At 65.8% G+C, this 55,434-nt stretch carries 54 protein-coding genes; 29 read left to right on the forward strand and 25 right to left on the reverse strand.

Features of this window, described 5'->3' with window-relative positions; genetic code table 11:
- Positions 1-2 precede the first annotated feature (2 nt).
- The 3 genes from POF53_RS12560 to POF53_RS12570 form a co-directional block, all read right to left on the reverse strand.
- Entirely contained in the window at positions 3-1,649 is a 1,647-nt protein-coding gene (locus POF53_RS12560; RefSeq protein WP_498967941.1) for an ATP-binding cassette domain-containing protein, read from the reverse strand.
- 347 nt (positions 1,650-1,996) lie between these two features.
- Entirely contained in the window at positions 1,997-2,347 is a 351-nt protein-coding gene (locus POF53_RS12565; RefSeq protein ID WP_498967943.1) for a hypothetical protein, read from the reverse strand.
- Positions 2,347-2,715, reverse strand: a complete 369-nt coding sequence (locus POF53_RS12570; RefSeq protein WP_050706017.1) for a glyoxalase superfamily protein — start codon at positions 2,713-2,715, stop codon at positions 2,347-2,349. The genes POF53_RS12565 and POF53_RS12570 overlap by 1 nt, the downstream gene beginning before the upstream one ends.
- Before the next feature lie 283 nt (positions 2,716-2,998).
- Here POF53_RS12570 and POF53_RS12575 point away from each other — a divergent pair, with 283 nt between their 5' ends.
- Genes POF53_RS12575 through ureG form a run of 8 tightly spaced genes read left to right on the forward strand, consistent with a single transcriptional unit; the run spans position 2,999 to position 8,544 of the window.
- Positions 2,999-3,832 carry an urease accessory protein UreD gene (locus POF53_RS12575; protein ID WP_498967946.1) on the forward strand — a complete coding sequence of 278 codons (834 nt, stop codon included), beginning with the start codon at positions 2,999-3,001 and terminating at the stop codon, positions 3,830-3,832.
- Positions 3,833-3,843: 11 nt separating this feature from the next.
- A complete protein-coding gene (locus tag POF53_RS12580) occupies positions 3,844-4,146 on the forward strand; it encodes an urease subunit gamma (protein WP_038706005.1) in 303 nt (100 codons plus the stop codon).
- 10 nt (positions 4,147-4,156) lie between these two features.
- A complete protein-coding gene (locus tag POF53_RS12585; RefSeq protein WP_232855380.1) occupies positions 4,157-4,474 on the forward strand; it encodes an urease subunit beta in 318 nt (105 codons plus the stop codon).
- Entirely contained in the window at positions 4,471-6,174 is a 1,704-nt protein-coding gene (gene ureC, locus POF53_RS12590) for an urease subunit alpha (RefSeq protein WP_234561022.1), read from the forward strand. Before POF53_RS12585 ends, ureC begins: the two co-directional genes overlap by 4 nt.
- A gap of 10 nt (positions 6,175-6,184) precedes the next feature.
- Positions 6,185-6,670 (forward strand): urease accessory protein UreE, encoded by a 486-nt coding sequence (gene ureE, locus POF53_RS12595; RefSeq protein ID WP_234561021.1) that lies wholly within the window; start codon positions 6,185-6,187, stop codon positions 6,668-6,670.
- A 19-nt stretch (positions 6,671-6,689) separates the two neighbouring features.
- A complete protein-coding gene (locus POF53_RS12600; RefSeq protein WP_232855211.1) occupies positions 6,690-7,235 on the forward strand; it encodes a HupE/UreJ family protein in 546 nt (181 codons plus the stop codon).
- Positions 7,235-7,909 carry an urease accessory protein UreF gene (locus tag POF53_RS12605; RefSeq protein ID WP_203646820.1) on the forward strand — a complete coding sequence of 225 codons (675 nt, stop codon included), beginning with the start codon at positions 7,235-7,237 and terminating at the stop codon, positions 7,907-7,909. Before POF53_RS12600 ends, POF53_RS12605 begins: the two co-directional genes overlap by 1 nt.
- A gap of 11 nt (positions 7,910-7,920) precedes the next feature.
- Positions 7,921-8,544 (forward strand): urease accessory protein UreG, encoded by a 624-nt coding sequence (ureG, locus tag POF53_RS12610; RefSeq protein ID WP_203646818.1) that lies wholly within the window; start codon positions 7,921-7,923, stop codon positions 8,542-8,544.
- A gap of 459 nt (positions 8,545-9,003) precedes the next feature.
- On the opposite strand, the gene POF53_RS12615 is transcribed toward ureG, so the two are convergent.
- The 6 genes from POF53_RS12615 to POF53_RS12640 form a co-directional block, all read right to left on the reverse strand.
- The gene (locus POF53_RS12615; RefSeq protein ID WP_234561018.1) at positions 9,004-9,921 is read right to left on the reverse strand and encodes an AEC family transporter; all 918 of its coding nucleotides are present in this window, start codon (positions 9,919-9,921) and stop codon (positions 9,004-9,006) included.
- 285 nt (positions 9,922-10,206) lie between these two features.
- Positions 10,207-11,070, reverse strand: coding sequence for a LysR family transcriptional regulator (locus tag POF53_RS12620; protein ID WP_203646814.1), 864 nt, complete (start codon positions 11,068-11,070; stop codon positions 10,207-10,209).
- A 239-nt stretch (positions 11,071-11,309) separates the two neighbouring features.
- On the reverse strand, positions 11,310-11,921 hold the full coding sequence (locus POF53_RS12625) for a cell wall hydrolase (RefSeq protein WP_498967951.1): 612 nt from the start codon (positions 11,919-11,921) through the stop codon (positions 11,310-11,312).
- A 52-nt stretch (positions 11,922-11,973) separates the two neighbouring features.
- A complete protein-coding gene (locus tag POF53_RS12630; protein WP_198745492.1) occupies positions 11,974-12,822 on the reverse strand; it encodes an ABC transporter permease in 849 nt (282 codons plus the stop codon).
- Positions 12,819-13,835 carry an ABC transporter substrate-binding protein gene (locus POF53_RS12635; protein WP_475858416.1) on the reverse strand — a complete coding sequence of 339 codons (1,017 nt, stop codon included), beginning with the start codon at positions 13,833-13,835 and terminating at the stop codon, positions 12,819-12,821. The genes POF53_RS12630 and POF53_RS12635 overlap by 4 nt, the downstream gene beginning before the upstream one ends.
- A 177-nt stretch (positions 13,836-14,012) precedes the next feature.
- Entirely contained in the window at positions 14,013-16,160 is a 2,148-nt protein-coding gene (locus tag POF53_RS12640; protein WP_203646810.1) for a methyl-accepting chemotaxis protein, read from the reverse strand.
- Positions 16,161-16,422: 262 nt separating this feature from the next.
- Here POF53_RS12640 and POF53_RS12645 point away from each other — a divergent pair, with 262 nt between their 5' ends.
- Entirely contained in the window at positions 16,423-17,742 is a 1,320-nt protein-coding gene (locus POF53_RS12645) for a Na+/H+ antiporter family protein (RefSeq protein ID WP_198745489.1), read from the forward strand.
- 167 nt (positions 17,743-17,909) lie between these two features.
- Here POF53_RS12645 and POF53_RS12650 read toward each other — a convergent pair whose 3' ends face one another.
- From POF53_RS12650 to POF53_RS12660, 3 genes are all read right to left on the reverse strand, one after another.
- Positions 17,910-18,911, reverse strand: coding sequence for a FecR family protein (locus tag POF53_RS12650; protein ID WP_203646808.1), 1,002 nt, complete (start codon positions 18,909-18,911; stop codon positions 17,910-17,912).
- Between the two features lie 385 nt (positions 18,912-19,296).
- Positions 19,297-19,614 carry a hypothetical protein gene (locus POF53_RS12655; RefSeq protein WP_225933086.1) on the reverse strand — a complete coding sequence of 106 codons (318 nt, stop codon included), beginning with the start codon at positions 19,612-19,614 and terminating at the stop codon, positions 19,297-19,299.
- A 324-nt stretch (positions 19,615-19,938) separates the two neighbouring features.
- The gene (locus POF53_RS12660) at positions 19,939-20,697 is read right to left on the reverse strand and encodes an RHS repeat-associated core domain-containing protein (protein ID WP_498967955.1); all 759 of its coding nucleotides are present in this window, start codon (positions 20,695-20,697) and stop codon (positions 19,939-19,941) included.
- Positions 20,698-20,816: 119 nt separating this feature from the next.
- Here POF53_RS12660 and POF53_RS12665 point away from each other — a divergent pair, with 119 nt between their 5' ends.
- Both POF53_RS12665 and POF53_RS12670 read left to right on the forward strand, forming a co-directional pair.
- Complete coding sequence (locus POF53_RS12665) at positions 20,817-21,449, forward strand: LysE family translocator (RefSeq protein ID WP_203646805.1); 633 nt, start codon at positions 20,817-20,819, stop codon at positions 21,447-21,449.
- Between the two features lie 87 nt (positions 21,450-21,536).
- Positions 21,537-23,717 carry an ATP-binding protein gene (locus POF53_RS12670; RefSeq protein ID WP_498967958.1) on the forward strand — a complete coding sequence of 727 codons (2,181 nt, stop codon included), beginning with the start codon at positions 21,537-21,539 and terminating at the stop codon, positions 23,715-23,717.
- 64 nt (positions 23,718-23,781) lie between these two features.
- Here POF53_RS12670 and POF53_RS12675 read toward each other — a convergent pair whose 3' ends face one another.
- From POF53_RS12675 to POF53_RS12690, 4 genes are all read right to left on the reverse strand, one after another.
- Positions 23,782-25,965, reverse strand: coding sequence for a response regulator (locus tag POF53_RS12675; RefSeq protein ID WP_232855200.1), 2,184 nt, complete (start codon positions 25,963-25,965; stop codon positions 23,782-23,784).
- A gap of 180 nt (positions 25,966-26,145) precedes the next feature.
- The gene (locus tag POF53_RS12680) at positions 26,146-27,768 is read right to left on the reverse strand and encodes a methyl-accepting chemotaxis protein (protein WP_232855199.1); all 1,623 of its coding nucleotides are present in this window, start codon (positions 27,766-27,768) and stop codon (positions 26,146-26,148) included.
- Between the two features lie 189 nt (positions 27,769-27,957).
- The gene (locus tag POF53_RS12685) at positions 27,958-29,583 is read right to left on the reverse strand and encodes a methyl-accepting chemotaxis protein (RefSeq protein ID WP_232855197.1); all 1,626 of its coding nucleotides are present in this window, start codon (positions 29,581-29,583) and stop codon (positions 27,958-27,960) included.
- A gap of 217 nt (positions 29,584-29,800) precedes the next feature.
- Complete coding sequence (locus POF53_RS12690) at positions 29,801-31,003, reverse strand: NAD(P)/FAD-dependent oxidoreductase (RefSeq protein ID WP_232855196.1); 1,203 nt, start codon at positions 31,001-31,003, stop codon at positions 29,801-29,803.
- Between the two features lie 261 nt (positions 31,004-31,264).
- Here POF53_RS12690 and POF53_RS12695 point away from each other — a divergent pair, with 261 nt between their 5' ends.
- The 3 genes from POF53_RS12695 (at position 31,265) to POF53_RS12705 (ending at position 33,327) form a co-directional block, all read left to right on the forward strand.
- Complete coding sequence (locus tag POF53_RS12695; protein WP_186714388.1) at positions 31,265-31,807, forward strand: RrF2 family transcriptional regulator; 543 nt, start codon at positions 31,265-31,267, stop codon at positions 31,805-31,807.
- A 146-nt stretch (positions 31,808-31,953) separates the two neighbouring features.
- The gene (locus POF53_RS12700) at positions 31,954-32,859 is read left to right on the forward strand and encodes a LysR family transcriptional regulator (RefSeq protein ID WP_203646793.1); all 906 of its coding nucleotides are present in this window, start codon (positions 31,954-31,956) and stop codon (positions 32,857-32,859) included.
- A 228-nt stretch (positions 32,860-33,087) separates the two neighbouring features.
- Positions 33,088-33,327, forward strand: a complete 240-nt coding sequence (locus POF53_RS12705; RefSeq protein ID WP_498967962.1) for a DUF1652 domain-containing protein — start codon at positions 33,088-33,090, stop codon at positions 33,325-33,327.
- 2 nt (positions 33,328-33,329) lie between these two features.
- Here the strand turns inward: POF53_RS12705 and POF53_RS12710 are convergent, their stop codons facing one another.
- Together POF53_RS12710 and POF53_RS12715 are read right to left on the reverse strand one after the other, a co-directional pair.
- A complete protein-coding gene (locus POF53_RS12710) occupies positions 33,330-33,617 on the reverse strand; it encodes a hypothetical protein (protein ID WP_498967964.1) in 288 nt (95 codons plus the stop codon).
- A gap of 226 nt (positions 33,618-33,843) precedes the next feature.
- The gene (locus tag POF53_RS12715) at positions 33,844-34,209 is read right to left on the reverse strand and encodes a response regulator (protein ID WP_203646789.1); all 366 of its coding nucleotides are present in this window, start codon (positions 34,207-34,209) and stop codon (positions 33,844-33,846) included.
- 274 nt (positions 34,210-34,483) lie between these two features.
- Here POF53_RS12715 and POF53_RS12720 point away from each other — a divergent pair, with 274 nt between their 5' ends.
- From POF53_RS12720 to POF53_RS12740, 5 genes are read left to right on the forward strand one after another with little or no spacing between them, the layout of a single operon-like run.
- The gene (locus POF53_RS12720; RefSeq protein ID WP_498967966.1) at positions 34,484-37,933 is read left to right on the forward strand and encodes a response regulator; all 3,450 of its coding nucleotides are present in this window, start codon (positions 34,484-34,486) and stop codon (positions 37,931-37,933) included.
- 4 nt (positions 37,934-37,937) lie between these two features.
- Positions 37,938-38,759, forward strand: coding sequence for a CheR family methyltransferase (locus POF53_RS12725; protein WP_050705979.1), 822 nt, complete (start codon positions 37,938-37,940; stop codon positions 38,757-38,759).
- Positions 38,756-39,331, forward strand: coding sequence for a chemotaxis protein CheB (locus tag POF53_RS12730; protein WP_203646787.1), 576 nt, complete (start codon positions 38,756-38,758; stop codon positions 39,329-39,331). Before POF53_RS12725 ends, POF53_RS12730 begins: the two co-directional genes overlap by 4 nt.
- Complete coding sequence (locus tag POF53_RS12735; RefSeq protein WP_498967968.1) at positions 39,325-40,551, forward strand: hybrid sensor histidine kinase/response regulator; 1,227 nt, start codon at positions 39,325-39,327, stop codon at positions 40,549-40,551. The genes POF53_RS12730 and POF53_RS12735 overlap by 7 nt, the downstream gene beginning before the upstream one ends.
- 44 nt (positions 40,552-40,595) lie before the next feature.
- Entirely contained in the window at positions 40,596-40,973 is a 378-nt protein-coding gene (locus POF53_RS12740) for a response regulator (protein WP_203646783.1), read from the forward strand.
- Positions 40,974-41,014: 41 nt separating this feature from the next.
- Here POF53_RS12740 and POF53_RS12745 read toward each other — a convergent pair whose 3' ends face one another.
- Together POF53_RS12745 and POF53_RS12750 are read right to left on the reverse strand one after the other, a co-directional pair.
- The gene (locus POF53_RS12745; RefSeq protein ID WP_203646781.1) at positions 41,015-41,221 is read right to left on the reverse strand and encodes a tautomerase family protein; all 207 of its coding nucleotides are present in this window, start codon (positions 41,219-41,221) and stop codon (positions 41,015-41,017) included.
- 16 nt (positions 41,222-41,237) lie between these two features.
- Entirely contained in the window at positions 41,238-41,972 is a 735-nt protein-coding gene (locus tag POF53_RS12750) for an SDR family NAD(P)-dependent oxidoreductase (protein ID WP_232855186.1), read from the reverse strand.
- Between the two features lie 124 nt (positions 41,973-42,096).
- Between POF53_RS12750 and POF53_RS12755 the strand changes: the two genes are divergently transcribed.
- The 4 genes from POF53_RS12755 (at position 42,097) to POF53_RS12770 (ending at position 45,317) form a co-directional block, all read left to right on the forward strand.
- On the forward strand, positions 42,097-43,017 hold the full coding sequence (locus tag POF53_RS12755; RefSeq protein ID WP_232855184.1) for a LysR family transcriptional regulator: 921 nt from the start codon (positions 42,097-42,099) through the stop codon (positions 43,015-43,017).
- Positions 43,018-43,083: 66 nt separating this feature from the next.
- Positions 43,084-43,353 (forward strand): PA2433 domain-containing protein, encoded by a 270-nt coding sequence (locus POF53_RS12760; RefSeq protein ID WP_232855182.1) that lies wholly within the window; start codon positions 43,084-43,086, stop codon positions 43,351-43,353.
- A 289-nt stretch (positions 43,354-43,642) separates the two neighbouring features.
- Positions 43,643-44,341 (forward strand): MOSC domain-containing protein, encoded by a 699-nt coding sequence (locus tag POF53_RS12765; protein WP_498967972.1) that lies wholly within the window; start codon positions 43,643-43,645, stop codon positions 44,339-44,341.
- 40 nt (positions 44,342-44,381) lie between these two features.
- A complete protein-coding gene (locus tag POF53_RS12770) occupies positions 44,382-45,317 on the forward strand; it encodes a 5'-nucleotidase (RefSeq protein ID WP_050705958.1) in 936 nt (311 codons plus the stop codon).
- A gap of 40 nt (positions 45,318-45,357) precedes the next feature.
- Here the strand turns inward: POF53_RS12770 and POF53_RS12775 are convergent, their stop codons facing one another.
- Positions 45,358-45,675 (reverse strand): DUF2388 domain-containing protein, encoded by a 318-nt coding sequence (locus POF53_RS12775; protein ID WP_254464023.1) that lies wholly within the window; start codon positions 45,673-45,675, stop codon positions 45,358-45,360.
- Positions 45,676-45,840: 165 nt separating this feature from the next.
- Here POF53_RS12775 and POF53_RS12780 point away from each other — a divergent pair, with 165 nt between their 5' ends.
- The 4 genes from POF53_RS12780 (at position 45,841) to POF53_RS12795 (ending at position 48,747) form a co-directional block, all read left to right on the forward strand.
- A complete protein-coding gene (locus POF53_RS12780; protein WP_254464022.1) occupies positions 45,841-46,293 on the forward strand; it encodes a hypothetical protein in 453 nt (150 codons plus the stop codon).
- 79 nt (positions 46,294-46,372) lie between these two features.
- Positions 46,373-46,999, forward strand: coding sequence for a glutathione S-transferase family protein (locus POF53_RS12785; protein WP_498967974.1), 627 nt, complete (start codon positions 46,373-46,375; stop codon positions 46,997-46,999).
- 141 nt (positions 47,000-47,140) lie between these two features.
- Positions 47,141-47,950: a substrate-binding periplasmic protein gene (locus tag POF53_RS12790; protein ID WP_498967976.1), complete on the forward strand. Its 810-nt coding sequence runs from the start codon at positions 47,141-47,143 to the stop codon at positions 47,948-47,950.
- A gap of 116 nt (positions 47,951-48,066) precedes the next feature.
- Positions 48,067-48,747: an alpha/beta hydrolase gene (locus POF53_RS12795; RefSeq protein ID WP_498967978.1), complete on the forward strand. Its 681-nt coding sequence runs from the start codon at positions 48,067-48,069 to the stop codon at positions 48,745-48,747.
- Position 48,748: 1 nt separating this feature from the next.
- Here POF53_RS12795 and POF53_RS12800 read toward each other — a convergent pair whose 3' ends face one another.
- Entirely contained in the window at positions 48,749-49,030 is a 282-nt protein-coding gene (locus tag POF53_RS12800; RefSeq protein WP_498967980.1) for a hypothetical protein, read from the reverse strand.
- 364 nt (positions 49,031-49,394) lie between these two features.
- Between POF53_RS12800 and POF53_RS12805 the strand changes: the two genes are divergently transcribed.
- Entirely contained in the window at positions 49,395-51,482 is a 2,088-nt protein-coding gene (locus POF53_RS12805; protein ID WP_475858438.1) for a putative bifunctional diguanylate cyclase/phosphodiesterase, read from the forward strand.
- Here the strand turns inward: POF53_RS12805 and POF53_RS12810 are convergent.
- Positions 51,479-51,742 carry a DUF1652 domain-containing protein gene (locus tag POF53_RS12810; protein WP_186714368.1) on the reverse strand — a complete coding sequence of 88 codons (264 nt, stop codon included), beginning with the start codon at positions 51,740-51,742 and terminating at the stop codon, positions 51,479-51,481. The genes POF53_RS12805 and POF53_RS12810 overlap by 4 nt on opposite strands.
- Before the next feature lie 296 nt (positions 51,743-52,038).
- Here POF53_RS12810 and POF53_RS12815 point away from each other — a divergent pair, with 296 nt between their 5' ends.
- Positions 52,039-53,268: a pyridoxal phosphate-dependent aminotransferase gene (locus POF53_RS12815; RefSeq protein ID WP_203646768.1), complete on the forward strand. Its 1,230-nt coding sequence runs from the start codon at positions 52,039-52,041 to the stop codon at positions 53,266-53,268.
- Here POF53_RS12815 and POF53_RS12820 read toward each other — a convergent pair.
- A complete protein-coding gene (locus POF53_RS12820) occupies positions 53,194-53,841 on the reverse strand; it encodes a DUF1345 domain-containing protein (protein ID WP_254464016.1) in 648 nt (215 codons plus the stop codon). The two genes, POF53_RS12815 and POF53_RS12820, sit on opposite strands and share 75 nt — an antisense overlap.
- 208 nt (positions 53,842-54,049) lie before the next feature.
- Complete coding sequence (locus tag POF53_RS12825; protein WP_498967983.1) at positions 54,050-55,231, reverse strand: NnrS family protein; 1,182 nt, start codon at positions 55,229-55,231, stop codon at positions 54,050-54,052.
- Positions 55,232-55,434: the final 203 nt, after the last annotated feature.

Genomic DNA, 55,434 nt, shown 5'->3' on the forward strand with positions numbered 1-55,434 from the left:
CGTTAAGGCGAACACCTGGTAGCCCTGATGCGGTCAATAGCCCTCGCGCCAAAAGACCTTGAAAGGGATGAGCCTAAACGCAGATAGTCCTTCAGAATCAGGTTTTCCAGAAAAACGTGGTCATGCGAGACCACCAGCAGTGCCCCCTTGAACTGTCGCAACAACTGCTCCAGCGCCTCGAGCGACGGCAGGTCGAGGTGGTTGTTCGGTTCGTCGAGCAGCAGCAGGTCCAATGGCTGTTCCCGGTACAGCACGGCAGCCAACGCGACCTTGAGCCGTTCGCCGCCACTTAGCAGGGCACCGGGCAGTGCGATGCGTGCCGCATCGATGCCCAGTTGCGCCAGCCGACGATGCAGTTCGTCGCGCTGCAGGCGAGGATTGGCGGCGCGCAGGTGTTCCAGTGCGCTATGTTGCGGTTCCAAGCGGCTGCCGTGCTGGTCGAGCAGGGCCACTTCGCCAGTCAGCCGCAGGCTGCCCGCGCGCGGCGCCAGTTCACCGGCCAGCACCCGCAGCAGGGTGGACTTGCCGCTGCCGTTGTCGCCCACCACCCCCAGTCGCTGGCCCAGGCACAGGCGCAGGTCCAGCGCCGTGGTCGTGCCCCGTGGCAGGTACAACCCTTCCAGGGCCAGCACCTCGCGTCCGGCATGTCGTTGCGGCGTGGGGGCGTGCAGCATGATCGGCACCTCGCGTTCGACCTGACGTGCCGCCTCGCGCACTTGTTCGTCCAGGGTCGCCTTGGCATCCCGCAGCTCGCGGCGCTGGCGCCCGGCGGTGGCCTGGCTGCGCTGTTGCTGGCGGTCGAGCAGAATCTGCGCCTGGTTCGCCTGCCTGGCCTGGCGCCCGGCGCTGGCCTGGTGACGCTCGAGATTCTCGCGCTGACGTTGCAATGCCACGGCCTGGCGTTGACGTTGCTGCTTGAGGCGCAGCAATTCCTGCGCGGCCAGTTCGGCCTGCGCGGTGCTCTGCTGCCGGTAGAAGGCGAAATCGCCGCCATAGGCGCGCAAGCCAAGGGGCGACAGTTCGACGATGCGTGCCATGTGCCCGAGCAGTGCCCGATCGTGACTGATCACCAGCAGGCCCTTGTCCCAGCCCTGGAGCATGTCCAGCAGCATGGCCCTGGCACTGCTGTCCAGGTGGTTGCTTGGCTCGTCGAGGATCAGGTAGTCGGCCTCGCTCAGCCAGGCGCCGAGCAGGGCGACGCGCATGGCCTGGCCGCCGCTCAGGCGATTGGCCGGGCAGTGCGGGTCGAGATGACCCAGGCCATGGCGTTGCAACTGAGCCTGCAATCGCGAGCGGATGTCCCAGCGATCGCCGACTGCGTCGAAGTCCGCCGGGTCGATGCTGCCGCGTTCGATCCGTTCGAGGGCGCGCAGGGTGCCACCGATCCGGGCCAGGTCAGCGAGAGTGGCGCTGTTGGCGAGTACCTGCTGGTCGAGATGATGCACCCGGCCATGGCGCAGGCAGTGGCCCTGGCTGGGCTCGCGCAGGCCGGCCAGCAGTTGCCCGAGCAAGCTCTTGCCCACGCCGTTGCGTCCGACCAGGCCGGTGTGGCGCAGGTCGAAGGATTCGTTGAGGTCAGTGAAAAGTGGCCTGCCATCGGGCAGGACCAGGGTGACGCTGTCCAGCGTCAGGATCGACGAGTTCGTCATGCACAACTCCACTCATGCCGCGACATCCCCGGTGTGAACCGGAGGCTGAAGACTGGCCGTCAGGCTGACGGCGGCATCAATGGCGCATTGGACGAATACCTCGTGGTGTGGAATGGGTGCAAGACTAGTCCAGCAACGCGTTGGAAGGCAACGTTTTCGCCTATGCGCGTCGTCAGCACATGCGCAATCCCCTGTAGGAGCGGCCTTGCCGAGGCGTCGGACCGGCCGGAAAGGGCTGCGTAGCAGCCCCGGCGATTGATGCGTCAACGCTGAAAACCTGGGGCCGCTACGCGCCCCCTTCGCGGCACGAGGCCGCTCCTACAGGGACCGCGCAGGGCTTGAAGGGCTCAGCGCAAACGCCGGTTCCAGTCGCCGCCATGATCGCGCCAGCAGGCTTCTTCGCTGTCGAAGCGCACATGCCAGGCCACATGGTCCAGTTCGATCCCCGCGTCGCTCAGCGCCTGGGCGGTCAGCGCGATCATCCGCGCCTTGTCCGCGCCGGCCAGGGCCCGGGCCTTGTCGGTGTCGTCGGTGAACACCCAGGTGATGCGCAGGCTGGCGGGGAAGTCGTCGAGGTCCACCTGATGGGTGAGCCAGGCGAAACCGACGATCTCGCCCTGGGCGGTGGCGCAGGCCTCGGTCAGGCAGGCGACCATCTCCCGCTCCAGGCGCGCCAGGGCACGCTTGCCGCCGGCCATCAGACGTTGTCGATCTGCTGGCAGAAGCGCAGGCGGTTGCCGAACGGGTCGGCGACCTGCATCTCCAGGCCCCAATCGACTGCCTCGGCGTGCGGTCGCGCATAGCCGTATTGTTTGGCCAGCAGTTCACGCTCCAGGGCCTTGAGGTCCTCGACCCGGGCGAACACTGCCGCGCCCGGCGTGGCGTCGCCGTGGTGCTCGGACAGGTGCAGGATCAGACCGTCGCGGTGGACCTGCATGTACAGCGGCAGGTCCGGGGCGAAGCGGTGTTCCCAGTCGAGCTGGAAACCGAGGAAGTCGAGGTAGAACTCCCGGGCCTTGTCGACCGAGAAGATCCGCAGGATCGGAATGGCAGGGGCGAATTGCATGAGGACGTCCTTGGCTCGAAAAAGGGCAGGGTGGTCACTTTAGCGCACTTCGCCATCGAGGCTGGCACCCGAATTGCGCGCCGGGGCGCAGCCGCTCTGGGCCGCAGCCTTGCGGCATGACTGACGGTTCGAAAGTTTCATCATCGTTCATCTGCGCAGTTGGCCCGCTCCCTGCTATATCCCCTCAGCGAATATTGATCGAGTGGTCAGCCCGGCGTGCCCGCAAGCCCCCGCGCTTGACCCTCAATCCGGCCGCCAGGCCACGGATTTCAGGGGTTCCAGGATGTCGTTGGCGCAACAGATCGACCCACCGCAGGCTGACCCGGGCTGGAGCGCCCATCTGCAGTTGCGCTTCGTCCAGCGCGAGGGCGTGACCCGCCTTGGTGCGCGGCGTCATGTCGGACCTCTTTTGGTGCAGCGGCCGTTCTACCCGGAGGGCGCGCCGTGCCATGTCTATGTGCTGCACCCGCCCGGCGGGATCGTCGCCGGTGACCGCCTGGAGCTGGACATACATCTGGAAACCGGCAGCCACGCCTTGCTGACCATGCCCGGCGCCAGCAAGTTCTACCGCAGCATCGGCCCCACCGCGCGCCTGGCCCAGCGCTTTCACCTCGCCGCCGGCAGCACCCTGGAGTGGCTGCCCCAGGACAGCATCTTCTTCAACGGCGCCCGGGCCTGCCTGGACAGCCGCTTCACCCTCGAGCCCGGTGCCCGCCTGCTGGCCTGGGAGACGCTGTGCCTGGGCCGCCCGGTGATGAGCGAGCGCTTCGAGCAGGGCGCCCTGGACAGCCGATTGCGCATCGAACTGCCCGGCGAGCCCGGCCTGCACGAGCGCCTGCGCATCCAAGGCGGGCACCTGGACAAGCTGGCCGGGCACCCGCTGATCGCCACGTTCTGCGCCGCGCCGGCCGACCAGGCGCTGCTCGACCAGGTGCGCCAGGCCCTCGACGAACTGGCCACGCCCGCCGGCGCGACCCTGCTCGGCCCGCTGCTGGTGATCCGCCTGCTCGACCATGACAACCAACACCTGCAACGTAACCTGCAGCGCCTCTGGCACCTGCTGCGCCCGGCCGTGCTCGGCCTGGCGCCGTGCCCGCCGCGCATCTGGGCCACCTGAAGAGAGCCGCCATGGAGCTGACCCCGCGAGAGAAAGACAAACTGCTGCTGTTCACCGCCGCCTTGCTGGCCGAGCGGCGCCTGGCCCGTGGCCTGAAACTCAACTACCCGGAAGCGGTGGCGCTGATCAGCGCCGCGGTACTCGAAGGCGCCCGCGATGGCCGCACGGTAGCCGAGCTGATGAGCCTGGGGCGCGAGGTGCTGGTGCGCGAACAGGTGATGGCCGGTGTGCCGGAGATGCTGCACGACGTCCAGGTCGAGGCGACCTTTCCCGACGGCACCAAGCTGGTGACCGTGCATGAACCCATCGTTTGAGGAAGCCGGCATGATCCCCGGAGAAGTCCAGGTCGCCGCGGGCGACATCGAGCTCAATCTCGGCCGCCAGACTGTCAGCGTCAGCGTGGCCAACCATGGCGACCGCCCGGTGCAGGTGGGCTCGCACTACCACTTCTATGAAGTCAACGACGCCCTGGTATTCGAGCGCGAGCCGACCCGTGGCTATCGCCTGGACATACCGGCCGGCACCGCGGTGCGCTTCGAGCCGGGGCAGGCGCGCACCGTGCAACTGGTGGCCTATGCCGGCAAGCGCGAGGTGTACGGTTTCCAGGGCAAGGTGATGGGCGCGCTGGAGGGCAGGGCATGAGCCGCATTTCCCGCCAGGCCTACGCCGACATGTTCGGTCCCACCGTCGGCGACCGTGTGCGCCTGGCCGATACCGCGCTGTGGGTGGAGGTGGAGAAGGACTTCACGATCTACGGCGAGGAGGTCAAGTTCGGCGGCGGCAAGGTGATCCGCGACGGCATGGGCCAGGGGCAGATGCTCGCGGCGCAGGCCATGGACCTGGTGCTGACCAACGCACTGATCATCGACCACTGGGGCATCGTCAAGGCCGATATCGGTGTCAAGCACGGGCGTATTGCCGCCATCGGCAAAGCCGGCAACCCCGATGTGCAGCCTGGTGTCACGGTGCCTGTAGGGCCGGGTACCGAGGTGATCGCCGCCGAAGGCAAGATCGTCACCGCCGGCGGCATCGACTCGCATATCCACTTCATCTGCCCGCAGCAGGTGGAAGAGGCGCTGACCAGCGGCGTGACCACGTTCATCGGCGGCGGCACCGGCCCCGCCACCGGCACCAACGCCACTACTTGCACCCCCGGCCCCTGGTACCTGGCGCGCATGCTTCAGGCCGCCGACTGCCTGCCGATCAACATCGGCCTGCTGGGCAAGGGTAACGCCTCGCGGCCCGAGGCCCTGCGCGAGCAGATCGCCGCCGGTGCCGTGGGCCTCAAGCTGCACGAAGACTGGGGCTCGACGCCCGCCGCCATCGACTGCTGCCTGGGGGTGGCCGAGGAGATGGACATCCAGGTGGCGATCCACACCGACACCCTCAACGAGTCGGGCTGCATCGAGGACACCCTGGCCGCCATCGGCGAGCGCACCATCCATACCTTCCACACCGAAGGGGCGGGCGGCGGCCACGCGCCGGACATCATCCGCGCGGCGGGGCAGGCCAATGTGCTGCCGTCCTCGACCAACCCGACGCTGCCCTACACCGTGAACACGGTGGACGAGCACCTGGACATGCTCATGGTCTGCCACCACCTGGACCCGAGCATTGCCGAGGACGTGGCCTTCGCCGAGTCGCGCATCCGCCGCGAGACCATCGCCGCCGAGGATATCCTCCACGACATGGGCGCCTTCGCCATGACCTCCTCCGATTCCCAGGCCATGGGCCGGGTCGGTGAGGTGGTGCTGCGCACCTGGCAGGTGGCGCACCAGATGAAGCTGCGCCGCGGCCCGCTGGCGCCGGACGGCGCCTACAGCGACAACTTCCGGGTCAAGCGCTACATCGCCAAGTACACCATCAACCCGGCATTGACCCACGGCATCGCCCACGAAGTCGGTTCGGTGGAGGTGGGCAAGCTGGCCGACCTGGTGCTGTGGGCGCCGGCATTCTTTGCGGTCAAGCCGGCCCTGGTGCTCAAGGGCGGGATGATCGCCACGGCGCCGATGGGCGATATCAACGGCTCGATCCCGACCCCGCAACCGGTGCACTACCGGCCGATGTTCGGCGCCCTGGGCGCGGCGCGGCATGCCACGCGCATGACCTTCCTGCCCCAGGCCGCCGTGGACCGTGGCCTATCCCATGAACTGAAGCTGCAGAGCCTGATCGGCGTGGCCCATGGCTGCCGGCGGGTGCGCAAGGCCGACATGCTCCACAACACCCTGCAACCGCTGATCGAGGTCGATGCCCAGACCTACCAGGTGCGTGCCGACGGCGAGCTGCTGGTGTGCGAGCCGGCCCACGAGCTGCCGCTGGCGCAGCGCTATTTCCTGTTCTGAAGGAGCGAACATGATTGTCCTTACCCGTCGCATCACCCAGGCCGAGGCCATCACCGGCACCGTCACTCTCAATGTCGACAGCCGCATCAAGAGCCGCCTGCGGGTCACCCTCGACGATGGCCGCGAGGCCGGGTTGATGCTCGAGCGCGGCCATCTGCTGCGTGGCGGCGAATTGCTGGGCGACGCCGAAGGCACTCAAGTGATCCAGGTACTGGCCGCGCCGGAGGCGGTGTCCACGGTGCGCTGCACCGACCCGCACCTGCTGGCCCGCGCCGCCTACCACCTGGGCAACCGCCATGTGCCGCTGCAGATCGAACCGGGCCTGTTGCGCTACCAGCACGACCATGTGCTCGACGACATGCTGCGCGGCCTGGGACTGGAGGTGGTCGCCGAACAGGCGCCGTTCGAGCCCGAGGCCGGTGCCTACCAGAGCGCGCCCCATGGTCATTCCCATGGCCACGCCCATCCGTTCGTACGCCTGCCAGCCCATTCCTGACCTCACCCTGGAGCCCACAATGAAAAAGACTTTCGCCCTGGTACTGCTGATGGTGGCCCTGCCGGCCTTCGCCCACCCCGGCCACGACGCCAACCCGCTGCAGGACGGCCTGCTGCATCCGCTGACCGGGCTCGATCACCTGCTGATGCTGCTCGGCACCGGCGTGCTCGCCGCCCTGACCCGGCGCAACCTGACCTTGCCGCTGGCGACCCTGGCGGCGATGTTCGGCGGCGCGGTGTGCGGCCATCTGTTCGGCGACGTGGTCGGCATGGAGCAGATGATCCTCGGCTCGCTGCTGGTGGCCGCTGCCGCCATGCTGCTGCCGAGCCGCCAGTTGCTGCTGTCGCTGATCATGCCGGTGTTCGCCCTGTTCCACGGCTGGGCCCATGGCGTGGAAGCCACGCCCAGCGCGTTCTGGCAGTTCAGCGTCGGCTTCGTCACGGTCAGCGGCTTGCTGCTGGCTGTAGGCTTCGGTGTCGGCTGCCTGCTGCGCCGCCATGCCGGCCTGCAGAAAGCCTTTGGCGGCGGCCTGCTGGCCGGTGCCGCGCTGGTGCTGGCCGGTTGATGACCAGCGACCTGGCGCTGCTGCGCCTGCTGCAGCTGGCCAGCCCCGGGCTGCCCGTGGGTGGCTTCACCTATTCGCAAGGCCTGGAGTGGGCCGTGGAAGCTGGCTGGGTGAAGGATGCCAAGGGCTTTGCCGCCTGGCAGCGCGAGCAGTTGCACGACACCCTCGGCCATCTCGATTGGCCGCTGCTGGCGCGCCTCTACCGGGCCTGCCAGGCGGACGATGCCGAGGCCTTCGCCCACTGGAGCCTGTTCCTGCTGGCCAACCGCGAGACCGCCGAGTTGCGCCTCGAGGAGCGCCAGCGCGGCAGCGCCCTGGCGCGCCTGCTCGATGGCTGGCAACTGGCGCAGGCTCCGGCCTGGCGCGCCAGCCTCGAACTCAGCCAGCTGGGCGGCATGGCCTGGCTCGGCGCGCATTGGTCGATCCCGTTGCGCCAGCTCGCCCTGGGCCATGGCTTCGCCTGGCTGGAAGGCGCGGTGATGGCAGGGGTGAAGCTGGTGCCGTTCGGCCAGCAGGCCGCCCAGACCTTGCTGCGCGACCTGGGCGAGGCGCTGCCCGCCGTGCTCGACCATGCCCTGGCCCTCGATGACGACCAGCTCGGCGGCGGCCTGCCGCTGCTGGCCATCGCCTCATCGCGTCACGAAACCCAATACACCCGATTGTTCCGTTCCTGAGGACTGCCTAGATGGAAAACTACCAGCAACCCCTGCGCGTCGGTGTCGGCGGCCCGGTCGGTTCCGGCAAGACCGCGCTGCTCGAGTGCCTGTGCAAGGCCATGCGCGACCACTACCAGATCGCCGTGGTGACCAACGACATCTATACCAAGGAAGACCAGCGCATCCTCACCGAGGCCGGGGCCCTGGCGCCCGAGCGCATCGTCGGCGTCGAGACCGGCGGCTGCCCGCACACCGCGATCCGCGAGGACGCCTCGATGAACCTGGCCGCCGTCGAAGATCTGGCGCGCAGGTTCGGCAACCTCGAAGTGATCTTCGTCGAGAGTGGCGGCGACAACCTCAGCGCCACCTTCAGCCCGGAACTGGCCGACCTGACCATCTACGTGATCGACGTCGCCGAGGGCGAGAAGATCCCGCGCAAGGGCGGGCCGGGGATCACCAAGTCGGACTTCCTGGTGATCAACAAGACCGACCTGGCGCCTTATGTCGGTGCTTCGCTGGAAGTGATGGAGCGTGATACCCGGCGCATGCGCCCGGAGCGACCGTGGACCTTCAGCAATCTGAAGAAGGGTGAGGGGTTGCAAGCGGTGATCGACTTCATTGTCGAGCGGGGGATGTTGGAGAAGGATAAGTGATGAAATTGGTGCCTAACTCGGCATTTTCGACATATTTCCTACGGTTTAGGCGTTGATTTCCGGGTTATGGATGGGCCTTTGGTGAAAGTCGTTTCCTGCGACAAGGGATATCGTGTGTCGGACTGATGACAGGGCGGAATGAGAAGTTTCACTTGTCGCGGTTAAACCACACTATTTACTGAAGGAAACTGTTATGAAAATGTTCGCATTTGTCGCTCTGTTGGCCACTGCTGGCTTAGCTCAGGCTCAATCGTCCTGGTTGCCGATGCCGATCGAATGCCCAGAGGGTTACTACCCGACGGCAATGGGATCCTGCCAGCCTGATTTCGACTTCGACTAAGTCAAGTCAGCTGTTTCAATGCGATACCCGCGCCGCTGGGCAGTCATGCTCAGCGGCGCTTTTTTTGCTTGCTGGCCTTTCTCCTGAGCGTGGGCTGCCCACCCTCAAAGCGAATTGTTTCAACTCAGCGCCAATGTCAGCACCATTGGCAGCGTCACGGCGGCGATGATGGTCTGCAGGGCGATGATGGTCGCCATCAGCGGCGCGTTACCACCCATCTGTCGGGCCATCACGTAGGATGACGAGGCGGTGGGCAGGGCCTGGAACAGCACGGCCACCACAGCCGCCTGGCCGCCCAGCCCGAGCAGCCGGCACAATGCCCAGGTGGTCACTGGCATGACCAGGAACTTGAACAGTGCCGAGACTACCAAGGGCTTGGCCTGCTGGCCGATCCGCGCGCCACCCAGTGCTGCGCCAACGCAAAGCAGTCCTAAAGGTAACGCCGCCTGGCCCAGGGCTTTGACCGTGGGCTCCAGGCCTGCTGGCAGGCCCACGCCCGTCAATCGCAGCAATAGCCCCCCGGCACAGCCGATGATCAGCGGGTTGGCAAAGATCGCCTGGAGTACCACGGCCGGCGAGCTGTGGCGTGCGCTGAAGCGAGCGAAGACCAGCACACAGAGCAGGTTGACCAGCGGCACGATGGCGGCGTTGGCCACAGCCGCCAGGGCGATGCCGGCCGTGCCGTAGATACCGGCGGCCAGGGTCGCGCCAATGTAGTTGTTGAAGCGCACGCCACCTTGGAATACCGAGGTGAAATCGGCACCGTCATAATTGGCAACACCCTGGTAGAGCACCAATAACAGGGCGCCAAGCAGCGTCGAGAGCATTAACACGCCCACCATGCCCAGCACCGGCACGCCGTCGAGGTTGGCGGTGGCCAGGCCGTGGAGGAACAGCGACGGCAGCAGCACGTAGTAGCTCAGGCGCTCGGCGCCGGGCCAGAAGGTTTCGGCGAGAAAGCCACGCACTCGCAGCCAGGTACCGAGGGTGATGAGCAGGATGATCGGGACGAGGGTGGTGAGCAGCAGATGAAGCATGGGGGCGGGTCCGTGGTCGGGTACCGTCACAGACTAGCGGAGTGGAGTGAGCAGAAAAAACGGTGTTTTCTTGAGCGACTATTGAGAAAAACTGCACGAACTGAAAATCCGCGCTCCATGACCAATGCGTGACTCATTGATTTAATTTTATCCTGTGGGAGCGGCTTTAGCCGCGAACACCGGCGAAGCCGGTGCCATCCACTGCGTCGCTTGCTTCGCGGCTGAAGCCGCTCCCACAGGGTGCGCGCTGACCGCGCAATCATGGTTCGCGGCGCGACACTGTGATCAGGCCTCCAACGCGGTCCTCAACACTGCACTCAAATGCCGGCGCTGACTCTTCTCATGCTCCAGCAGCACCATACGCCGGATCAGCTGCGGTTCGCCGAAGGGCAGCACGGTGGCTGCTGGCAGCCGCTCGAGGTCGTCGTCGCTCATGGGAATCACCGCCACCCCCAGCCCCATGGCCGCCATACGCGCCAAGGCCTCCTGGCTGTCCAGTTCCATCTGCTCGTTCACCTGCAGCCGCTGACGACGCAGCTCCTGCTCGATCTGCCGACCGGCCCAGGCGCGTTTGTCGAAGCGCAGGAACGGCTGCTCGGCGAGCAGCGTCGGCAGGTTCTGGCCGGCCAGTTCCGGGCTGGCGATGGCCCAGAAGCGGTCCTCGAACAGCGGCGTGTACTGAAGACTCTGCGGGTAGGGGCTGACCGGCTCGGTGGTGATCGCCGCGTCCAGCTCCCCATCCTCGACCCGTCGGGCGAGCTCTGCCGACATGCCCGAAACCACACTGACATGCAGTTCGGGGTGGTGCGCCTTGATCCACACCAGCGCCTTGGGCAGGCGCCGGGCAAGCACGGTATGAATTGCGCCGATGCGCAGACGCCCACGCAAGCTTGGGCCGCTGGCCAGGGTGTCTGCCAGCTCGTCGTAGGCGGCCAGGATGCCTTCGGCACGGACCACTGCGAGTTGGCCAGCCTCGGTCAGCATGACCTGGCGGCGGCTGCGGTCGAACAGGGAGACCTGCAGTTCGACCTCCAGGGTCTTGATATGCAGACTCACCGCCGAGGGGGTCAGGCTCAGCAGGTCGGCGGCGCGGGCGAAGGTGCCGTGGCGAGCGATGGTGACCAGGGTGCGCAAGGCTTTGAGGGACACGCGGGGCAGGCTCCGGTTCGTGGCTTGGCAGGTTGGGCCGTGCAGGAGGGGGGAGGCGGGTACGATACGCGAAAACATGGTTCCACGCTGAAGGCGAGCGTTGGCCTGAGGTCTGATCACGCGAAGGATGCTGGAGGACAAGATTGTGGGAACACTGATGGGCGAAGTCTTGGCTCAGATGGACCGATTTCATTGTCGTACGAGGCGCCCACGGATCAATGTCGGACTGCCGCCGGTCATCATCGGGCTAGCGCTTGGTTCGGTTTGTAGAACAGGAAGTGCGTGGTCTCGGCCGTCTTGCGGTAGGCCTTGGCCCAATCCGGGTTGACGTTGCGGTCGTGAAAATACAGCGCGCCGCCGGTGGGGTCCTTCAACTGCTGGTTGAGGGCCTTGCGGGCAATTTCCTTGGCCACTGCATAGCGTTCCTCTTCTTCCACCTGATCGGGGCGTCCATCGCACCACCAGGAAAACTGGCAGCTCTTGCTCTCTACACCTTGCTTGACCACCGCGCAGATGCTGTCGGGAAAGCCCTCGTGCCCCAGGCGATTGAGCACCACGCTGGCTACCGCACCCATGTCCTGGGCATTGGCACCCTTGGCCTCCCAGTAGATGGTGCGCGCCAGGCAGGTGATGCTGTCATCCATCGGCGACTGGCCCGCCGGGTCGACCGCCTGGACTTCTCCAGGGGTCAGGGTCTCCTGCTTTTTCGGCGGTGGTGCATCCTCGGCCACCTTTTCTTCCAGTACCTGAGCCTTGTCTTCGGCGACCGCGGCTTTCTGGCTGTCAGCGGCGGGGAGGAGGCATGCGAACAGGGCGAGGGACAGGCCGAACAGCATCCACGGTAGGTGCATGGTCGATATTCCTGAGGGTGGGCTGTCTACAGTCTAGCTGCACGGCTTCAACTCAGCGCCCAGGTCGTCCATAGGCCTGGCTGATGCGGTCGATGACCATCGCCAGGGCGACGATCGCCAGCCCCGCCTCGACGCCCTGGCCGACGTTCAGGGTCTGGATCCCGGCCAGCACGTCTTCGCCCAGCCCGCGGGCGCCGATCATCGACGCCACCACCACCATCGACAATGCCATCATCACCGACTGGTTGAGCCCGGCCATGATGCTCGGCAAGGCCAGCGGCAGGGCGATGCGGCGCAAGCGCTGCCAGCGGCTGGCGCCCAGGCCGTGGGCGGCCTGCAGCAGCGACGGGTCGATCTGCGCCAGGCCCAGATCGGTCAGGCGAACCAGCGGCGGCAGGGCATAGATGAGGGTGGCGAACACCGCTGGCACCTTGCCCAGGCCGAACAGCATCAGCACCGGGATCAGGTAGACGAAGGCCGGCAGCGTCTGCATCACGTCGAGCACCGGCAGGATCAGGCGCCGGGCCAGGGGGCGAGTGGCCAGCAGGATGCCCAGCGGCACGCCGACCAGCACGCACAGGCCGGTGCTGACCAGCACCAGGGCGAGGGTCTGCAGCAGCTTGTCCCACAGCCCGAGCATGCCGATCAGCGCCAGCAGCAGCGGCAACACCAACGCCCGTGCCAGGCTGCGGCTGGCGTGCCAGGCCAGCAGCCCGACCAGCAGCAACAGCAGCCACCAGGGCAGTAACCGGAGCAGGTTCTCCAGGCCCACCAGCAGTTGCAGCAGTTGGTCGGAGATGCTGCGCAGGTGATCGCCATAGTGCAGCACCAGCCAGTCGACCAGGCGGTTGACCCAGGCGGCGAAGGAGAATTGCAGGGCTTCGGGGAAACCACCACTCACAGGCCGGCCTCGACCTTGGCGGCGTTTTCGGCGGGCATCCAGGCCTTCCACACAGCGGGGTTGTCGCGCAGGAAGGCGAGGGCGGCCTCGCGGGGCGGCTGGCGGGTTTCGCTCATGCGTGCCAGGGCCTTGTTCAGGGTGGCGATGGGCAGGTCGACCTTTTCGAACACCGCGACCAGCTCGGGGTGGGCGTCACGGAATGCCTTCGACACGCCGATCGAGAGCTTGGCCGGCAACGAGCGGCTGCCTTTCGGGTTGGGGTTGGCGGCATCGGTGAGGGTGGCCCAGGCGGTGGCATCGAACGCCGGTTCCTCCAGGCGAACCAGGTCGTAGCGGCCCATCAGCGGAGTAGGGCTCCAGTAGTAGAACAGTACAGGCTGACCTCGGCGGATCGCCGAGCCGATCTCGGCGTCGAGGGCGGCGCCGGAGCCGCTGCGGAAGTTGTTGTACAGCCCGTCCAGGCCGTAGGCCTTGAGCTTCTGGCTGTTGACGGTCTCGGAGGTCCAGCCGCTGGGGCTGTTGAGGAAGCGGCCTTTGCCGGGTACCTCGGGGTCCTTGAACACTTGGGGGTAGTCTTTGAGGTCGTAGACGCTGCGCAGGTCCGGGGCCAAGGGTTTCAGGTCGCGTGCAGGGTCGCCCTTGATCACGTAGGCCGGCACCCACCAGCCTTCCTCGGCGTTCTTCACCGTGTCGCCCAGGGCGAACACCTGGCCGGCCTGTTCGGCCTTGACCCAGGCGGGGCTGCGTCCGGCCCATTCCTCGGCGATTACTTGCAGGTCGTTGCGCGCCAGGGCCACTTCCATGCTGACGGTACTGCCGGGGAGGGTGTCGGTGGGGTAGCCGTAACCGTGTTCGACGATCAGGCGCAGGATCTCTGTGGTCAGGGCACCGCTTTCCCAGCCGATGGCGCCGAAGTGGATGGGGGCGGGTTGGTCCGCAGCAGCGGCAGAATCGGTGCTGGCCAGGCCGAAGGCGAGGAGCAGGCTGGCCAGAAGGGTGGGGACTTTCTTCATCGGGGCCTCGTCGGTTGCCGGTCCTTGGGTTCGGGCAGAAGTGTAGACGACGAAGTTGCCGGGGCTGCTGCGCAGCCCTTTCGCGGCACAAGGCCGCTCCTAAAGGGGGCGCGTCAGCACCTGTAGGAGCGGCCTTGTGCCGCGAAAGGGCCGCAAAGCGGCCCCGACGGGGTGGAATCAAACGCGGAACTGATCCATCAGCCCCTGCTGCTGGTTGGCCAGGCTGTTGAGCGACTGGCTGACCCGCGCCGATTCGTTGGCCTGGCCGCTCAGCGACTCGGTCACGTCACGGATGGTGGCGACGTTGCTGTTGATCTCCTCGGCCACCGCGCTCTGCTCCTCGGCGGCGCTGGCGATCTGCAGGTTCATGTCGGTGATCACGGTCACCGCCTGGCCGATGCGCTGCAGCGCGGTGACGGCCTGGCCGACCTGCTCGACGCCGCCCTGGGCCTGGCGGTGGCTGCTGTCCATGGCGCCGACCACTTCCTGGGTACCGGCCTGCAGGGCTTCGATTACCTGGCGGGTTTCCTCCACCGACTCCTGGGTGCGGCGGGCCAGGTTGCGCACCTCGTCGGCGACCACGGCGAAGCCACGGCCGGCCTCACCGGCGCGAGCGGCCTCGATGGCGGCGTTGAGCGCCAGCAGGTTGGTCTGCTCGGCGATAGAGCGGATCACCTCGAGCACCGAGCCGATCTTCTCGCTGTTGCGCGCCAGCCCCTCGACCTGGGCCATGGCGCCGCTCATGTCGGCGGCCAGGGTGTCGATGCTGGTGGTGGTGCGGTCGATCACCGCCAGGCCTTCGCGGGTCGCCTGGTCGGCTTCGCGCGCGGCCTGGGCGGCCTGGGCCGCGCTGCGGGCAACGTCCTGGGCAGTGGCGCTCATCTCGTGGGAGGCGGTGGCCACCTGGTCGACCTGGCGGTATTGCTGCTCCATGCCGGCGCTGGTCTCGGCGGCAATCGCCGCGGACTGGTCGGCGGTGCCGCGAGCGGCCTGCACCGAGCGTTTCACCTCGGCGATGGTCGGCTGCAGCTTGTCGAGGAAGCGGTTGAACCAGCCGGCCAGCTCGCCCAGCTCATCCTGCTTGTCGTACTGCAGGCGGCGGGTCAGGTCGCCTTCGCCGCTGGCGATGTCCTTGAGCATGGCGGCCACGCCGAGGATCGGCCGGGTCACGCCGCGGGCCATCAGCCACACCAGCAGCAGGCCGGCGATGGCGGCGGCCAGGCCCAGGCCCAGTTCGAGCAGGGTACCGCTGGTGTTGAGGGCGTCGAGTTCAACCTTGAGGGCCTCGGCCGGGCCGGTCAGGGCGCTTTCCGGCACGTCCAGCAGCACGCCCCATGGCTTGCCGCCAGGGATCGGCTCGAAAGCGGCCAGCACTTTCAGGCGTTGCTGGTCGTGAAGGATCTGCAGCTTGCCGTCGGCGAGCTTGCGCACAAGCTCCGCGCCCTGGGTGCGGTCGACCTGGTCGAAGCGCTGGGCCAGCTTGCCGGCGTCGGCGCTGTAGCCGGCCAGCAGGCCCACGGGGCTGAGGATGCCGACGGTGGTCTGGCCGTCGTAGAGGCTGCGGCTGGCGGTCTGGCTCAGGGCCTGCAGGCTGTTGAGGTTGATGTCGATGGACAGGGTGGCGATGACCTTGTCGCCCGCCTTGAGCGGGAACACGATGCTGGTCATCAGCACGCGCTGGCCGTCGATGTCATAGAAGTACGGCTCGACCACGCACACCGTGCCGGTGCTGCGCGGGCACACCCACCAGGTGTTGGCCGGCTGGCCGCTGGGGCCGATCTCGGTGTTGGCCATGTCGTGCTCGGGCAGGGCCATCGAGGTCAGCTGGCCGACCCGCGGCTGCGACCAGTACAGGGCGAAGCGCCCGGTCTCGTTGCTGCCCAGTTCGCTCTGGCCGGCGAACAACTTGTCCTTGCCATCCAGCGCGCCCGGCTCGAACACCAGCGACAGGCCGAGCAGGTCGGGGTTGGCCTGCAACGCGGCACGCACCTGGGCGGTCATGTCCTGGCGCAGGTCGTAGGCGTCGAGGAAGCGTTTCTCGGCCTGTTCGCGCAGGAACAGCACCTGGCGGGCGAAACCGGCGCCGTACTGGTAGGCGTCCATGAACTGGCGGCGGATGTTCAGGGCCTGGACCTCACCCTGGGATTCGATGCGCGACTGGGCCGAGTCGGAGAGCATGCGCATGCTGCTGGCTTTCACCAGGTCCGAACTGTGGTCCATGCGGTACAGCGAAAGGCCGACGAGCAGGGTGACGATGGCCGCCAGGCACAGGCCCGCCAGCAGGGTGATCTTCCATTGGATGGAGAGTTGTCGCAGCAAAGGCATGGGGAAAATCCCTTGTAATAGGTTTGATGCTGCCGACTGTGTCGGCCTGCTCGGATTTTTCTTTATTCAAACGTTCAATTAAACCCTGCGACTTTCGTCTATTCCCTACGCGATGTTGCGGCGCAGACGCTTTTGACTTCTGCCGGCCTGTGCTTCAGAGTGTGCGCCCTTCATAACAACATCCCCTGGTCCGGCCACTGCCTGCGCGCAGTCTGTCGCCGGAATGCCCGCTTTTTGTCTGTCGTAACGAGGTTCGCACACCATGAATGCAGTGATTGCCGCGGTCGGGCTCATGCTGATCCTGAGCCTGTCCCGCGTGCATGTGGTCATCGCCCTGATCATCGGCGCCCTGGCCGGAGGCCTGGTCGGTGGCTTGGGTATCGAGGGTACGCTCAAGGCCTTTAATGGAGGCCTGGGTGGCGGGGCCACGGTGGCCCTGTCCTATGCCTTGCTCGGCGCCTTCGCGGTGGCCATCGCCAAGTCCGGACTGGCCCATGCCCTGGCCGACCGGGCGCTGGCGATGATCGATCGCCAGGGCCATGCCGACGGTGGCAAGGTCAAGTGGCTGCTGGTCGGCCTGATGCTGGTGGTGGCGGTGTCGTCGCAGAACATCCTGCCGATCCACATCGCCTTCATTCCCTTGCTGGTGCCGCCGCTGCTGTACGTGCTGACCCGTCTGCGCATCGACCGCCGGCTGATCGCCTGCGTGATCACCTTCGGCCTGATCACCCCGTACATGTTCCTGCCGGTGGGCTTCGGCAACATCTTCCTCAACGAGATCCTGCTGGCCAACGTCAGCCGCGCCGGGGTGGACGTCAGCGGCGTCAACGTCACCCACGCCATGGCCATCCCGGCGGCGGGCATGCTCGCCGGTCTGTTGCTGGCGGTGTTCTTCAGCTACCGCAAGAAGCGTGACTACGACCTGGAACGCATCGAACAGGTCGAGCAGGTCAGCGTGCAGTACAACCCGGTGACCCTGCTGGTGGCCGGGGTGGCGATCGGCGCCGCGTTCATCATCCAGCTGTGGCTGGATTCGATGATCATCGGTGCGATGGTCGGCTTCCTGATCTTCTCGCTGTCGGGCATCGTGCGCTGGAAGGACACCGACAGCCTGTTCACCGAAGGCATGAAGATGATGGCGATGATCGGCTTCATCATGATCGCCGCCTCCGGCTTTGCCGAAGTGATGAAGGCCACCGGCGAGGTCAAGAGCCTGGTGGAAGCCTCGGCCCAGTGGATCGACCACAGCAAGGGCGTCGGCGCGCTGCTGATGCTGCTGGTGGGGCTGCTGGTGACTATGGGCATCGGCTCGTCGTTCTCCACCGTGCCGATCCTGGCGGCGATCTTCGTGCCGCTGTGCGTGCAGCTGGGCTTCGACCCGCTGGCCACCGTGTGCATCGTCGGTACCGCCGGCGCACTGGGTGATGCCGGATCGCCGGCGTCGGACTCGACCCTGGGGCCGACCTCGGGGCTGAACGTGGACGGACAGCACCATCACATCTGGGATACCGTGGTGCCGACGTTCATCCACTACAATCTGCCGCTGCTGGCGTTTGGCTGGTTGGCGGCGATGACGCTCTGATCTGCTGTCACAGCCGCACGCTGTCTCTGTAGGAGCGGCCTTGTGCCGCGAAAGGGCCGCAAAGCGGCCCCGGCGATCTTTGCGTAAACGCTGATACCCTGGGGCCGCTGCGCAGCCCTTTCGCGGCACAAGGCCGCTCCTACAGGGGCAGAGGGCGCAGCTTCAGCTCAGCCGCGGGTCGGCGCGGGGACGATGCGGTTGAGGACGGTGCTGCCGTCCTTGCTGCGGGTCAGGTACACCGGCAGCACCTTGGGCAGGGTGTCGACCAGGCGTGCAACCTCGCTTGTGCTGTAGACACCGCTGATGCGAATGCTGGCGGTGCTGTCGTCGGCCACCATGAGCGGCTTGTCCAGGTAGCGGTTGATCACCGGCAGGGCCTGGCCGAGGCTGAGGTTGTCCAGCACCAGCTTGCCGCTGCGCCAGGCCAGGCTGTTGGCGTAATCGTCGCTCTGGTTCAGTTCGGGTTCGAAATCGCCCTTGTGGTAGCTGGCCTGCATGCCCGGGCCAAGACGGTAGCCGCCAGTGTTGCCGCCGGCGCTCACCAGCACCGAGCCTTCCACCAGCGTCACCTTGACCTGGTCCTGATACTTCCACACGTTGAACTGGGTCCCGGTAACCCGGGTCTGGCCGTTGGCGGCGTGGACGATGAACGGGTGGTTGCTGTCGTGGGTGACCTTGAAGAATGCCTCGCCCTTGACCAGGGTGACCTTGCGCTCGTCCTTGTAGTTGAGGAAGCGCAATTCGCTATGCAGGTTCAGCTCGACGCTGCTGCCGTCGCTCAGGCGCACGTGGCGCAACTGGTCGGTGGCTTCGAAGTGCTGGTAGCCGTTGGGCAGCCAACCTTGCTCCCAGCCGACCCAACCGGCCAGGGGCAAGGCGAGCAGGGCGATGGCGGCAGCCGAGGCGAACGGGCGCCAGTGACGCGTCGGCGTCGCTTGCCGGGTGGGCAGTGGGATCACCTGGGCGCTACGTGGGAGCAGGTCGGCGGTGTCCCAGATTTCCAGCATCGCCTGGTATTCCTCGGCGTGCCGCGGGTCGCTCGCCAACCATTGGCCGAACGCCTCGCGCTCGCCCGCCGTGCAGTCGTCGGCGTGCAGGCGCATGCACCAATGCGCGGCGGCATCGGTAATGGCATCTTCGTCGCTTGGAATGTGGCGGTCCTGGTTCATCGCGGCTCCCGGTTTTGCGGCATTCTACCCCCGGGCGGGTGCTTCCGAGAACGAGTTAATGGCGAATGACTATCAATTGTGCAGTTTTTCGTCGTATCTGAGGTTGGGTTTCATCTGCGACAGGGTGATTTGCCGGTTTGCGCGGGCGATCCCCTGGCGCATGGCACCGGCTGCGCCGGTGTTCGCGGGCAAGCCCGCTCCCACAGGGACCGCGATGCGATGCACGAAGCAATACTCGAGCGCGCATCGGATACCCTGTGGGAGCGGGTTTACCCGCGAAGAAGGCAATGCGTTTTATGGCACCGGCTGGGCCGGTGTTCGCGGGGCAAGCCCGCTCCTACAGGGGGGGCTGCGTGGGAGCGGGCTTGCCCCGCGATGAGGCCCTTCAGACGGTACGCAGGCGCGCCTTTTCCACCTGCTGCATTTCCACGCCATCGAGCAACGCCTCGACTACCGCCTTGGCCGCGTCCAGCCCGTGGTCGTTGCCCAGCAGCAGGTCGTGGCAGGTGCCGGTTGCCAGCTCCATGGCCTTGAGGTTGGTGGCGAACGCGCCCTTGAGCAGGGTGGACAGGTGCACCAGTGCATCTTCGAAGTCCACGCCTTCGCGCACGGCGAACAAGGAAGGGTGGCTGCATTCGCAGTTGCCGAAGCTGGAGTGCGCCGTGGTGGCGCGGGACGGAGGATCAGGTAAGCCTTTTGTCATTGTGTCGCTCCTTGATTCAATGGAGCCGCCACTCGACGTGACCAAACGAATGGGTGGCGACTGTACGCGGGTTGGTCAACCGGGAATCAAGGAAACCGGCGCGCACGGAGGCGCCCCACGCACAGCCGCCATAGAACGAGACAGCCGGGCACAAAAAAAAGCGCCAACTGAATCGCAGAGCGGGCGCTTGTGCGCCTTGATGTTCGCGGGTGACCAAACCCGGTTGCTGGATTTACAGCAGCGAGCGAAGGTTACCGGGGCGGAGCGATCGATTCAAGGATTGAAGTGTAAGCAAGTAATCGAATGACAAACGTTTTAAATGGGTCAGCTGATCTCCCGAACCGGCTCCATTTTGCGCACCAGATAATCAATCAGTACCTTCTTGCCTTTGGAGTAATCGTTGATTTGCTCTCGCATCGTCGCTTGGTTGGTTGCGTTGGGAGCAGCAACATAGTTACGGCTCGCCTCTACTGCTCTGTGGAGCTGGCGAACTACATCCTCCAAGAGGTCCCGATCATCGGAGGTAATACCAACATTTGGTAGGGTGAAACCGGCCACGGTACCGTCGATGCGATCAGAATTGGGCAGAGTATGGGCGCTGGAAAGAGCGTTCTGCGTGGTGACCTGATTGATAAGGTCCGAATGACCTGGGTAGCGCAGTTGCAGTGTGTCCATTTCAGTGTGATGAATGGAGCTTACACGGTCGACTTGAGTGCTCTTGGGCAGGTCACTAAGTTGGCCTAAGTCGACAGAACGGCGTTGGAGTGCCTGCTTGAAGGCTCCTCTGGGATCTGCATGATTTATAGGGTCTCCGGCACAGTATCCGTATGAATTGACGCCCCCATCAACGAAAGGACTCAACTTGTCCGGTGAGCAAAACCTCATCAGCACCGAATTATAGGCACGATGCCCGTTGCCCAGTAGGTAGACCGCTGCCTGTGGATCACGCATCACACCATTGAAGCCAAGGCGTAAACAAGGCGACTCGCGAACCGGATCGTATCCATAGGCCGAATAGGCAAACCCATGGCTTGCCCCTCGCAACACCGAGCGTGCCAGGTCGCTCGCCAACAGCCTGGTCACTGGACTGCTCATTGGCGTCCCCACTGTTCAGAAATGACCAATCCACGTTAACGTGCGCCCCTGGCCAGTGAAACTGGCAAAAATGCCAGGTATGGCACTACCGACAAAGAGGACTTGCAATGCCAGAACCCTCCAACCTGCTGGCCTTCGCCCTGATCAGCCTGGGCATGGTGCTGACGCCGGGCCCCAACATGATCTACCTGATCTCCCGCTCCATCTGCCAGGGGCGTGGCGCCGGCTTGATCTCGCTGGGTGGCGTGGCGCTGGGCTTCGTCTTCTACATGCTCTGCGCCGCGCTGGGCATCACCGCGCTGGTCATGGCCGTGCCGTTCGCCTACGACGCCCTGCGCATCGGCGGCGCGTTGTACCTGCTGTACCTGGCCTGGCAGGCGCTGCGCCCAGGTGGGCGTTCGCCGTTCCAGGTCCGCGCCCTGCCGGCCGACAGCCCGCGGCGGCTGTTCATGATGGGGTTTCTGACCAACCTGCTGAACCCCAAGATCGCGGTCATGTACCTGTCGCTGATGCCGCAGTTCATCGAGCCCGGCCACGGCAGCGTGCTGGCGCAGTCGCTGGTGCTGGGCAGCACGCAGATCGCCATCAGCGTCACGGTCAACGCGCTGATCGCGCTGATGGCCGGTTCCATCGCCGTGTTCCTGGCCGGCAGGCCGGTGTGGCAGCAAGTCCAGCGCTGGCTGATGGGCACGGTGCTGGCGGCGCTGGCGCTGCGCATGCTGGCCGAAGGACGCCGTTGATCGTCGGCGTCGATCCGATGGAACGTTTTGCCACCGGGCGACTTCTTACCCTCAGAGGAAAGAAAACGTGCCCGGGAAAACCGAGACATGAAAGCGCGCCAGGAGAGCAAGACGGTTAACCTGCAAGCACTGCCGAGCTTCCTGGGCGGCGGTGGCGAAGTCAGCTGCCTGTTGCAGGCGATGGACTGGCGACAGTCTCCGCTCGGAGTCCCGGATGGCTGGTCACCAGTGCTGCAGTCGGTGGTGGCCATGCTCCTGCCGGCGCAGGCGCAGATCGTGCTGTTCTGGGGGCCGCAGTACATCGCGTTGTACAACGATGCCTACTGGCCGACCATCGGCAGCAAGCACCCCGCGGCCCTGGGCCGGCCCGGACAGGAGCACTGGAGCGAGTTGTGGAACGACCTCGAGCCGCTGCTGCGCGGAGTGCGTGAAACCGGGGTGACCTTCTCGGCCCGGGATCGGCCGTTCTATATCGAGCGACATGGCCCGGGCGAAACCGCCTATTTCGATGTCTCCTACTCTGCCGTGCGCGAGGCCGACGGTGGGGTGGGCGGCGTGCTGTGCATCGTCACCGACACCACCGAGCGGGTGCGTTTCCAGCAACGCCAGGCGTTTCTCCAGGAGTTGCGCCAGGCCTTGCCGGGCCTGGGCGAGGCCGAGCGCATCGAGGCCCATGCGGTGCGCCGCCTGGGGGAGGAACTGGGCGCGGCGCGGGTCTGCTTCGGCGAGGACCTGGGCGATGGCCGACGCTATCGAGTTGCTCAGGAGTGGGCCGCCGAAGTACCGTCGATGGTCGGCTTCAACCAGTACTCGGCCCTGGACCCGGCCCTGCGCGAGGCGCTACTGGCCGGTCAGGCGGTGCAGCGCAACTATGAACCGAGCAAGGGCGTGCCGCCCCGGTTCAAGGGCCTGTGCGCCACGCTGCACGTGCCGGTGCTGCGCGCCGAGCATCTGGAGGCGATGCTCGCGGTGCATTTTCATACACCCCATGCCTGGGGCGAGAGCGAATGCCTGCTGGTGGAAGAGGCCGCCCGGCAGGTCTGGGCGGCGGTCACTCACGCCCGTGCCGAGCGCGCCCTGCACATGCTCAACGAAAACCTGGAGGAGCGGGTGGCCAACATGTTTGCCCAGCGCGAGGCCGCACTGGTGCAACTGCACGAAGCACGCAAGATGGAGATGATCGGCCAGCTTAGCGGCGGCATTGCCCACGACCTCAACAACATGCTGACGCCGATCATCGCTTCCCTGGAACTGCTGCGCCGCCATCCGCAACCGGAGCGCGCCGAGCGTCTCATCGATGGTGGCCTGCAGGCGGCCGAGCGCGCGCGCAATCTGGTCGGGCGCCTGCTCAGCTTCGCGCGGCGGCAGACCCTCAAGCCGACGACGGTGTCGCTGGCGGCGCTGGTGGAGGACATGCGCGAGCTGATCGCTCGCTCGCTGGGCCCGACCGTTGCCATGGAGGTCAGTGTCGAGACGGCACTGCCGGGGGTGCTGGTGGACCCGCACCAACTCGAACTGGCTTTGCTGAACCTGGTGGTCAATGCCCGCGATGCCATGGGCGAGGGCGGGAAGTTGACCATACGCGCCGGTCTTGGCGGCGACGGTACGCCTGGTCCGCCCGGTCTGCAGACAGGGCCACAGGTGTGGCTGCGGGTCACCGACAATGGCTGTGGCATGAGCGAGGAGGTGCTGGCGCATTGCGTCGAGCCGTTCTACTCGACCAAGGGCGTGGGTCGCAGCACCGGGCTTGGCTTGCCGATGGTGCAGGGCCTGGCGCTGCAGTCCGGCGGCGGCTTCGGCATTCGTTCGCGCGTGGGTGAGGGCACCGAAGCGACCTTGTGGCTCCCGGCCAGCGAGCAGGAGGTGGTTGATGAAGCGGCCAAGCCGGTCGAGGTTCCCCGGGCGCAAGGCCAGATCCGCGTGCTGCTGGTGGACGACGAGCCACTGGTGCGTCAGGCCACGCTCCTGCAACTGCGCGCCCTCGGCTACGAGGTGACCGAGGCCGAGGGACCGGCCCAGGCGTTGGCGTTGCTGGACAAGGGCCTGCTGCCCGATGTGCTGCTGACCGATCATGTCATGGCCGAGACTACCGGCGTGCGCTTCGCCCAGCAGGTGCGCGAGCAGCTGGTGCAATTGCCGGTGCTGATCATTACCGGTTACACCAACCTGACGCCGCGTGAGTTGCATGGCTTCGAGGTACTGCGCAAACCGTTTCGCCAGGACGAGCTGGGGCAGAGTCTGGCGCGGCTATTGGCGAGGCGAAAGTGAACGCTGTGGAGGAAACCTCGAACAGCATGCAGCCCGCTCCCATGCCATGGTGAGTTGATACGACTCACCGACTAGCCAGTACATCCCCCAGCATCTGGCACACCTGTTCGGCCGAATAGGGCTTGGCCAGGAACGCGAAGCCCTGGTGGCCACCTTCGGCGATCGCTTCGCTGTAGCCGGAGGTGAGAATCACCGGCAGTTGCGGTTGGCTGCGCCGCAGTTCCCTGGCCAGGGCGAGACCGCCCATGCCCGGCATCACCACATCGGAGAACACTGCGTCGAATCCGCCGCGGGCCGCCGCGATCTGGGCCAGGGCATCCTCGGCCGAGGTCGCCCAGCTGATCTGGTAGCCATGGTCACGCAGGATCTGCGCGGTGAAGCTGCCGACATCCGGATTGTCCTCCACCACCAGGATGCGCTTGCGCTCGCCGGGCAGGACCAGCGGCACCGTCACGTCAGGTGTTTCGCCATCGGCCTGCGGCACCTGGGGCAGATACAGGGTGAAGGTGGTGCCCTGGCCTGGCACGCTGAGCACCTGCACATCGCCACCGGATTGCTTGACGAAGCCGAACACCTGCGACAGGCCAAGCCCGGTACCCTGGCCGGCGGCCTTGGTGGTGAAGAACGGATCGAAGATGCGCTCCAGCAGGTGCGGGGCGATGCCAACGCCACTGTCGATGACCGAGATCGCCGCGAACGGCCCGTCCTGCGCCGCCTGTCCACGCAACGCCGGCAGTCGCTGATTGGCCTCCAGGCGCAGACGCAGCGTGCCCGCGATGCCGTCCATGGCGTCACGGCCATTGATCATCAGGTTGATCACCGCGGTTTCCAGCTGGCCGAGGTCGGCGTGCACGTGGCAGGGCGTGTCGGGCAGTTCCAGGCCGACCTGGATGCGGGCGCCGGTGGCGGTGTCGAGCATCTCGGCCATGGCCTCGAGCCTGGGACCGGCCTCGAACACCTGCGGGCTGAGGGCCTGGCGGCGGGCGAAGGCGAGCAGTTGCCCGGTGAGCTTGGCGCCGCGGTCGACGGTGTCGGAGACGGTCTTGAAGTAGCGGCTGCGCCGAGTCTCGTCGAGGTCCGCCCGCTGCAGGAAGTGGATGGAGGAGCGGATGATGGTCAGCAGGTTGTTGAAATCGTGTGCCACGCCGCCGGTCAATTGGCCGATGGCCTCGAGCTTCTGCGCCTGGCGCAGCACGGCCTCGGTGTGCAGCAGCTGGCTGGTGCGCTCCTCCACGCGTTGTTCGAGGGTGGCGTTGAGGGCCTCCAGTGCCGTCAACGCCTCGCGCACCTCGGCATTGGCCTGGACCCGCTGGATATGTGCCCAGCAGCGCTCCGTGGCCTCACCGATCAAGGCCCTCTCGTAGCGGGTCCACGTCCTGGGCGCCTTGTCATGGATGGCCATCAGCGCCGTCAGGCGGCCTTCCTTGATCAAGGGCATGCAGATGGTGGCGGTAATGCCGATGGCCTGGAAGGTCGCCGATTCATGGGGTGACAGTTGCGCAAGGTTGTCCTCGATCACCAGCGCCAGTCCGGCGCGCAGGCGGCTGACGGCCAGATCGCCGAAGTCGGCAAGGCGGTACTGGCCAAGCAGGCGCGGCGAACCTGGCGCGACCCAGTCGCCGCAGATGGTGAAACCGTCCTCGTCGGGGTCCATGACCGCATAGGCGCAGCTCGACAGGTGCAGGTGCTCGCCCAGCAGGCGCGTGGTGGTGGCCATGACCCGTTCAGGATCGATGGCGTTGGCCGCCGCCCGGCTCAAACTGTCGAGAAAGTTCAGGCGTTGGTTGGCCACCACGCTGGCGGTGGTCTCGGTGACCGTGTCGATCATCCCCACCACCTGCCCGTCGTGGTCGCGGATGGGGCTGTAGCAGAAGGTGAAGTAGGCGCGCTCCGGGCTGCCGTGGCGCTCGATCATCAGCGGGAAATCTTCGATGTATACGGCTTCGCCGTCGAGGGCGCGCTGGGCCAGGTGGCGGATATCGCTCCAGGCCTCCTGCCAGACCGCGCTGAAGGGGCGGCCCAGGGCAGAGGGTTTGTTGCCGAGGATTTCGCTGAAGGCGTCGTTGTGCAGGGTGATCAGCGCGTCGCCCCACAGCACGGCCTGGGGAAAGCGCGAGGCCAGGCACAGGGCAACCGTGGTCTTGAGCACATCGGGCCAGCTGGCAAGGGGGCCCAGGGTGGTCGACGACCAGTCGTGGTTGCGGATGCGTTCGGCCATGAGGCCGCCGCCGTCGAGCCATTTCGCCATGAGCTGTGCGGGTCCTTGTGCGTGAGAGCATCAGGGTGCACCGAGACGCGGCGCTTGGCGAGGGGTTTTGTGTCGTCTGGGGGGGCGCCATCGCGGGGCAAGCCCGCTCCCACGGTATGCATCTCTGGAAGAATCACGTGGGAGCGGGCTTGCCGGCGATGGAGCGCAGGGCGACCCGAATCAGACCTTGAACTGCGCCACCAGCCCATTGAGTTCCAGCGCCAGGTGCGACAGGTCCTGGGCCGATGCGCTGGTCTGGTTGGCCCCGGTGGTGGTCTGCATCGACAAGTCGCGGATGTTCATCAGGTTGCGGTCCACTTCCCGCGCCACCTGGGCCTGTTGTTCCGAAGCGCTGGCGATCACCAGGTTGCGCTGGTTGATCGAGGCGATGGTCCGGGCAATCAGTTCCAGGGCCTGGCCGGCCGATTGCGCCACCTCCAGGGTGCCGCTGGCACGGCCCTGGCTGCTGTGCATGGCGCTGACCGCGCGCTCGGTGCCGACCTGGATGCCGCCGATCATCTGTTCGATCTCGGCGGTGGACTGCTGGGTGCGATGGGCCAGCGCCCGCACCTCGTCGGCGACCACGGCGAAGCCACGCCCGGCTTCGCCGGCACGGGCGGCCTCGATGGCAGCGTTGAGGGCCAGCAGGTTGGTCTGCCCGGCGATCGAGCCGATCACATCCAGCACCCGGGTAATCTCGTTGGCGCTGCTGGCCAGCTGTTCGATCTCCCCGGCGGTACCGGTGACATCGTCGACCAGATGCTGGATCGAAGCCAGCGCCTGGTTGACCTGGTCACGGCCGTCCCGGGTGGTCTGGTCCGCGCCTTGGGAGGCCTCGGCGGTGCTCACCGCGTTGCTCGCCACTTCCTCGACGGCGCTGGTCATCTGGTTGACCGCAGTGGCGGCCTGGTCGATCTCGGTGCTTTGTTGCTGCAGGCCGCGGCTGGTGTCCTCGGTGACGCTGTGCAGCTCTTCGGAGGCCGAGGCCAGGCGGTCGGAGGACGCGGCGATCTTGCCGATGGTGTCGCGCAGGCTCTGCTGCATGCGGCGCAGGGCGTGCAGCAGCAATGCCGGCTCGTCGTGGCCGACTACCGTGATCTCGCGGGTCAGGTCGCCGGTGGCGATGCGCTCGGCCACCATGACGGCGTCGGCCAGCGGCGCGACGACGCTGCGGGTGAACAGGGTGGCGATGGCGATCAGTGCCAGGACGATCAGCACCAGTGCCGTGATGATCACCGCATACGCCTGGTCGCTGACCGTGTCGCTGCGGTGCGAGGCCGTTTCCGCGCCTTTGTAGTTGAAGGCCACCAGTGTTGCCATGGCGTCCATCATACGGTCGGCGCGCTGGATCAGCGGGCCGTTGATCAGGCGCCTTGCTTCAGCCATGCGCCCGGCGCCGATGTTCGCCAGCACCTGTTGCTGTTGCTGGGTGTATTGCTGGCGCGCCACCAGGAAGGCATTGAACAGGCCGCGGTCCTGGGCGTCGGAGATGGTCTTCTCGTAATCCTTGAGGTCCTGCTGGATCGCTTCCTCGATACTGTTGAGCAGGTTGACGCTGGCGTTTTCGTCGGTGTCTTCCTCCAGCGCCGCGCGCAGCGTGGCGGCGCGTTCCTGGGCCAGGGTGCCGCCGATCTCGTTGAGGGCGATCACGGCCGGCAGCCAGTTGCGGCGGATCTCGTTGGTGGCATCGTTCATCTGCCGGGTTTCGTACAAGGCCACCAGGCCCATGGCCAGGACCAGGCCGGCCAGCAGCGTGAACAGGCTGGTCGCCCGTTTACCGATCTTCATGTTTCTCAACAGCATGGATGTTCCTTGACGTCAGAATGCAAACGTCAGGAGCATGATTCCGGGGGCTGCGGGGAGATAGTCGCCAGGTCGCACGTATTGCGGCGGATTTTCCTATTTGCCGGTACCTGTCCCGGCGTAGGCGGGCTCCCGGCGGACGGCATCATCCGCTGGGAGCCCGGTTGAGCGGCAATGTAATGCGCTTGCTCAGACTTTGAACTGCGCCACCATCCCGTTCAGCTCCACCGCCAGGCGTGACAGGTCCTGGGCCGCCGCGCTGGTCTGGTTGGCGCCGGCCGAGGTCTGCATCGCCAGGTCGCGGATGTTCACCAGGTTGCGGTCCACCTCCCGGGCCACCTGGGCCTGCTGTTCGGAGGCGGTGGCGATTACCAGGTTGCGCTGGTTGATGGTGGCGATCGCCTCGGCAATCAGCTCCAGGGCCTGGCCGGCCGACTGCGCCACGGCCAGGGTGCCGTTGGCACGGCCCTGGCTGCTGTGCATGGCGCTGACCGCACGCTCGGTGCCGGTCTGGATGCCGCCGATCATCTGCTCGATCTCCGCGGTGGACTGCTGGGTGCGGTGGGCCAGGGCACGCACCTCGTCGGCGACCACGGCGAAGCCGCGGCCGGCCTCACCGGCGCGGGCGGCCTCGATGGCGGCGTTGAGGGCCAGCAGGTTGGTCTGCCCGGCGATCGAACCGATCACGTCCAAGACCTGGCTGATCTCGTTGGCGTGGCTGGCCAGCTGCTCGATTTCCCCGGAGGTGCCGGTCACGTCATCGACCAGGTGCTGGATCGAGGCCAGCGCCTGGTTGACCTGGTCGCGACCGTCGCGGGTAGTGCGGTCGGCGCCCTGGGAGGCGTCGGCGGTGCTCACGGCGTTGCTCGCTACCTCTTCGACGGCGGCGGTCATCTGGTTGACCGCCGTGGCGGCCTGGTCGATCTCGGCGCTCTGCTGGTGCAGGCCGCGGCTGGTGTCCTCGGTGACGGTGTGCAGCTCCTCGGAGGCCGAGGCCAACTGGTCGGAAGACGCGGCAATCCTGCGCAGGGTGTCGCGCAGGCTATGCTGCATGCGGCTCAGAGCGGCCAGCAGCAAGGCCGGTTCGTCGCGGCCGAGCACGACGATTTCGCGGGTCAGGTCGCCGGTGGCGACCCGCTCGGCCACGGCAACGGCGTCGGCCAGGGGCACGACGATACTGCGGGTGAGGAGGGTGGCGATGCCGATCAGCGCCAGGGTGATCACGGCAATGGCGGCGATGATCAGGCTGAAGGCTTCGTCGGAGGCCGCGCTGCTGCGCAGCGAGGCTTGCTCGGCGCCCTTGGTGTTGTAGTCGATCAGTTCGGCCAGGGCCTTCATCATGCTGTCGGCGTACTCGGCCAGCGGGCCGTTGACCAGACGTCGGGCCTCGTCCAGTCGGTCATCGCCGGCGGCGCTGCGAATGGCTTGCTGCAGTGCGTGATAGCGTTCGCTCAGGCCCATGAAGGTGTCGAACAGGGCGCGGTCGTCCGCGGCGAAGATGGTGCGCTCGTAGGCCTTGAGGTCGTTTTCGAGCTGTTGGTTGACCTGGACGATCTTGTCCAGCGTGGCATGGCGGGCGCTGCTGCTGTCCTCAAGGACACTGCGCAGGGTCAGGGCGCGGGCCCGGCCCAGGTTGCTGCTGACCTCGCCCAGGGCGAGCACGGCGGGCATCCAGGTGAGACGGATTTCGTCGGTGGCGCTGTCCATCCGCCGGGTTTCGTAGAGGGCGACCAGGCCCAGGGCCAGGACCAGGATCCCGAGCAGGGTGAACATTCCTGCTGCCCGAATACCGATCTTCATGTTCCGTAACTGCATGCGACGCTCCTTGACGGTGGCTGGCAGGCGTCAAGAGCGCGGACTGACCGGGCTCGGCTGGAAAGGCTCTCGATGCACTGCGAAGGGGGTTATATCCTCACGGTTCATGTTGTTTTTTCTGAATGATGACATAACGCCACTATTATTGACCAGTCGTTCAATGTAATGACGCATACAAACAGGCCCGTCACTTCCGGGACGGGCCTGTTGTTTTCGTTCACTCGACGATCGGAATCAGCGGGTCGGCCGCCGCCAGGGCCTGGGCGCGGTCGGCGGCCGGCGGGTAGATCCAGACCGAGTTGATCTGGCGCTTGAGGTCCTTGCCTTCCTGGCCCTGCAGCTTCAGTTCGCGGGTCCAGCCTTCGCTGTACGCGGCGCCCCAGTCGCCCAGGTCCAGGCAGGTGACGTACTTGGGCTGGCGGTACGCTATCGGCGCCTGGCCCAGCAGGTCGGCCATGGCGTTGTTGCCGCTGTGGCGACCCATGGGGATGGCGTGCTGGCAGGTCATCAGGGCGTGGTTGCCCAGCTCGTCCACCGCGGCCCAGGCCACATCGCCGGTGGCATAAATGTGCGATTGGCCGATCACCTTGAGGTGGTCGTCGACCCGCAGGCGACCGAAGCCGTCACGCTCGCCGGCGACCTGCGCGGTCAACGGGCTGGCCTTGACGCCGGCGGTCCAGATCACGGTCTTGCTGGCGATGTACTCGCCGTTGTCCAGGGTCACGCCGCCGGCATCCACCGCCACCACCGAGGTGCCGGTCAGCCATTCGACGCCCGCCTGCTCGCTGGCGGCGACGATGGCCGGGGTGATCCCGGCACCGAGGGCGGCACCGACGCTGGCGCCACGGTCGATCAGCACCACGCGGGCATGGCCTTCACCAAGGATGGCGCGCAGGCGCGGCGGCATCTCGGTGGCGGTCTCGATGCCGGTGAAGCCGCCGCCGCAGACCACCACGGTGTTGCGCGCCGGCGAGGCGGGCAGGCTGGCCAGGCCGTGCAGGTGCTGTTCCAGGCGCACGGCCGACTCCATCTGGTCGACATCGAAGCTGTGCTCGGCCAGGCCCGGTACGGCAGGGCGGGCCACCTGGCTGCCGGCGGCGAGGATCAGGCGGTCGTAGGCGAGCTGCTGCGGCAGGCCATCGGCATCGCGGTAGCCGACCTGGCGGGCGGCGCTGTCGATGCTGTCGGCGGTGCCAGGGATGAACTCCACGCCCACCACGTCGAACAGCGCCTCCAGCGGTGCCTGCAGCGTGTGGACGTCGGCCTCGTAGAAGCGTGGACGGATGCGCAGTTGCGGCTGCGGGGCCAGCACGCTGATGCGCACGTCGCCGCGTTGTGCCTGGTCGAGCAGGCGGGCGGCGCTCAGGGCGCTCCAGACACCGGCAAAGCCGGCACCGATGATCAGGATACGAGAGGTCATGTGGATGCTCCGCAAGGACAGGAAAAAGGTCTTCGATGAGGCGTTCACGGCCCGTCGAATAACTACGACTGTATTGATCGTAGTTTAAATCGGCAAGTGTTATTTTTCGGGTCGTCCTTTCGCAAACGCAGGTGTATCGGCTGTATCCAGCGTGTTTATTGGCTTCTGCTGGGATGTTGATATGCTTGCACGGCGACGACCGGCTTTGCCTGCCACCGATTATGGGCGTACTATTTGCGACAGAATTAGTCGGAGATTGATATGTCCCTTTACAGCGCCGGCGTCGAATACGGCATCCATTGCCTGCTGTTCCTGGTGGACGAGCGCGGCGACAGCCGCGAATCCAGCGTGCGCGACCTGGCCGAGTTGCAGGGCGTGCCCCAGGAATACCTGGCCAAGGTCTTCACCAAGTTGGCCCGCGCTGGATTGGTGGCGGCGACCGAAGGCGTGCGCGGCGGATTCCGTCTGGCGCGGCCGTCCGACGAGATCACCGTGCTGGATATCGTCACGGCCATCGACGGGCCGAAGAAGCTCTTCGACTGCCGGGAGATCCGCGAGCGTTGCGCGGTGTTCGAGGGCGCCGCGCCGGCCTGGGCCACCGAAGGCACCTGCGCGATCCATGCGGTGATGCTGGGGGCGCAGAAACGCATGGAGGAGGCGCTGGCCCAGCAAACCATCCTCGACCTGGCGCGGCGCTTCGGGCGCAAGGCACCGGCCGAGTTCGGGCAGAAGGTCAATGACTGGATGAGCGAGCGGCGCGACGGCAAGGGCGCCGGTGGGGACATTCCGCTGCAGGCCGTCTGACGACCTGGGTCGGTTGGGCGGCGCAACGGAAAATTGTGCTCAACCCCAAGGTAAATCCTTGCCTGTGCGATCGGCCCACAGGTGCCAAGCCGAGGTAAGCTGACAGAAAAATTCCGTGCGCCGCTCCCGGCGCCAGAGAGGTCAGCGTGGCTTCCTACACCTTGCGCCAACTCAAGTACTTCGTCACCACGGTGGAGGCCGGCAGCGTCGCCGAGGCCTCGCGCCAGCTATATATCGCCCAGCCGTCTATCTCCACCGCGATCAAGAGCCTGGAAGAGAGCTTCGGTGTGCAGCTGTTCATCCGCCATCACGCCCAGGGCGTGTCGCTGACGCCCAGCGGCAAGCGCTTCTATGCCAAGACCCGGGCGCTGCTGCAGATGGCCCATGAGTTCGAGCAGAACGCCCTGGCCGACAACGACACGGTGGCCGGGCAGATCGACATCGGTTGTTTCGAGACCGTGGCGCCTTTGTACCTGCCGCGACTGATCGCCGGTTTTCGCCAGCGTTATCCCGGGGTGGACATCCGCCTTCGCGACGGCGAACAGCAGGACCTGATCCAGGGCCTGACGGCGGGCACCTTCGACCTGGCGTTCCTCTACGACCATGACCTGGACGGCACCATAGAGACCGAGCCGTTGATGCCGGCGCAGAAACCCTATGTGCTGCTGCCGGAAAAGCACCGTTTCGCCGGCCAAACCCAGGTGTCGCTGCGCGACCTGTGCCCGGAACCGATGATCCTGCTTGACGTGGCGCCTAGCCGCACCTACTTCGTCAGCCTGTTCAACGAGCTGGGGCTGACGCCGAACATCGTCTTCAGCTCGCCGTCGATAGAGATGGTCCGGGGCATGGTGGGCCAGGGTTTCGGTTTCTCGCTGCTGGTGACCCGGCCGCACTCCGAATTCACCTACGACGGACAGCGCCTGGTGACCCTCGACATCACCGAGCCGGTGGCGCTGTCGGGCCTGGCGGCGGCGCACCTCAAGCGCGTGCAGTTGACCAAGCCGGCGCAATTGTTCGTCGAGTTCTGTCGCGAGGAACTGGCACGCCTGTAGGCGTTGACCATCCGTCGCCAACATGGCGCTGGCGAGCGAACGTTGCCATGCCAGCGGTTTCTTCCACTAAGGTGCTAGAGGCACTTCGACGTTGTCATTGCCTGGGCGAATGGACCTGCACCCGGGCATGGGCAATATCAATTGGCAGCCTGCCAGTCGAGGGCGTACCACACCCAACAGGCCATCCAGTACAGAGAGGGTCGTACCATGTCGTTGATTGGCGTTTCAATGCTTGAGATGCGGCAGATGATCGAACAGGCCTGCCTGCCTGACCGCTGCGAGGTGAGCTGCCCGGACGGCGAACACCTTACCATTCGCCTGGGCCAGGGACAGAGCCTGGACGACTGCCTGACCGTGACCGGCGTGCCGATCGCCGAGCTCAACAGCTGTCATGACCTGCTGGGCCTGGTGGCAAGGGTCAAGGCGCAGCGCAAGGCCCCGGCCACCGTGCGCAAGGTCAGCGCCTGAGGTCATAGAAGCTCGAGCAGCAGGTTGATGCCACCGTCACCGCATTTGACATGCTCGCGGACCACGCCGCGATAGTTGCGTCCTTCCCAGGCGAAGGCGACGCTGTGGGCTTTCTCGACCTTGCCCGGCAGCGGCGGCTCGATATGCAGGCGCAGTGCCGGGCGGCCTTGCAGGCTGAGGGCCGCCAACTGCACCCGGCACTCGGCGCGCTGGGCCACCCGGCCGAACAGGGTGTCGCGGACGAAGTCCAGTTCCAGAAGGACGCAGGGGGCGCGGCAGGGCATCTTCATGGTGGCTTTCCGGCGAAAGAGGCATACCTCGAACGTTGGAAGCTTAAAAGCGCAAGACGTTCAAATTATTTCAGCCTGTGCCTGTTGCCAGGCGCCTGCCTGTAGGAGCGGCCTTGCCGAGGCGTCGGACCGGCCGGAACGGGGCGCGGAGCGGCTCCTGGGTCCAAGCGTTGATGCATCAATTGCCGGGGCTGCTTCGCAGCCCTTTCGCGGCACAAGGCCGCTCCTACAGGCCAGGCATGGACGGCGCGCCGAGAATCTCCAGCACCTTATCGCGCAGTTGATCAATGCTGAACGGCTTGCCGATCAGGTGCATGCCCTCGGGCACGGTGAAACTCTCGGCATAGCCGCTGGCGAACAGCACCGGCAGCAGTGGCCGGGCCTCGCGGGCCTTGGCGGCCAGTTCCTCGCCGCGCAGGTCGGGCAGGCCGACGTCGGTCATCAACAGTGCCAGGGACTGCTCGGGATCCTCGATGATCTTCAGGGCCGCGCCGGCGCTGTCGGCCTCGATAGTGGTGTAGCCCAGTTCGCCGAGCACTTCGACTATCAGCATGCGTACGATGTCGTCGTCTTCGACTACCAGAAGGTGCATTGTGCGGATCCTGTTTCGGTGGATTGTCTCTACTCTGTGCGCAAGGCGGTGGCAGAAGTTCCCAAGCTTAACGGCACCGGCAAATAGATGGAACGATTGCCGCAGACAGGCTTCAAATACTGGCTAAATGCCCTGCCAGATCCGCCAAAGCTGGTTAGACTCGCTGTATTCCCCCGGTCGGTCTGGCGCAGGGCAACCCTTACACGATGTAGACGCCAGTCTGTTCAATGGACTTTTTTCACTCGGGCACTTTCAGATGATTCAAGCAGCCTCGATGGACCAACGCAGCTTTCGCAAACTGCTGAGCCGCAACGTCGGCCTGCCCCTGGGCGTAGGGCTCCTGGGCGCCGTGGCGTTTGTCGCGGTGATCAACTACCTGCTCTCGGCCATGCAGTGGGTCGAGCACACCGACCGGGTGATCGGCAATGCCAACGAGACGATCAAGCTGTCGATCGACATGGAAACCGGCATGCGCGGCTACCTGCTGACTGGCGAGGAGCGTTTCCTCGACCCCTATGAGGTCGCCAAGCCGCGTATTTTCGGCAGCCTGGACAGTTTGAAGGAAATGGTCGCGGACAACCCCCAGCAGGTCGACCGCATTGACCGCATCGCGGCCTTGCAGCGCGAGTGGAATACCTTCGGTAACGAGATGATCAGCCAGCGCCGCAGCCAGGGCGACGTGCAGGCGTCGATTGGCCGTGGCCGCGGCAAGCGCCTGACCGACGAGATCCGCAAGGAGTTCGACACCTTCATCAACACCGAGCAGCAACTGCGTACGACCCGCAACGAGACGGTCAGCACGGTCACCATGACCGCGATCTCGGCCTTTGTGCTGTTCATCGTCGCCCTGAGTGCCTTGCTTGCCTACCTGGGACGCCGCGACCTGCTGGCGCTATCGGCCAGCTATGTGTCGAACCTGGAGGCCCAGCAGCGCGCCGCCGAGCGCCTGGAGCAACAGGCCTGGCTGCGGGCCGGGCAGACCCAGCTGGCCGAGCAGGTGCTGGGGCAGCTGACCTTGCCCATGCTCGGCGACAATATCCTGCGTTTCTTCGCCGGCTATCTGGGCAGCGTGGTCGGCGCGTTGTACGTGCGCGACGAGCATGGCCAGCTGGTGCGGGTCGCCACCTATGGGCTGGACACCGAGCAGCAGGGCAGCGAGCCGCGTCTGGGCGATCATGCCGGCCTGTTGGGCGAAGCGGTGATCCAGAGGCGCCTGCTGCGCCTGGACGAACTGCCCGAGGATTACTACCGCCTGAGCTCTGGCCTGGGGCGCGGCCTGCCACGCAGCGGCGTGCTGGTGCCGTCCCAGGACGACGGGCGGGTCAACGGCGTACTGGAGCTGGGCTTCCTGCGCACGCTGCAGGAGCGCGACGTCGAACTGCTGGAGCGGATCACCGAGAACCTGGGCATCTCCATCGAGAGCGCACGCTACCGCCAGCGCCTGCAGGAAGTACTGGCCGAGACCCAGCAGCTCAACGAAGAGCTGCAGGTGCAGCAGGAAGAGCTCAAGACCGCCAACGAAGAGCTCGAGGAGCAATCGCGGGTGCTCAAGGAGTCCCAGGCCCACCTGGAGACCCAGCAGGCGGAACTGGAGCAGACCAACGAACAGCTGGCCGAGCGCACCGAGGCCCTGGATCGCAAGAACAGCGAGCTGAACCAGGCCCAGGTCGAGCTGCAGGCCCGCGCCGACGACCTGCAGCGTTCGAGCAAGTACAAGTCCGAGTTCCTCGCCAACATGTCCCATGAGCTGCGCACGCCGCTCAACAGCTCGCTGATCCTGGCCAAGCTCTTGTCCGAGAACGCCGAAGGCAACCTCAGCGAGGAGCAGGTCAAGTTCGCCGAGTCGATCTACTCGGCCGGCAACGACCTGCTGAACCTGATCAACGATATCCTCGACATCGCCAAGGTCGAGGCCGGCAAGCTGGAGGTGCGCGCCGAGAGCACGCCGCTGGAGCGCCTGGTCGAAGGGCTGCGGGGCATGTTCCAGCCGCTGGCCCAGGACAAGGGCCTGGCCTTCGAGGTGAAACTCGAGCAGCCGTTGCCGGCGAGCCTGTTCACCGACCGCCAGCGCCTGGAGCAGATCCTCAAGAACCTGCTGTCCAACGCCATCAAGTTCACCGAGCGCGGCCAGGTCAGCCTGGGCATCAGCCACCAGGCCGGCCTGGGCATCGTCTTTGCCGTGCGCGACACCGGTATCGGCATTGCCGCCGACCAGCAGCAGGCGATCTTCGGCGCCTTCCACCAGGTCGACGGCACCAGTAACCGCCGCTACGGCGGCACCGGTCTGGGCCTGTCGATTTCCCGCGACCTGGCGCACCTGCTGGGCGGGCAGATCAATGTTGACAGCAGCCCGGGGCAGGGTAGCGTGTTCAGCCTGATCCTGCCCGAGCACTTCGAGCCGTCGGCGCAGCAGGTAGAGGTGCACAGCCTGCGCCCGGCGGTCGACGAACTGCCGCCAGCGCCGCCGGTACCGGCGCCGGTGCGCACCGAGCGCCCGGCCCCGGCCTTTGCCGACGACCGCGCCCAGGCGCCGTTCGCCAACCGCTGCATCCTGGTGATCGAGGACGAGCCGAACTTCGCCCGCATCCTCTTCGACCTGGCCCACGAGCTGGGCTACAGCTGCCTGGTCGCCCATGCCGCCGACGAAGGCTTCGAGCTGGCCGCCCAGTACCTGCCCGACGCCATCCTGCTGGACATGCGCCTGCCCGACCACTCCGGGCTCACCGTGCTGCAGCGCCTGAAAGAGCAGGCCGGCACCCGGCACATCCCGGTGCACATCATTTCGGTGGAAGATCGCGTCGAGGCGGCCATGCACATGGGCGCGGTAGGCTACGCGGTCAAACCCACCAGCCGCGAGGAGCTCAAGGCGGTGTTCGGCCGCCTGGAGGCCAAGCTCACGCAGAAGCTCAAGCACATCCTGCTGGTGGAGGACGATGACCTGCAGCGCGAGAGCATCGCCCGCCTGATCGGTGACGACGATATCCAGATCACCGCCGTGGCCATGGCCCAGGACGCCCTGGCGCTGCTGCGCGAGAACATCTACGACTGCATGATCATCGACCTCAAGCTGCCCGACATGCTCGGCAACGAGCTGCTCAAGCGCATGACCGCCGAGGACATCCGCAGCTTCCCGCCAGTGATCGTCTACACCGGGCGCAACCTCACCCGCGAGGAAGAGGCCGACCTGCTCAAGTATTCGCGCTCGATCATCATCAAGGGCGCGCGTTCGCCCGAGCGCCTGCTCGACGAAGTCACGCTGTTCCTGCACAAGGTCGAGTCGCAGCTGTCCAACGAACGCCAGCGCATGCTCAAGACCGCGCGCAGCCGCGACAAGGTGTTCGAGGGGCGCAAGGTCCTGCTGGTGGACGACGATGTGCGCAACATCTTTGCCCTCACCAGCGCCCTGGAGCACAAGGGCGCCATCGTCGAGATCGGCCGCAACGGGCGCGAAGCCATCGAGTGCCTGGAGGCCAACGATGACATCGACCTGGTGCTGATGGACGTGATGATGCCGGAGATGGACGGCTACGAGGCCACCCGCCTGATCCGTCAGCAGCCGCGCTGGCGCAAGCTGCCGATCATCGCCGTGACCGCCAAGGCGATGAAGGATGACCAGCAGCGCTGCCTGCAGGCCGGGGCCAACGACTACCTGGCCAAACCGATCGACCTGGACCGCCTGTTCTCGCTGATCCGGGTCTGGCTGCCGCAATTGGAGCGAATCTGAAATCTTGACCAGTGAACGCAACACCGATATCGAGATCCGGCTGCTGATCGAGGCGATCTACCTCAAGTACAGCTACGATTTTCGCGATTACTCCGGCGCCTCGATCAAGCGCCGGATCCTCCACGCCGTGCGCCAGTTCGACTGCCGCACGGTGTCGGCGCTGCAGGAGCGGGTGCTGCACGACCCGGGCATGTTCCTCGAGCTGCTGCAGTACCTGACGATCCCGGTCAGCGAGATGTTCCGCGACCCCGGGCATTTCCTTGCGCTGCGCAACGAAGTGGTGCCGCTGCTGCGCACCTGGCCGTCGCTGAAGCTCTGGATCGCCGGCTGCAGCACCGGCGAGGAGGTATACTCCATGGCCATCCTGCTGCGCGAGGAAGGCCTGCTGGAGCGCACCATCCTCTACGCCACCGACATCAACCCGCATTCGCTGGAGCGCGCCAAACAGGGCATCTACTCGATGCAGAGCATGCGCGAGTACGAGGAGAACTACCGCAAGGCCGGTGGCCGGCGAGATTTCTCCGAGTACTACACCGCCGCCTACGGTAACGCCATCATGGACAGCAGCCTGCGCGACAACGTGACCTTCGCCGACCACAGCCTGGCCACCGACAGCGTGTTCTCCGAGACCCAGCTGGTGTCGTGCCGCAACGTGCTGATCTACTTCAACAAGGACCTGCAGGACCGCGCCCTGGGCCTGTTCCACGAGTCGCTGTGCCACCGCGGCTTCCTGGTGCTGGGTAGCAAGGAGTCGGTGGACTTCTCGGCCTACAGCGAAGGCTTCGAGCCGCTGGTGCGGCCCGAGCGGATCTACCGCAAGACATGAACGGCGTGCGCGCGATCGTCATCGGCGCCTCGGCGGGCGGCGTCACGGCGCTGTTCAGCGTGCTTGGCGCGCTACCGGCGGACTTCGCCATCCCGGTGTTGTGCCTGCTGCACCTGCCGGACGACCGCCACAGCCAGCTCGCCGAGGTGCTGCAGCGGCGCCTGCGCCGGCCGGTGCGCGAAGCCTTCGACAAGGCGCGGATCGAGCCTGGGCTGATCTACGTGGCGGGGCCGGGCTATCACTTGTCGGTCGAGCGCGACCTCAGCTTCTCGCTCAGCCAGGAAGCGCCGGTGCATTTCTCGCGCCCGGCAATCGATTTTCTCTTCGAGTCGGCCGCCGATGCCTATGGCCCGGGCCTGCTCGGCGTGCTGCTCACCGGCGCCAACGAAGACGGCGCCCGGGGGCTGTTGCGCATCAGACAAAGCGGTGGCCGGACGGTTGTCCAGGACCCCCGCGACGCACAGGTGGCGTTGATGCCGGAGGCCGCCCTGGCCCTGCACGACCCTGACCATATTCTTTCCCTTGGCGGTATCGGGCAGTTGCTCGCTACCCTGGAACCCAGCGCATGCTAAGCCACATTACCGCGAAACTGCTGATCGTCGACGACCTGCCGGAAAACCTGCTGGCCCTCGACGCCCTGATCCAGGGCGAGGACCGCGAGGTGCACCAGGCGCAGTCCGCCGAGCAGGCGTTGTCGCTGCTGCTCGAGCACGAGTTCGCCCTGGCCATTCTCGATGTACAGATGCCTGGCATGAACGGCTTCGAGCTGGCCGAGCTGATGCGCGGCACGGAAAAGACCCGCAGCATCCCCATCGTCTTCGTCAGCGCCGCCGGGCGCGAAATGAACTACGCCTTCAAGGGCTACGAGAGCGGCGCCGTGGACTTCCTGCACAAGCCGCTGGAAACCCTGGCGGTGAAGAGCAAGGTGTCGGTGTTCGTCGATCTGTTCCGCCAGCGCAAGGCCCTCGACCGACAGTTGCAGGCCCTGGAGCAGAGCCGCCAGGAGCAAGAGCTGCTGCTGGCCCAGTTGCAGGTGGCGCGGGGCGAGCTGGAGCACGCGGTGCGCATGCGTGACGACTTCATGTCGATTGTCTCCCATGAGGTGCGCACGCCGCTCAACGGGCTGGTCCTGGAAACCCAGCTGCGCCGCCTGCACCTGTCCCGCGGCAACCTGGCGGCGTTCAGCGAGGACAAGCTCAAGGCCATGGTCGAGCGCGACGAGCGCCAGATCAACAGCCTGATCCGCCTGGTCGAGGACATGCTCGATGTATCGCGGATCCGTACCGGCAAGCTGTCGATCCGCCCGCGGACCTTCGACCTTGGGCAACTGGTGCGGGGCCTGGTGGAGAACTTCGCCACCCAGGCCGGCGCCGTGGACACGCCGCTCGAACTGCAGCGCTGCGACCCCTTGCAGGGCGACTGGGACGAGTTCCGCATTGAACAAGTGGTGGCCAACCTGTTGTCCAATGCCTTGCGCTATGGTGAGCGCAAACCGGTCCAGGTGCGGGTGTTCGAAGCGGGCGAGATGGCCTGCGTGCAGGTGCAGGACCATGGCATCGGTATCGATGCGCAACACCTGCAGCGGATCTTCCAGCAATTCGAGCGCGTCGCCGCGCAGCAGGCCACGGGCGGGCTGGGCCTGGGCCTGTACATCTCCGAGCAGATCGTCCTGGCCCATGGCGGGCGGATCCAGGTCGACAGCCAGGCCGGCATCGGCTCGACCTTCACCGTGTATCTGCCGCTGTCGGCACAGTCGCAACATTGTGACCCGGCCCGCGCAACCTCTGCGTAGTGCTGGGGTCTGATGGCCAACCTGTTGAATGCGAAGGCGTTGTCATGAGTGAAGATGCACAAGACGTGGTACTGGTGGTCGAGGATGAACCGGCGATCCGCATGATCCTGCGCGATTACCTGGCCGGCGAGGGCTACCACGTGCTGGTGGCCGAGGACGGCGAGGAGGCGTTCGCGATCCTGGCGAGCAAGCCGCACCTGGACCTGATGGTCACCGATTTCCGCCTGCCAGGCGGGATTTCCGGGGTGGAAATCGCCGAGCCTGCGGTGAAGCTGCGCCCGGACCTGAAGGTGATCTTCATCAGTGGCTACCCGGCCGAGATCGTCGAGTCGGGCAGCCCGATCGCGCGCAAGGCGCCGATCCTGGCCAAGCCGTTCGACCTCGACACGCTCCACGAGCAGATCCAGACGCTGTTGCGCTAGGCGCATGCGAACCGGCCAGTTTTCCAGGCCGGTGGTTGCTTTTATCGCCGTTCGCGTGCTCTCAATGAGGTCACCGATTCGCCACCGACGCCCCAGTTGTCGGTGGGCACTTCCTCGATCACCACGAAAGTGCTCGCCGGCGGCTTGTTCAGGACCTTTTCCAGCAGGCGGGTGGTGCCTTCGATCAGTTGACGCTTGTGTTCGGCCGTGACGCCTTCATCGGTCACGCGGATATGGACATAAGGCATGTGCGTCGCTCCAGGTTCAGTGCCAGGTACCGGCGGTGCTGCCACCGTCGACGGGGAGGATGACGCCGCTGACGAAACGGGCATCGGTCAGGTACAGCACGGCGTCCACCACATCCTCTGGCTTGCCGGTGCGACCGCTTGGCGACAGTGCGCCGAGCCCTTCGGTGTGGCCGCTGTGCAGCGGCGTGTCGATGATGCCCGGGGCCACGGCGTTGACCTGCACGCCGCTTGCTGCCAGCTCCAGGGCCAGGCCCTTGACCGCCTGGTTCAGCCCGCCCTTGACCAGCACCGGCAGCAGCGCCGGGACGCGGGTGTCCGGTTGCAGGGCCACCGAGGCGGTGATGGCGACGATATGCCCGTGCCCCTGGGCCTTCATGATTTTCGCTGCGGCCTGGGCAGGGTAGAAGAAGCCCTTGAGGTTGGTGCCGACCAGCGCATCGACGTCTGCCTCGGTGTAGTCGGTCACGGGCTTTGGAATGAAGATGCCGGCGTTGTTGACCAGGATATCAACCCGGCCAAAGGCTTCCTGGGCGGCGGCGAATAGCCGCTCGGCGGTGGCTTTTTCGGCGATGTCGCCCGCCACGCCGATAAAGGCGGCCGGATTTCCCAGGCGCGCTGCGGCTTCGTCCAGGCGAGCCTGGGTGCGGGCGTTGCCGACCACGTTATCGCCACGCTTGAGGTAGGCCTGTGCCAGGGCGAAGCCCAGGCCGCTGGAGGCGCCGGTGATGATGACGGTTCTTGCGTTGCTCATGGGAAACTCTCCGGTGATGCGAGCCGTTGCTCGGGTGTGGAGCCACTTTAAGTTGCAATCTCGGCTTGAAAAATGAGGCGCAGGGCATTTCAATCGATACATCATGTAATTAATAGAGCCCGCCATGACCCGCCATTTCGATGACCTGCAACTGGGCAGCCTGGAGTTGTTCTGCCTTGCCGCCGATGCCGGCAGCTTTACCGAGGCGGCCACCCTGGCAGGGGTCACCCCCGCGGCGGTGAGCCGCTCGGTGGCGCGCCTGGAGGAGCGTCTGGGCGTGCGCCTGTTCGTGCGCACCACCCGGCAGATGCGCCTGAGCGAGGCCGGCCAGGCCTATTACCTGCACTGCCGCCAGGCACTGGGGCAGTTGGTCGAGGCCGAGCGCCAAGTCACCGGTGGCCAGCTCGAGCCCGCTGGCCGCCTGCGCATCAGCGCACCTACGCCCTATGCCCATCACCGCCTGTTGCCACTGCTGCCGCGTTTTCGCCAGCGCTATCCAGGGGTGCAGGTAGATGTGCATGTCAGCAATCGCAACGTCGATTTCGCCGAGGAACACTTCGACCTGGCGATCCGTGGCCGCGCGCCTGCCGATTCGCGGTTGGTGGCCCGGCGCCTGGAGGACGCCGAGCTGGTGGTGGTCGCCACCCCCGGCTACCTGGCCCGGGCTGGTACGCCACAGGCCCTGGAGGACCTGGCCGGGCATGAGTGCATCCAGTTCGAGCTGCCCAGCAGCGGCAGGCGTCCGCCCTGGAGCTTTTGCCGTGACGGGCTGCTGGTCGAGCTCGAGACCCAGGGTGCGCTGACTTGCCTGGGCGATTTCCTCGCCACCACGACCCTGGTGCGCCATGGGGGCGGCCTGATGCAGGCGTACCGCTTTACCGTGCAGGATGCGCTGGACAGTGGCGAACTGGTGGAGGTGCTGGCCGGGCATGGCGGGACGTCGCGGCCGTTCATGCTGGTGTATCCGCAGGCCCGTTACATGCCGTTGAAGGTGCGGGTGTTCATCGACTTCCTGATCGGCGAGGTTGCACGACCGTTGGGCTGAAGCACCGTCGGGCATGCACGGGCGGACTAAGCTCTGTTCTGCGTCGATTTCCCAGGAGAACACGCCATGAAATCCATGACACTGCTAGCGATCACCTGCGTACTGAGTTTCGCCGCCCAAGCCGAGGATGGCCCGGCGACCAATTGCGATGCCAAGATCAACGATCTGGAGTACATCAGCAAGACCGATGGCCAGGCACTGCATGGCGGCATGGCCCATGACTATCACGAGCTGCTCAAGGAGGCCAAGGACGCCCGGGACAAAGACGACATGGCCAAGTGCCAAGCCTCGGCCGACCGCGCCAAGACCATCTACAACAAGGCGCGGGGCAAGTAACGGTCTATGATTGCGCGGCCAGCTCCCACAGGTGCTACTCCAACCTGTAGGAGCGGCCTTGCCGGGGCGCCGGACCGGCCGGAAAGGGCCGCAAAGCGGCCCCGGCGATCTTTGCAAGAACGCTGAAATCCTGGGGCTGCTTCGCAGCCCTTTCGCGGCACAAGGCCGCTCCTACAGAGATCGCGGCAGCTGAAAAAACTCAGCAAGACAGTTTCTCCCACAGGTAATGCGGTTGGGCCCTCAGGCGCTCTGGTGTAAGCTCTGGCGGACCTTTCCACGAGACCGCCGCATGAACTTGCCCAGTCCGCGTCTTGACAGCCTGCTCACCGGCTGCGCCCGGCCGTTTACCCGCCCGGGTTCGCACAGTGCCATCGACAAGCAGCCTCGCCAAGGGCCTCTGGCAGTGACCTTCATCGGTATCGCCGGCGATGAACAGGGCGATCTGCGCGTACACGGTGGTGTCGAGAAAGCCATCCACCATTACCCCCGCGATCACTATCCCGACTGGACTGCCGAACTGGGCGAGCATCCCTTGCTGAACCGGCCCGGCGCCTTCGGCGAAAACTTCAGCAGCACCGGCTGGCGCGAGGCCGATGTCTGCCTGGGCGACCGGATCCGCGTCGGCACGGCGTTGCTGGAAATCTCCCAGGGGCGCATGCCGTGCTGGAAGCTCAACGACCGCTTCGACGTGGCGCAGATGGCGTTGAGGGTGCAACAGAGCGGGCGAACCGGTTGGTACTACCGGGTGCTGGAGGAGGGCGTGATCGAGGCCGGCGATGCCCTGCAACTGGTCGAGCGCCCGCACGGTGAATGGTCGGTGGCGCGGCTTTCGGCGGTGCTGTTCGACAAGCGGCTGGAGCCCGACCTGTTGCGCGAGTGCCTGGCGCTGCCGCTGGTGCCGAACTGGCGCCGGACCTTGGAGAAGCGCCTGGAGCAACATCAGGTCGAAGACTGGACCTCGCGCCTGCAGGGCCGCAGCGAAGGCTGAGCGGCATCGCGTACAACGTTATCAATACAAGGAAAGCCCCATGGCCTTCGAACTGGATGATCGCCTGGTCATCGGTGTCGCCTCCAGCGCCGTGTTCGACCTCAGCGAATCGGACGCGGTGTTCCGTCGCGAGGGCGAGGCGCAGTACCGCAAATACCAGGAGCAGCACCTGGACGTGCCGTTGGGAAAAGGCATTGCCTATCCCTTCATCAAGCGTCTGCTGGCCCTCAACGACCTGCGTGGCGATCCCGAGGACCCGCTGGTGGAGGTGGTGCTGTTGTCGCAGAACGACCCGGACACCGGCATGCGGGTGATGAAGACCATCGGCCATTACGGCCTGAACATGACCCGGGCGATCTTCACCCAGGGCCGCTCGCCGTACGAGTACATCCCGGCGCTGAACATCGCCCTGTTCCTCTCCGCTGACAAGCAGCACGTCGATGCCGCGATCAAGGCCGGTTATCCGGCAGGGCAGGTGCTGGATTCGAAGTTCGATGACGACGAAAGCGACGACAACCTGCGCATCGCCTTTGACTTCGACGGCGTGCTGGCCGGGGACGAGTCGGAGGCGGTGATGCAGTCAGGCGGGCTGGACAGCTTTCACGCCCATGAGGTGATCAACGTCACCCAGCCGCACAACCCTGGCCCGCTCAAGGAGTTCTTTGTGCGCATCGCCCGTATCCAGGCAGCCGAGGAACAGCACAAGCTGGCCCATCCGGGCTACGAGAACCGCCTGCGGGTATCGATCGTCACGGCGCGCAACGCGCCCTCCCATGAACGAGCGCTCAACACCCTGAAAAGCTGGGGGGTGATGGCCAACGATGCATTCTTCCTCGGGGGCATCGAGAAACGGCGGGTGCTGCAGGTGCTCAAGCCGCACATCTTCTTCGACGACCAGTCGGGGCATCTGAAGAGCACCAGCACCGTGGCGCCGTCGGTGCACATCCCGTTCGGGGTTACCAACCGGGCGCGCTGAGCAGGCAGGGGCCGCATGGGCGGCCCCGGGTTTCTTGCGCTCAGTGATCCGCCAAGCCGTCATCCTGCGACAGTAGCGCCCGGGCCAGTTCCTCGTCACTGGCCTGCAGCCCGGGATTGGCCTGGCGTACGTGGGCCAGTGCCGACTCCAGGTAAGCCCCGCGAATGGCACCACCACTGGCGACGAAGGCCGACAGTTCGTCACGGGCCGGAATGATCCGTTTGTCGTCCTTGAAGGTCGAGTACAGCGATGCGGAGATCCCCGCCGAGGTGGCGACATCCCCGGCATCGACGCGGGCCAGGGCGGCACTGGCGGGGAGCAGGAGCAGCAGTGAGGGAACGAGCAGTAAATGGCGCATGGCGAGTCCTCCGGAAAGGTAATGCCCAAGGGAGTTACTGCATGATGTTAAGAGCGTGAAGGGGCGCAGGGAGTTCCACAGGCGGTCGAATGGCGCACTCGCTAATGGCATGCGGCCATTGTATTGTTCAGGCACCTTCTCGGTAGATCGGTTCAAGGAAGATTCATGAAGTTCAAGTTTGCGCTGTTGGCCACTTTGATTTTTGTTTCACCGCTGGCCCTGGCCGACACATGCCAGCCCAATAACATTGGCGGTCAGAATTGCCGTTACAGTGACGGCACCACCTCCAGAAGCCGGCCCAATAACATTGGCGGTGAGGATGTCACCTACAGCGATGGCCGCAGCTCCAGGAGCAGGCCCAATAACATTGGCGGCCAGGACACCACCTACAGCGACGGCCTTAGTTCCAGGAGCAGGCCCAATAACATTGGTGGCCAAAACACCACCTACAATAATGGCCTTAGTTCCAGAAGCCGGCCCAATAACATTGGCGGCCAGGACACCACCTACAACGATGGCCGCAGTTCCAGGAGCAGGCCCAACGCCCTCGGCGGCCAGGACACCACCTTCCGCGGGGGCAGCCGCTCAAGCAGCCGATCCAAAAATTCTGGTGGTTAGGAAATCTGTCACTACGATTCGAAGGGCAAGTGCTGGTGATGACTCGCTAGCGATACTCAATCAACGGAACCGAATGCCCATGGCCGAATACACGCTCCACTGCTTTGCCGAATCCGGCAACGCCTACAAGGTCGCACTGATGCTGGAACTCACCGGCCAGGACTGGGCGCCGGAGTTCGTCGATTTCTTTAACGGCCAGACCCGTGGCCAGGACTGGCGTGATGCGGTCAATGAACAGGGCGAGGTGCCTGTGCTGGAGCATGCCGGGGAGAAGCTCACCCAGTCGGCGCTGATCCTCGACTACCTGGCCGAGCGCACCGGCCGCTTCGGCCCGCGCGACGAACATGAGAAGCGCGAGATCTGGCGCTGGATGCTGTTCGACAACCACAAGTTCACCAGCTATTACGCGGCCTTGCGTTTCATCTACTGCCTGAAGAGCATGGGCGAGTCGGATGTCACCCGCTTCTTGCGCGAGCGGGCCAGGGCGGCCTACCAGATCGTCGATGCGCACCTGGCAAACACGCCGTTCATGGTGGGTGGGCGGCTGACCATTGCCGACTTGTCCCTGGCGGGATATGTGTACATGCCTGAAGACACGGGGTTGGCGCTGGAGGAGTTCCGCCATATCGAAGCCTGGAAGGCGCGTATCCAGGCAATTCCGGGCTGGAAGCACCCCTACGAGCTGATGCCGCGAGCGGCCGGCTGAGACAGCCCGGCACGTTCAGCACCTGGCGTGACGACGTACCGCAGCACGGATCGCGACAGCGCACGTGGCGTTCGGCCATTTCTCGTGCACACTGTGTAAGGCCACGTTGTCAGTGGCGTAATCCATAGTACGAGGAACGCAATGAACGGACGTTGTCTGGGCGTGTCTGTGTTGTTGTCGTTCGCCCTGGCGATGGTGCCCAAGATCAGCTCCGCCGCTGACGCCTGCCAGCACCTCACCGCTACCGGCAATCCGGAGTATCCCCCTTACCTCTGGCGAGACCCGCAGGACCCCGAGCGCCTCATCGGCGCCAATGCCGACCTGCTCAAGCAGGTGGCCAAGGAACTCGGCCTGGTGGTGGACGTGGTGTATGTCGGGCCCTGGTCCAGGGCCCAGGAAGAGGTGAGCAGCGGGCGTGTCGACATGCTCGCCGGGTATTTCCACACCCAGGCGCGGGAGCTGCTGGTGGATTTCGTCAGCCCGCCGTTCCTGTTCAACTCCAGTGTGGTCTGGGTGCGCAAGGGGGAGGGCTTCGCCTACAGCGACTGGTCCGACCTCAAGGGGCGACGTGGCGGAACGCTGGTCAACAACAGCCACGGCCAGGCCTTCGACGACTACGCCCGGGCGCAGCTCAACCTCGAGGCCGTGCCCAGCGTCACCCAGGCTTTCCAGAAGCTGCTGCTCAAACGCAGCGACTATGTGATCTTCGAGCACTATCCCGGGCTGGCCCTGGCTCGCACGCTGGGCAAGGAGCAGGCGCTTGAGGTGCTCGAACCGCCGGTCTCCAGCGAAGGGTTGTACCTGGCGTTGTCGCACAAGTCCGGCTGCAACAAGCCGGCGCTGCGCGAGCAGTTGGCGCGCAAGATGAAGGCGCTGGTTGCAGGCCCGTTGCCCGAGCAACTGGTGGCAGAAAACCTGCAACGCTGGCAACGCCAGCAGACCGGCCAATAGGTTTTGCGTCATTTGCGCGAGTGCCGTCCAGTGCCTTTGATCTAAGGCGCGCCAGCCGATGGCCTATGCTGTTGCGGCGAATCACATCCCTGTTTCCCTAGCGAAGGTGTTCATTCATGAGCAAGCCAACGGTCGTATTGGTACATGGTTTCTGGGGCGGTGCCGCCCATTGGGGCAAGGTGATCGTCGAGCTGGCGCGCAAGGGCATCAAGGATGTCCGCGCCGTGGAGTTGCCGCTGACCTCCCTGGCGGATGACGCCGAGCGCACGCGCAAGATGGTGGCGCAGGTCGACGGGCCGGTGCTGCTGGTCGGCCACTCCTATGGCGGAGCGGTGATCACCCAGGCGGGCAACCAGGCCAATGTAACGGGGCTGGTCTACATCGCGGCCTTCGCACCCGATGCGGGCGAAAGCCCAGGCGCACTGACCAAGCAGCATCCCCCGCTGGCGGCTCCGAACCTGGCGCCGGACAGCGACGGTTACCTGTGGATCAAGGCCGACAAGTTCCATGAGAGCTTCTGCCAGGACCTGTCGGCGGACGAGGCGCTGGTCATGGCGGTGACGCAGAAGGCGCCGCTGGCGAGCACCTTTGGCGACACCATCGTTGATCCGGCGTGGAAGCACAAACCGTCGTGGTACCAGGTCTCCAGACAGGATCACATGATCGCGCCGGCCAACCAGCAAATGATGTCGGCGCGGTTGAAGGCGCGCAAGGTCATCACCCTGGATGCCAGTCATGCGTCGCTGGCCTCGCGGGCCAAGGAAGTCGCCGCGCTGATCGAGGAGGCGCTGGGCTAGCTCAGCCCTTGCACTTGGCCACGACGACCTGGCAGGTGTGCGGCGTGCCGCCCGACCTGCCGGCGTAGCGCACGCAACTGGCCAGCGACTTCTTGCTGGCCATGGCGAGGGTGGGGCCGAAGGCCAGGCCACCCTCGCCGCTGCTGGGCAGGGCCTTGGCATAGCAAGCGGAGCCTTGTGCTGCGTAGTGGGTGGTGGTGTGTTTGCTCGAACAGCCGGCAGTCAGCGACAGTGCGAGGGCAAGCAGGGCGAGCAGCACTGCCTGCCTGGGGCGGGTGGCCATGGCGAGCTCCTGGGGCGGCGTGGTTTCAGGGTGTTGGCCTGTTCAGATTAGCTGGAGTCGCTTCGCCTGGCTTGGGTTTCGTCGTGACGTCATCGCGGGGCAAGCCCGCTCCCACGCAATCTTCCAGGTCATTCAGGGATGTTTCACAGCGTGGGAGCGGGCTTGCCCCGCGATGAGGCCCGAGACGACCAATGGCAATATGCCTTCAATTACTGGGCAATGCGCTCTAGCCCAGTCCCTGCGGCGCCTCCGGTCAATCATTGGATCCACTCAGACCCGCGAAAACCCCGTGCGTTTCGCCAAAGCTTGAGTACAATTATCGGCTTTTCCCGGGCCGTCCTTCGGCCTGTTCCTGGAAGTGCGAATGCTGATCGGTAGTTACTCCTCCTCGCTGGTGTTGATTTCGCTGTGCGTGGCCATCCTTGCCTCCTATACGGCCCTGGACCTTACCGGGCGCATCGCCACGGCCAAGGGGCGGGCGGTGTACCTGTGGATGGGTGGCGGGGCGTTCGCCATGGGCATCGGCATCTGGTCGATGCATTTCATCGGCATGCTGGCGTTCAGCCTGCCGATCGAGCTGGGCTATGACACCGCCCTGACGGCCTTGTCGCTGCTGATCGCGGTGGCCTCCTCGGGCTTTGCCCTGTGGCTGGTGAGCCAGCCGAAGCTGCCGTGGTTGCAGCTGGCGTTCGGCGCCTTGATCATGGGCACCGGCATCGCCTGCATGCACTACATGGGCATGGCCGCGCTGCGCATGCAGCCGGGTATCGACTACGACCCGACGCTGTTCGGCGCGTCGCTGGCCATCGCGGTGGGGGCGTCGGCGGCGGCGCTGTGGATTGCCTTCCGCCTGCGCCAGCACACGCCCTATGTGCGCCAGATCCGCGGCGTCGCGGCAGTGGTGATGGGCATCGCCATCGTCGGCATGCACTACACCGGCATGGCCGCGGCCAACTTCCCGGCGGGCAGCTTCTGTGGCGCGTTGGCCACGGGCCTGGCCGGCGACGGCCTGGACTACCTGGTATTGATCACCACCCTGGCGGTGCTGGCGGTGGCCCTGCTCACCTCGGTGCTGGACGCCCGCCTGGAAGCGCGCACGGCGGAGCTGGCACGCTCGCTGACCCTGGCCAACCAGGAGCTGACCCAACTGGCCCTGCACGACACCCTGACCGGGTTGCCCAACCGCACGCTGCTGGCCGACCGTATCGACCAGGCCATGGGCCGGGTGGCGGAGCAGGGCGGCTGCTTCGCCCTGATGTTCATCGACCTGGACGGCTTCAAGCCGGTCAACGACGCCTTCGGCCACCATGTCGGCGACCTGTTGCTCAAGGCCGTGGCGGCGCGCCTGCGCGGCCATCTGCACAGCCAGGACACCCTGGCGCGGATCGGCGGCGACGAGTTCGTGCTGCTGGTGGAGCTGGAAGAGCCGGACGACGCCATGAACGTCGCGGTCAAGCAGGTCAACCTGATGGCCAGGCCGTTCCGCGTGGCCGAGCACGACCTGCAACTGTCGGCAAGCCTGGGCATCGTGTTGTACCCGGGCAACGGCCTGGACCAGCACGAGCTGCTGCGCAACGCCGACGCGGCCATGTACCACGCCAAGAGCGCCGGCAAGAACGGCTACAGCTTCTTCGACGCCTCGATGAACAGCAACGCGCGCCAGCAACTGCAATTGCTGCAGGATCTGCGCACGGCCCTGGAGCACCAGCAGTTCCGCCTGCACTACCAGCCCAAGTTCGACGCCGTGCAGCGCCAGCCCATCGGCGCCGAGGCCCTGCTGCGCTGGGAGCACCCGCTACATGGCCTGATGCTGCCGGACCGTTTCATCGGCCTGGCCGAGAAGACCGGGTTGATCATTCCGATCGGCGAGTGGGTACTGGGCGAAGCCTGTCGGCAGATGCGCCAGTGGCTGGATGAGGGCAACGACGACTGGCGTATCGCGGTCAACCTGTCGGCCATTCAGTTCTGCCATGCCGGACTGGTCGACAACGTGGCCCAGGCGTTGAGTGAAAATGGCCTGCCGGCCAACCGCCTGACCCTGGAAATTACCGAAACCACCGCCATGCGCGATGCCGACGCCAGCCTGCATGTGCTGCAGCGCCTGTCGGACATGGGCGTTGACCTGTCCATCGACGATTTCGGCACCGGCTACTCCAGCCTGATGTACCTCAAGCGCCTGCCGGCCAACGAGCTGAAGATCGACCGCGGCTTCGTGCGCGACCTGGAGCAGGACAGCGACGATGCGGCGATCGTCTCGGCCATCGTCGCCCTGGGCCAGGCACTGGGCTTGCGGATTGTCGCCGAAGGCGTGGAGACCGACCGCCAGCAGGACTTCCTGACCCGCCTGGGTTGCGACTCGCTGCAGGGCTACCTGCTTGGCCAGCCGGTGCCGCCCGAGCAGTTCATGAAGGGGTTGCAGGCGTTGAAAGCGCGTCAGGAACAGGCAATTTAGACAGCGCTGCGCATGGGGCCGGCCAGCAGGTCGAAGGTTTCCATCTCGGCCTCCACCGCCTCGATGATCCGCTCGACATCGGCGGCGGGCATGATGGTGGCGCAGGGAATGCCGGCGATCGCCAGAAGGGTTTCGCCAGTGGCCCGGTCGAACAGCCGGGCGACCATGCTGCGCGGGGCATCCATGCTGGCCTCGAAACCCAGCGGATGGAAATGCCAGCGCATCACCTGGCAGGCGTTGGGGAACGTCATCTTGTTCATGCCAGCCTCCTTGTTCGTATCCTGAACGCGGTGATTGCGTAGCGGTAATACTGTGGCCGTCCTGGCCGTCGGGACTTTAACCATAGCACCTGCCATGGCAGTGTTCGCCGGAAAATATGGCAGATGTACTAATGCATGACGGCGGTCACAGTCCTGTCACGATGAACGGTGGGTGCTCGTTGGCTGGGCAAACGTTTTCCCCGTGGGTGGACGGCTGGCAGCGAGGGTTGCTCTGCTATGTTTATCTGCAGCGCTTTTCGGACCAACGGTGCCGGCCGGCAGACAGGGAGACAGTCATGCGTTATTCCACGCTCACCCAACGTATTGCCGGCCATGCAGTCGCCGCCTGGGACATTCACTACCAGGCCCTGGAGCAACGCCGCCAGGGGCGCGAAATCTTCCTGCTGTCGGTGGGTGACCCCGATTTCGACACTCCGGCCCCGGTGGTCGAGGCCGCCGTGGCCAGCCTGCGCCGCGGCGACACCCATTACAGCGATGTGCGCGGCAGCCTCGCCCTGCGTGAGGCGGTGGTGCGCCATAGCCAACTGCCCCTCGATCCGGTGCAGGTGGTGGTGACCGCAGGGGCACAGTGCGGTCTGTTTGCGACCTTCCAGTGCCTGTTCGAACCCGGCGACGAGGTGATCGTCGCCGAACCCATGTACGTGACCTATCACGGCGTGTTCGGTGCCTGCGGTGCACGGGCCGTGCAGGTCGCGGTGCGGCCGGAACAGGGGTTTCGCCTGGATCCTGCGGCGGTGGCCAGGGCGATCACCCCGCGCACCCGGGGCCTGCTGCTCAACAGTCCGCACAATCCGACGGGCGCGATGATCGACCAGGCCGACCTGGAGCGCCTGGCGCAGTTATGCCGGGAGCATGATCTGTGGTTGATCTGCGACGATGTCTACCAGTCATTGCTGTACGACGGTGAGGCGCCCAGTCCGTTGAGCCTCCCGGGCATGGCCGAGCGCTGCGTGTCGATCGGCAGCCTGTCCAAGTCCCATGCCATGAGTGGCTGGCGGGTCGGCTGGGTGATCGGGCCGCCGCTGTTCGCCAGGCACCTCGGTACCCTGGTCATGAGCATGCTGTTCGGCCTGCCGGAGTTCGTCATGCATGCTGCCTGCGTGGCCCTGGATCAGGCAGGGGATGACGTGCGGCGGATGCGCGAGATCTACCGGCAGCGGCGTGACCGGGTATGCGCGGTGCTGGAGGGCTGTCCTGGCATTCATGCCCATCGGCCGGCCGGTGGCATGTTCGTGATGCTCGATATCCGCGGCAGCGGGCTCGGCGCCCAGGCGTTCGCCCAGCGCCTGCTGGACGAGGAGGGCGTGGCGTTGCTGCCGGGGGATGGTTTCGGACCGAGTGCCGCGGGGCACCTGCGCCTGGGGCTGGTGCTGGAAGCCGATGTGCTGGAGCAGGTGTGTCGGCGTATCGCTGCCTGCGCGCTGCGGGTGCTAGCCGAGCAGTCCGGCGGCGATGTTGATGGTGAAGCCGAGGATCGCCGTGTTGAACACGAAACCTACCAGTGAGTGGGCCAGCACCACCCGGCGCATGGCCCGGCCGGCGACGCCGATGTCCGAGGTCTGCACGGCGACATTGATGGTGAACGAGAAGTAGTGGAAGTCCCAGTAGTCCGGGTTGCGCTCGCCGTCGGCAAAGCGCAGGGGCGGTTCATGGCGGTCGCCGGTGTAGAACAGCCGGGCGTAGTGCAGGCTGAAGATGCAGCCGATCAGCAGCCATGAGCCGGCCACGGTCAGCCCGGTGTACAGGTAGTGCAGGGCCAGGGCGCCGCCGTCCAGGCCGCGGCTGGACACCAATTGCAGGGTGACGGCGGCCAGGCTGGCGATGGCCGAGACGCAGACGGTGATCAGCACCAGGCCGGCGTTTTCATCTTCGATACGGGCGACCTTGCGCACCCGCTCGGCATTGGCCCGCAGGCTCAGCCACAGGACCATGGCCAGGTACAACCAGACGCCGAGGTTCCAGCCGACGAGGATATGCTGCACGGTGTCGCCGGCGGGGATCAGCCAGCCGCCGAGCAGGCCGGCCAGGGTGGCGATACTGAGACGGGGGTGGGTGCGGGTGAGGTGGTGGAAGGCCATGCGGTCCCTTGGCGGATGGGCGTGGGTTGAACTGTAGACCAGATGCGCCCCTATCGCGGGGCAAGCCTGCGCGTTTTCAACCCAGGGCCTTTCAAGGTGTTCGACGTGAGAGTTGCAGCGCCTATGAGATCGAGCGCCGCCCGCGCGGCGCTCGGTCTCACCGCCGCTGCAAGGGTTGCGGCGGGCACCCTGGTGGCCCGAATGTCGTTCAGCCCGGCATGCCATCCACTCGCGCTCGCAGCAGGATCGGCAGGTAGTGCCAAAGGAACAGCAGCAGCGCGGCGCTGCCGAACAGCACCGACAACCCGAGCCCCAGCGGTGTGAACGGCACCACCACGACCCGGGCCAGCGCCGCCAGCTGGATCAGTGCGAACGCCCAACCGATGCTGCGCGGCACCGCCAGCGGCCGTCCGGTATGCCCCAGGCTGACCCGGGCCATCATCGCCACGATCAGTCCGGTCATGGCGCCGACCGTCAGGGCATGGGCGGCCAGGCTCGGATTGATCGACAACCCCGCATGCCACAGCGCCAGGCCCAGGCAAGCCGGGATCAGCCATGCGTAGGCCAGGTGCAGTGACCACAGCAGCGGCACCCGCCACAGGCCACGGTCATGCCACAGCGCCAGGCGCACGCCGTGCAGGGCTGCCAGGGCGGCGAACAGCGCGGCCATCAGTGGCTGCGGCGCATCGTTGAAGCCCAGTACGTAGGTGAGTGGCAGCGCCACGCTGCCCAGCAGGCAGGTACGGTCCAGCCAGGGGCGGGCCGGCGCCGGGCTCATGTTGCCCAGGCCGCGACGGGTGAAGAACGGGATCACCCGGCCGCCGATCACGCTCATCATCGCCGCCACCAGCCACAGCCCGGCCAGCACTCCGCGCCGTTGCCACACCTCGTTGCCCTGCAGCCCGCCGGCCAGGGTCAGCCACTGGCAGGCGGCGATCAGCAGCACCAGGACCACGATGGGGTAGTTGTTGCGCAGCCGTCGCTGGATGATCGGTCGTGCCAGGGCCAGCGCCACCAAGGGCAGAAAGGCGCCTTCGATGAGGACCAGCAGCCAGGCCGGCAAGGGCAGGAACCAACTGACCCGGCCCAGCAGCCAGAGCATGAACAGGCCCTGCAGCGGTCGGCCGCTCAGGCCCGGGATGCCGCTCCAGTTCTGTACGGCCGTGAGCAGGAAGCCGGCGACGATGGCCACCGCGAAGCCGAACAGCATCTCATGGCGGTGCCAGGCGAGCATGCCGCCCGCCGGGTTGAGTTCGAACGCGCCGGCCAGCACGCCGGCCCACAGCAGCAGGGCGAGCAGGGCGAACAGGCTGCCGCCGAGGAAGAACGGACGAAAACCCAGGGCCCAGAGGGCCCGGCGTGGGCGAGCGGTGATCGGCTGGACGAGCATGGCGAGGACCTTGGTTCGATCGGAGCGGTTGAATGGGGTACCATCACGAAGCATGCCAGCGTTCAAAGGCCTTGAATATCAAGGTGATGGCACTGCGCGAAGTCATTATGACTCTTTTTGTTTGTAGTCTTTTTGACCTTGATCAGGGTTGAAATGACTCGCTTTGCGCCGTCTTGCGCCCGCCGCGCATTCGGCTTTGCTAC

It is taken from the genome of Mitsuaria sp. RG (assembly GCF_028369275.1).
GTDB lineage: Bacteria > Pseudomonadota > Gammaproteobacteria > Pseudomonadales > Pseudomonadaceae > Aquipseudomonas > Aquipseudomonas peradeniyensis.

Bases quoted from the DNA above. Each gene is read 5' to 3' on its own strand.
- POF53_RS12560 (WP_498967941.1), bottom strand. From the start codon at position 1,649: ATGACGAACTCGTCGATCCTGACGCTGGACAGCGTCACCCTGGTCCTG.
- POF53_RS12565 (WP_498967943.1), bottom strand. From the start codon at position 2,347: ATGGCCGGCGGCAAGCGTGCCCTGGCGCGCCTGGAGCGGGAGATGGTC.
- POF53_RS12570 (WP_050706017.1), bottom strand. From the start codon at position 2,715: ATGCAATTCGCCCCTGCCATTCCGATCCTGCGGATCTTCTCGGTCGAC.
- POF53_RS12575 (WP_498967946.1), top strand. From the start codon at position 2,999: ATGTCGTTGGCGCAACAGATCGACCCACCGCAGGCTGACCCGGGCTGG.
- POF53_RS12580 (WP_038706005.1), top strand. From the start codon at position 3,844: ATGGAGCTGACCCCGCGAGAGAAAGACAAACTGCTGCTGTTCACCGCC.
- POF53_RS12585 (WP_232855380.1), top strand. From the start codon at position 4,157: ATGATCCCCGGAGAAGTCCAGGTCGCCGCGGGCGACATCGAGCTCAAT.
- ureC (WP_234561022.1), top strand. From the start codon at position 4,471: ATGAGCCGCATTTCCCGCCAGGCCTACGCCGACATGTTCGGTCCCACC.
- ureE (WP_234561021.1), top strand. From the start codon at position 6,185: ATGATTGTCCTTACCCGTCGCATCACCCAGGCCGAGGCCATCACCGGC.
- POF53_RS12600 (WP_232855211.1), top strand. From the start codon at position 6,690: ATGAAAAAGACTTTCGCCCTGGTACTGCTGATGGTGGCCCTGCCGGCC.
- POF53_RS12605 (WP_203646820.1), top strand. From the start codon at position 7,235: ATGACCAGCGACCTGGCGCTGCTGCGCCTGCTGCAGCTGGCCAGCCCC.
- ureG (WP_203646818.1), top strand. From the start codon at position 7,921: ATGGAAAACTACCAGCAACCCCTGCGCGTCGGTGTCGGCGGCCCGGTC.
- POF53_RS12615 (WP_234561018.1), bottom strand. From the start codon at position 9,921: ATGCTTCATCTGCTGCTCACCACCCTCGTCCCGATCATCCTGCTCATC.
- POF53_RS12625 (WP_498967951.1), bottom strand. From the start codon at position 11,921: ATGCACCTACCGTGGATGCTGTTCGGCCTGTCCCTCGCCCTGTTCGCA.
- POF53_RS12635 (WP_475858416.1), bottom strand. From the start codon at position 13,835: ATGAAGAAAGTCCCCACCCTTCTGGCCAGCCTGCTCCTCGCCTTCGGC.
- POF53_RS12640 (WP_203646810.1), bottom strand. From the start codon at position 16,160: ATGCCTTTGCTGCGACAACTCTCCATCCAATGGAAGATCACCCTGCTG.
- POF53_RS12645 (WP_198745489.1), top strand. From the start codon at position 16,423: ATGAATGCAGTGATTGCCGCGGTCGGGCTCATGCTGATCCTGAGCCTG.
- POF53_RS12650 (WP_203646808.1), bottom strand. From the start codon at position 18,911: ATGAACCAGGACCGCCACATTCCAAGCGACGAAGATGCCATTACCGAT.
- POF53_RS12655 (WP_225933086.1), bottom strand. From the start codon at position 19,614: ATGACAAAAGGCTTACCTGATCCTCCGTCCCGCGCCACCACGGCGCAC.
- POF53_RS12665 (WP_203646805.1), top strand. From the start codon at position 20,817: ATGCCAGAACCCTCCAACCTGCTGGCCTTCGCCCTGATCAGCCTGGGC.
- POF53_RS12670 (WP_498967958.1), top strand. From the start codon at position 21,537: ATGAAAGCGCGCCAGGAGAGCAAGACGGTTAACCTGCAAGCACTGCCG.
- POF53_RS12675 (WP_232855200.1), bottom strand. From the start codon at position 25,965: ATGGCGAAATGGCTCGACGGCGGCGGCCTCATGGCCGAACGCATCCGC.
- POF53_RS12680 (WP_232855199.1), bottom strand. From the start codon at position 27,768: ATGCTGTTGAGAAACATGAAGATCGGTAAACGGGCGACCAGCCTGTTC.
- POF53_RS12685 (WP_232855197.1), bottom strand. From the start codon at position 29,583: ATGCAGTTACGGAACATGAAGATCGGTATTCGGGCAGCAGGAATGTTC.
- POF53_RS12690 (WP_232855196.1), bottom strand. From the start codon at position 31,003: ATGACCTCTCGTATCCTGATCATCGGTGCCGGCTTTGCCGGTGTCTGG.
- POF53_RS12695 (WP_186714388.1), top strand. From the start codon at position 31,265: ATGTCCCTTTACAGCGCCGGCGTCGAATACGGCATCCATTGCCTGCTG.
- POF53_RS12705 (WP_498967962.1), top strand. From the start codon at position 33,088: ATGCTTGAGATGCGGCAGATGATCGAACAGGCCTGCCTGCCTGACCGC.
- POF53_RS12710 (WP_498967964.1), bottom strand. From the start codon at position 33,617: ATGAAGATGCCCTGCCGCGCCCCCTGCGTCCTTCTGGAACTGGACTTC.
- POF53_RS12715 (WP_203646789.1), bottom strand. From the start codon at position 34,209: ATGCACCTTCTGGTAGTCGAAGACGACGACATCGTACGCATGCTGATA.
- POF53_RS12720 (WP_498967966.1), top strand. From the start codon at position 34,484: ATGGACCAACGCAGCTTTCGCAAACTGCTGAGCCGCAACGTCGGCCTG.
- POF53_RS12730 (WP_203646787.1), top strand. From the start codon at position 38,756: ATGAACGGCGTGCGCGCGATCGTCATCGGCGCCTCGGCGGGCGGCGTC.
- POF53_RS12735 (WP_498967968.1), top strand. From the start codon at position 39,325: ATGCTAAGCCACATTACCGCGAAACTGCTGATCGTCGACGACCTGCCG.
- POF53_RS12740 (WP_203646783.1), top strand. From the start codon at position 40,596: ATGAGTGAAGATGCACAAGACGTGGTACTGGTGGTCGAGGATGAACCG.
- POF53_RS12745 (WP_203646781.1), bottom strand. From the start codon at position 41,221: ATGCCTTATGTCCATATCCGCGTGACCGATGAAGGCGTCACGGCCGAA.
- POF53_RS12750 (WP_232855186.1), bottom strand. From the start codon at position 41,972: ATGAGCAACGCAAGAACCGTCATCATCACCGGCGCCTCCAGCGGCCTG.
- POF53_RS12755 (WP_232855184.1), top strand. From the start codon at position 42,097: ATGACCCGCCATTTCGATGACCTGCAACTGGGCAGCCTGGAGTTGTTC.
- POF53_RS12760 (WP_232855182.1), top strand. From the start codon at position 43,084: ATGAAATCCATGACACTGCTAGCGATCACCTGCGTACTGAGTTTCGCC.
- POF53_RS12765 (WP_498967972.1), top strand. From the start codon at position 43,643: ATGAACTTGCCCAGTCCGCGTCTTGACAGCCTGCTCACCGGCTGCGCC.
- POF53_RS12770 (WP_050705958.1), top strand. From the start codon at position 44,382: ATGGCCTTCGAACTGGATGATCGCCTGGTCATCGGTGTCGCCTCCAGC.
- POF53_RS12775 (WP_254464023.1), bottom strand. From the start codon at position 45,675: ATGCGCCATTTACTGCTCGTTCCCTCACTGCTGCTCCTGCTCCCCGCC.
- POF53_RS12780 (WP_254464022.1), top strand. From the start codon at position 45,841: ATGAAGTTCAAGTTTGCGCTGTTGGCCACTTTGATTTTTGTTTCACCG.
- POF53_RS12785 (WP_498967974.1), top strand. From the start codon at position 46,373: ATGGCCGAATACACGCTCCACTGCTTTGCCGAATCCGGCAACGCCTAC.
- POF53_RS12790 (WP_498967976.1), top strand. From the start codon at position 47,141: ATGAACGGACGTTGTCTGGGCGTGTCTGTGTTGTTGTCGTTCGCCCTG.
- POF53_RS12795 (WP_498967978.1), top strand. From the start codon at position 48,067: ATGAGCAAGCCAACGGTCGTATTGGTACATGGTTTCTGGGGCGGTGCC.
- POF53_RS12800 (WP_498967980.1), bottom strand. From the start codon at position 49,030: ATGGCCACCCGCCCCAGGCAGGCAGTGCTGCTCGCCCTGCTTGCCCTC.
- POF53_RS12805 (WP_475858438.1), top strand. From the start codon at position 49,395: ATGCTGATCGGTAGTTACTCCTCCTCGCTGGTGTTGATTTCGCTGTGC.
- POF53_RS12810 (WP_186714368.1), bottom strand. From the start codon at position 51,742: ATGAACAAGATGACGTTCCCCAACGCCTGCCAGGTGATGCGCTGGCAT.
- POF53_RS12815 (WP_203646768.1), top strand. From the start codon at position 52,039: ATGCGTTATTCCACGCTCACCCAACGTATTGCCGGCCATGCAGTCGCC.
- POF53_RS12820 (WP_254464016.1), bottom strand. From the start codon at position 53,841: ATGGCCTTCCACCACCTCACCCGCACCCACCCCCGTCTCAGTATCGCC.
- POF53_RS12825 (WP_498967983.1), bottom strand. From the start codon at position 55,231: ATGCTCGTCCAGCCGATCACCGCTCGCCCACGCCGGGCCCTCTGGGCC.